51 protein-coding genes (1 of these 51 cut by a window edge) are annotated in these 56,359 nt (G+C 72.1%); 26 read left to right on the plus strand and 25 right to left on the minus strand.

Going from position 1 to position 56,359, the window contains the following annotated elements:
- Positions 1–109 precede the first annotated feature (109 nt).
- Positions 110–1,363 carry an iron uptake transporter deferrochelatase/peroxidase subunit gene (gene efeB / locus ACFWZH_RS28300; RefSeq protein ID WP_384437158.1) on the minus strand — a complete coding sequence of 418 codons (1,254 nt, stop codon included), beginning with the start codon at positions 1,361–1,363 and terminating at the stop codon, positions 110–112.
- A 305-nt stretch (positions 1,364–1,668) separates the two neighbouring features.
- Between efeB and ACFWZH_RS28305 the strand changes: the two genes are divergently transcribed.
- The 4 genes from ACFWZH_RS28305 (at position 1,669) to ACFWZH_RS28320 (ending at position 5,918) form a co-directional block, all read left to right on the plus strand.
- Entirely contained in the window at positions 1,669–2,025 is a 357-nt protein-coding gene (locus tag ACFWZH_RS28305) for an acyl-CoA carboxylase epsilon subunit (RefSeq protein WP_384437161.1), read from the plus strand.
- Positions 2,026–2,128: 103 nt separating this feature from the next.
- Entirely contained in the window at positions 2,129–3,760 is a 1,632-nt protein-coding gene (locus ACFWZH_RS28310; RefSeq protein ID WP_384437164.1) for an APC family permease, read from the plus strand.
- A gap of 273 nt (positions 3,761–4,033) precedes the next feature.
- A complete protein-coding gene (locus tag ACFWZH_RS28315) occupies positions 4,034–4,930 on the plus strand; it encodes a PP2C family protein-serine/threonine phosphatase (RefSeq protein ID WP_384437167.1) in 897 nt (298 codons plus the stop codon).
- Between the two features lies 1 nt (position 4,931).
- A complete protein-coding gene (locus tag ACFWZH_RS28320) occupies positions 4,932–5,918 on the plus strand; it encodes an MASE1 domain-containing protein (RefSeq protein WP_384437380.1) in 987 nt (328 codons plus the stop codon).
- A 28-nt stretch (positions 5,919–5,946) separates the two neighbouring features.
- Here the strand turns inward: ACFWZH_RS28320 and ACFWZH_RS28325 are convergent, their stop codons facing one another.
- A complete protein-coding gene (locus ACFWZH_RS28325) occupies positions 5,947–7,008 on the minus strand; it encodes an ATP-dependent DNA ligase (RefSeq protein ID WP_384437170.1) in 1,062 nt (353 codons plus the stop codon).
- A gap of 99 nt (positions 7,009–7,107) precedes the next feature.
- Here ACFWZH_RS28325 and ligD point away from each other — a divergent pair, with 99 nt between their 5' ends.
- On the plus strand, positions 7,108–8,124 hold the full coding sequence (gene ligD / locus ACFWZH_RS28330) for a non-homologous end-joining DNA ligase (RefSeq protein ID WP_384437173.1): 1,017 nt from the start codon (positions 7,108–7,110) through the stop codon (positions 8,122–8,124).
- 476 nt (positions 8,125–8,600) lie between these two features.
- Positions 8,601–8,837 carry a hypothetical protein gene (locus ACFWZH_RS28335; RefSeq protein WP_384437176.1) on the plus strand — a complete coding sequence of 79 codons (237 nt, stop codon included), beginning with the start codon at positions 8,601–8,603 and terminating at the stop codon, positions 8,835–8,837.
- A gap of 55 nt (positions 8,838–8,892) precedes the next feature.
- Here ACFWZH_RS28335 and ACFWZH_RS28340 read toward each other — a convergent pair whose 3' ends face one another.
- Positions 8,893–10,440 carry an AMP-binding protein gene (locus ACFWZH_RS28340; RefSeq protein ID WP_384437179.1) on the minus strand — a complete coding sequence of 516 codons (1,548 nt, stop codon included), beginning with the start codon at positions 10,438–10,440 and terminating at the stop codon, positions 8,893–8,895.
- Positions 10,441–10,884: 444 nt separating this feature from the next.
- On the opposite strand from ACFWZH_RS28340, the gene ACFWZH_RS28345 reads away from it, so the two are divergent.
- Both ACFWZH_RS28345 and ACFWZH_RS28350 read left to right on the plus strand, forming a co-directional pair.
- Positions 10,885–12,969: a SpoIIE family protein phosphatase gene (locus ACFWZH_RS28345; RefSeq protein ID WP_384437182.1), complete on the plus strand. Its 2,085-nt coding sequence runs from the start codon at positions 10,885–10,887 to the stop codon at positions 12,967–12,969.
- Between the two features lie 351 nt (positions 12,970–13,320).
- On the plus strand, positions 13,321–14,787 hold the full coding sequence (locus ACFWZH_RS28350) for an APC family permease (RefSeq protein WP_384437185.1): 1,467 nt from the start codon (positions 13,321–13,323) through the stop codon (positions 14,785–14,787).
- Positions 14,788–15,445: 658 nt separating this feature from the next.
- Here ACFWZH_RS28350 and ACFWZH_RS28355 read toward each other — a convergent pair.
- Positions 15,446–15,784, minus strand: a complete 339-nt coding sequence (locus ACFWZH_RS28355; RefSeq protein ID WP_384437188.1) for a hypothetical protein — start codon at positions 15,782–15,784, stop codon at positions 15,446–15,448.
- A 449-nt stretch (positions 15,785–16,233) separates the two neighbouring features.
- On the opposite strand from ACFWZH_RS28355, the gene ACFWZH_RS28360 reads away from it, so the two are divergent.
- The 7 genes from ACFWZH_RS28360 (at position 16,234) to ACFWZH_RS28390 (ending at position 24,489) form a co-directional block, all read left to right on the plus strand.
- Positions 16,234–18,960 (plus strand): SpoIIE family protein phosphatase, encoded by a 2,727-nt coding sequence (locus ACFWZH_RS28360; RefSeq protein WP_384437191.1) that lies wholly within the window; start codon positions 16,234–16,236, stop codon positions 18,958–18,960.
- 31 nt (positions 18,961–18,991) lie between these two features.
- Positions 18,992–19,387 carry an SHOCT domain-containing protein gene (locus tag ACFWZH_RS28365; RefSeq protein WP_384437194.1) on the plus strand — a complete coding sequence of 132 codons (396 nt, stop codon included), beginning with the start codon at positions 18,992–18,994 and terminating at the stop codon, positions 19,385–19,387.
- A gap of 100 nt (positions 19,388–19,487) precedes the next feature.
- Positions 19,488–20,252 carry a DeoR/GlpR family DNA-binding transcription regulator gene (locus tag ACFWZH_RS28370; protein ID WP_384437197.1) on the plus strand — a complete coding sequence of 255 codons (765 nt, stop codon included), beginning with the start codon at positions 19,488–19,490 and terminating at the stop codon, positions 20,250–20,252.
- 96 nt (positions 20,253–20,348) lie between these two features.
- Positions 20,349–21,647: a four-carbon acid sugar kinase family protein gene (locus tag ACFWZH_RS28375; RefSeq protein WP_384437200.1), complete on the plus strand. Its 1,299-nt coding sequence runs from the start codon at positions 20,349–20,351 to the stop codon at positions 21,645–21,647.
- A gap of 127 nt (positions 21,648–21,774) precedes the next feature.
- A complete protein-coding gene (gene pdxA, locus ACFWZH_RS28380; RefSeq protein ID WP_384437204.1) occupies positions 21,775–22,848 on the plus strand; it encodes a 4-hydroxythreonine-4-phosphate dehydrogenase PdxA in 1,074 nt (357 codons plus the stop codon).
- A complete protein-coding gene (locus ACFWZH_RS28385) occupies positions 22,845–24,158 on the plus strand; it encodes an MFS transporter (RefSeq protein ID WP_384437207.1) in 1,314 nt (437 codons plus the stop codon). Before pdxA ends, ACFWZH_RS28385 begins: the two co-directional genes overlap by 4 nt.
- A gap of 148 nt (positions 24,159–24,306) precedes the next feature.
- Complete coding sequence (locus ACFWZH_RS28390; RefSeq protein WP_384437209.1) at positions 24,307–24,489, plus strand: hypothetical protein; 183 nt, start codon at positions 24,307–24,309, stop codon at positions 24,487–24,489.
- Positions 24,490–24,621: 132 nt separating this feature from the next.
- On the opposite strand, the gene ACFWZH_RS28395 is transcribed toward ACFWZH_RS28390, so the two are convergent.
- The 7 genes from ACFWZH_RS28395 to ACFWZH_RS28425 all read right to left on the minus strand — a co-directional run bounded on the left by ACFWZH_RS28395 (position 24,622) and on the right by ACFWZH_RS28425 (position 29,910).
- Positions 24,622–25,923 (minus strand): hemopexin repeat-containing protein, encoded by a 1,302-nt coding sequence (locus ACFWZH_RS28395; protein ID WP_384437211.1) that lies wholly within the window; start codon positions 25,921–25,923, stop codon positions 24,622–24,624.
- Positions 25,924–26,016: 93 nt separating this feature from the next.
- Positions 26,017–26,247 (minus strand): hypothetical protein, encoded by a 231-nt coding sequence (locus ACFWZH_RS28400; protein ID WP_384437213.1) that lies wholly within the window; start codon positions 26,245–26,247, stop codon positions 26,017–26,019.
- A 78-nt stretch (positions 26,248–26,325) separates the two neighbouring features.
- Entirely contained in the window at positions 26,326–26,508 is a 183-nt protein-coding gene (locus ACFWZH_RS28405) for a hypothetical protein (RefSeq protein WP_384437216.1), read from the minus strand.
- A gap of 99 nt (positions 26,509–26,607) precedes the next feature.
- Complete coding sequence (locus ACFWZH_RS28410; RefSeq protein ID WP_384437219.1) at positions 26,608–26,787, minus strand: hypothetical protein; 180 nt, start codon at positions 26,785–26,787, stop codon at positions 26,608–26,610.
- 107 nt (positions 26,788–26,894) lie between these two features.
- Positions 26,895–27,062, minus strand: coding sequence for a hypothetical protein (locus tag ACFWZH_RS28415; protein ID WP_384437222.1), 168 nt, complete (start codon positions 27,060–27,062; stop codon positions 26,895–26,897).
- A 144-nt stretch (positions 27,063–27,206) separates the two neighbouring features.
- A complete protein-coding gene (locus tag ACFWZH_RS28420) occupies positions 27,207–27,395 on the minus strand; it encodes a hypothetical protein (protein WP_384437224.1) in 189 nt (62 codons plus the stop codon).
- 40 nt (positions 27,396–27,435) lie between these two features.
- On the minus strand, positions 27,436–29,910 hold the full coding sequence (locus ACFWZH_RS28425) for a S8 family serine peptidase (protein WP_384437227.1): 2,475 nt from the start codon (positions 29,908–29,910) through the stop codon (positions 27,436–27,438).
- 277 nt (positions 29,911–30,187) lie between these two features.
- Between ACFWZH_RS28425 and ACFWZH_RS28430 the strand changes: the two genes are divergently transcribed.
- From ACFWZH_RS28430 to ACFWZH_RS28440, 3 genes are all read left to right on the plus strand, one after another.
- Positions 30,188–30,901 (plus strand): BTAD domain-containing putative transcriptional regulator, encoded by a 714-nt coding sequence (locus ACFWZH_RS28430; protein WP_384437230.1) that lies wholly within the window; start codon positions 30,188–30,190, stop codon positions 30,899–30,901.
- A 206-nt stretch (positions 30,902–31,107) separates the two neighbouring features.
- On the plus strand, positions 31,108–32,181 hold the full coding sequence (locus tag ACFWZH_RS28435) for an isopenicillin N synthase family dioxygenase (protein WP_384437232.1): 1,074 nt from the start codon (positions 31,108–31,110) through the stop codon (positions 32,179–32,181).
- A 95-nt stretch (positions 32,182–32,276) separates the two neighbouring features.
- Positions 32,277–33,515, plus strand: a complete 1,239-nt coding sequence (locus tag ACFWZH_RS28440; RefSeq protein ID WP_384437235.1) for a cytochrome P450 — start codon at positions 32,277–32,279, stop codon at positions 33,513–33,515.
- 28 nt (positions 33,516–33,543) lie between these two features.
- On the opposite strand, the gene ACFWZH_RS28445 is transcribed toward ACFWZH_RS28440, so the two are convergent.
- The 8 genes from ACFWZH_RS28445 to ACFWZH_RS28480 all read right to left on the minus strand — a co-directional run bounded on the left by ACFWZH_RS28445 (position 33,544) and on the right by ACFWZH_RS28480 (position 43,104).
- Positions 33,544–34,743 carry an MFS transporter gene (locus ACFWZH_RS28445; protein WP_384437238.1) on the minus strand — a complete coding sequence of 400 codons (1,200 nt, stop codon included), beginning with the start codon at positions 34,741–34,743 and terminating at the stop codon, positions 33,544–33,546.
- A 109-nt stretch (positions 34,744–34,852) separates the two neighbouring features.
- Positions 34,853–36,658 carry a M4 family metallopeptidase gene (locus ACFWZH_RS28450; protein WP_384437240.1) on the minus strand — a complete coding sequence of 602 codons (1,806 nt, stop codon included), beginning with the start codon at positions 36,656–36,658 and terminating at the stop codon, positions 34,853–34,855.
- Between the two features lie 542 nt (positions 36,659–37,200).
- Positions 37,201–37,542, minus strand: coding sequence for a hypothetical protein (locus tag ACFWZH_RS28455; RefSeq protein WP_384437243.1), 342 nt, complete (start codon positions 37,540–37,542; stop codon positions 37,201–37,203).
- A gap of 301 nt (positions 37,543–37,843) precedes the next feature.
- Positions 37,844–38,101, minus strand: a complete 258-nt coding sequence (locus tag ACFWZH_RS28460) for a hypothetical protein (protein WP_384437245.1) — start codon at positions 38,099–38,101, stop codon at positions 37,844–37,846.
- A 93-nt stretch (positions 38,102–38,194) separates the two neighbouring features.
- Complete coding sequence (locus ACFWZH_RS28465) at positions 38,195–39,313, minus strand: PP2C family protein-serine/threonine phosphatase (protein ID WP_384437248.1); 1,119 nt, start codon at positions 39,311–39,313, stop codon at positions 38,195–38,197.
- Between the two features lie 25 nt (positions 39,314–39,338).
- Positions 39,339–40,052, minus strand: coding sequence for a flavodoxin family protein (locus ACFWZH_RS28470; protein ID WP_384437251.1), 714 nt, complete (start codon positions 40,050–40,052; stop codon positions 39,339–39,341).
- A gap of 89 nt (positions 40,053–40,141) precedes the next feature.
- Entirely contained in the window at positions 40,142–42,865 is a 2,724-nt protein-coding gene (locus ACFWZH_RS28475) for a fumarate reductase/succinate dehydrogenase flavoprotein subunit (protein WP_384437383.1), read from the minus strand.
- 11 nt (positions 42,866–42,876) lie between these two features.
- Positions 42,877–43,104: a ferredoxin family protein gene (locus ACFWZH_RS28480; RefSeq protein ID WP_384437254.1), complete on the minus strand. Its 228-nt coding sequence runs from the start codon at positions 43,102–43,104 to the stop codon at positions 42,877–42,879.
- 386 nt (positions 43,105–43,490) lie between these two features.
- Here ACFWZH_RS28480 and ACFWZH_RS28485 point away from each other — a divergent pair, with 386 nt between their 5' ends.
- From ACFWZH_RS28485 to ACFWZH_RS28500, 4 genes are all read left to right on the plus strand, one after another.
- Positions 43,491–44,384 carry a DMT family transporter gene (locus ACFWZH_RS28485; RefSeq protein ID WP_384437257.1) on the plus strand — a complete coding sequence of 298 codons (894 nt, stop codon included), beginning with the start codon at positions 43,491–43,493 and terminating at the stop codon, positions 44,382–44,384.
- A 26-nt stretch (positions 44,385–44,410) separates the two neighbouring features.
- The gene (locus tag ACFWZH_RS28490; protein WP_384437260.1) at positions 44,411–44,785 is read left to right on the plus strand and encodes a PASTA domain-containing protein; all 375 of its coding nucleotides are present in this window, start codon (positions 44,411–44,413) and stop codon (positions 44,783–44,785) included.
- A 234-nt stretch (positions 44,786–45,019) separates the two neighbouring features.
- Positions 45,020–45,220, plus strand: coding sequence for a hypothetical protein (locus tag ACFWZH_RS28495; RefSeq protein ID WP_384437263.1), 201 nt, complete (start codon positions 45,020–45,022; stop codon positions 45,218–45,220).
- A 142-nt stretch (positions 45,221–45,362) separates the two neighbouring features.
- Complete coding sequence (locus tag ACFWZH_RS28500; protein ID WP_384437266.1) at positions 45,363–46,826, plus strand: SDR family NAD(P)-dependent oxidoreductase; 1,464 nt, start codon at positions 45,363–45,365, stop codon at positions 46,824–46,826.
- A gap of 15 nt (positions 46,827–46,841) precedes the next feature.
- Here ACFWZH_RS28500 and ACFWZH_RS28505 read toward each other — a convergent pair whose 3' ends face one another.
- Positions 46,842–47,753, minus strand: a complete 912-nt coding sequence (locus ACFWZH_RS28505) for a LysR family transcriptional regulator (RefSeq protein ID WP_384437269.1) — start codon at positions 47,751–47,753, stop codon at positions 46,842–46,844.
- Positions 47,754–47,836: 83 nt separating this feature from the next.
- Between ACFWZH_RS28505 and ACFWZH_RS28510 the strand changes: the two genes are divergently transcribed.
- A complete protein-coding gene (locus ACFWZH_RS28510; protein ID WP_384437272.1) occupies positions 47,837–48,454 on the plus strand; it encodes a maleylpyruvate isomerase family mycothiol-dependent enzyme in 618 nt (205 codons plus the stop codon).
- 18 nt (positions 48,455–48,472) lie between these two features.
- Here the strand turns inward: ACFWZH_RS28510 and ACFWZH_RS28515 are convergent, their stop codons facing one another.
- A complete protein-coding gene (locus ACFWZH_RS28515; RefSeq protein ID WP_384437275.1) occupies positions 48,473–50,503 on the minus strand; it encodes a M3 family metallopeptidase in 2,031 nt (676 codons plus the stop codon).
- Positions 50,504–50,649: 146 nt separating this feature from the next.
- On the opposite strand from ACFWZH_RS28515, the gene ACFWZH_RS28520 reads away from it, so the two are divergent.
- Both ACFWZH_RS28520 and ACFWZH_RS28525 read left to right on the plus strand, forming a co-directional pair.
- Entirely contained in the window at positions 50,650–51,084 is a 435-nt protein-coding gene (locus ACFWZH_RS28520; protein WP_384437278.1) for a CBS domain-containing protein, read from the plus strand.
- A 180-nt stretch (positions 51,085–51,264) separates the two neighbouring features.
- Entirely contained in the window at positions 51,265–51,807 is a 543-nt protein-coding gene (locus ACFWZH_RS28525; protein WP_384437280.1) for a hypothetical protein, read from the plus strand.
- Between the two features lie 203 nt (positions 51,808–52,010).
- Here ACFWZH_RS28525 and ACFWZH_RS28530 read toward each other — a convergent pair whose 3' ends face one another.
- Positions 52,011–52,715 carry a transglycosylase family protein gene (locus ACFWZH_RS28530; protein ID WP_384437283.1) on the minus strand — a complete coding sequence of 235 codons (705 nt, stop codon included), beginning with the start codon at positions 52,713–52,715 and terminating at the stop codon, positions 52,011–52,013.
- Positions 52,716–53,640: 925 nt separating this feature from the next.
- Positions 53,641–54,153 carry a DUF664 domain-containing protein gene (locus tag ACFWZH_RS28535; RefSeq protein WP_384437286.1) on the minus strand — a complete coding sequence of 171 codons (513 nt, stop codon included), beginning with the start codon at positions 54,151–54,153 and terminating at the stop codon, positions 53,641–53,643.
- A 273-nt stretch (positions 54,154–54,426) separates the two neighbouring features.
- Here ACFWZH_RS28535 and ACFWZH_RS28540 point away from each other — a divergent pair, with 273 nt between their 5' ends.
- Positions 54,427–55,182: a L,D-transpeptidase family protein gene (locus tag ACFWZH_RS28540; RefSeq protein ID WP_384437289.1), complete on the plus strand. Its 756-nt coding sequence runs from the start codon at positions 54,427–54,429 to the stop codon at positions 55,180–55,182.
- Between the two features lie 157 nt (positions 55,183–55,339).
- Here the strand turns inward: ACFWZH_RS28540 and ACFWZH_RS28545 are convergent, their stop codons facing one another.
- Together ACFWZH_RS28545 and ACFWZH_RS28550 are read right to left on the minus strand one after the other, a co-directional pair.
- Positions 55,340–55,843, minus strand: a complete 504-nt coding sequence (locus tag ACFWZH_RS28545) for a hypothetical protein (RefSeq protein ID WP_384437292.1) — start codon at positions 55,841–55,843, stop codon at positions 55,340–55,342.
- 98 nt (positions 55,844–55,941) lie between these two features.
- A protein-coding gene (locus ACFWZH_RS28550; RefSeq protein WP_384437295.1) for a trehalose-6-phosphate synthase crosses the window boundary here: on the minus strand, positions 55,942–56,359 show its 3' portion. The gene runs 1,877 nt beyond the window's last position; 418 of the gene's 2,295 nt are visible here — the last part of the coding sequence; its start codon lies beyond the right edge, outside the window — the gene reads right to left on this strand; it ends in the stop codon at positions 55,942–55,944.

Consider the following 56,359-nt stretch of genomic DNA (forward strand, 5'->3'; position numbering starts at 1 on the left):
TAGGGCACCCGGGCCCCCCCCCCCCCCCAAACCCCGGGGCCCCCCCCCCCCCCCCCCCGCGGGGCCGGGCCCCGGGGGCCCCCCCCCGCGGCCCCCCGGCGCCGTCCGCTCAGATCTTCTTCAGCAGCTGGGAGCCGAACCAGTCGTCGGGGTCCTGCACTCCCGGCAGTGCGAAGAAGTAGCCGCCGCCGATGGGCGTGATGAACTCGGCCAGCGGCTCGTGTTCGAGACGCTGCTGCACGGTCGCGAACTGCCGCTCGGGATCCTGCTGGTAGCCGCAGAAGACCAGGCCCAGGTCCATCCGGCCGTGCGAGTCGAAGCCGTTGTTGTAGTTGTAACTCCGCCGCAGGAAGCGGGAGTCGTCGGTCTTGGCGGTCCGCGGGTTGGCCAGCCGGATGTGCGCGTCGTGCGGGATGACCTCGCCGTGCGGGTCCTTGCGGTAGTCCGGCAGGTCCGTCTCCTCCCTGCCGTCCAGGGGCGCGCCGCTCGCCTTGCGCCGACCGAAGATCTTCTCCTGGCGGTCCACCGGTACCTTGTCCCACTTCTCGACGTGGAAGCGGATCAACCGCAGCACCTGGTAGCTGCCGCCCAGCGCCCAGTCCGGCTCACCGCAGGGCGGCGTCACCCACAACAGCCGGTCCATCTCCCTGGCCGACTCGGTGTCCGGATTGACGATGCCGTCCTTGAAGCCGACGAAGGTACGCGGCGACCCCGAGGGCCGGGACGGATTGAGGAAGGCGTCCGACCGCCAGCGGGGCCGCAGCAACCCGTCGGTCTCCCGGGCCACATCGCGCAGCACGTGGACGATGGCGTCGGGATGCTGGCCGCAGATCTGCAGCGACAGATCGCCGTGGCAGCGGGCCGGCTCCAGCCGGTCGTCGGGGAAGGCCGGCATCGCCTTGAGATGCCGCGGCTTGTGCCCGGAGAGCCCGAACCGGTCGTCGAACAGCGAGGCGCCCACGCCGAGCGTGATGGTGAGCGAGTCGGGGGTCGGCTCCTCCGCGGCGACCTGCTCGTCCTTCGGCTTCACCCCGGCCGCCAGCGCCCGGGACCGGTGGGTGAGCGTCCGGAACAGCTTCTCCAGGCCCTCGCGGTTGTCGGCCAGCACATCGAAGCCCGCGAAGCCGGCGAAGAGCTGCTGGGGGGTCACGATCCCGGCCTGATGGCGTCCGTGGAAGGGAACCCTGTCGGGCAGCGTCCGCTCGCTGTCGCGTACCCCGCCGGCCGACCGGTCCGCCGCGGTCGCCTCCTGGCCCAGCCCCGCGGCCGCCACCCCGGCGAGCCCCGCAGCGCACTTGAGGAATCCTCGGCGGCCGTCGTCCCGCACCGGGGCACGCTCGTCGCCGGCCTGATCACGTCTCATCGTCCCGCCATCCTGACTACGTCATCCGGCACCAGCCGTGCCTGCACGTACCTGTGCGACATGCTCACGGGCCCCGCCACGAGGACCGGGACCAACACGGCCCGGGCGGCGGATATCACGCCAGCGGCGCCGGCCGGTCGCCCGAATGGCGCAGGCGGACCGCCCTCCCGCGCGACAGCGCCCCGCCGCGCTTCTAGCGTCACCCCTGTGACCTGCCCGAACACCGCCCCGAACCCGGCACGGCGAGACGCCGGGGCGGGCCGGCGCATGCCCCGCACCGCCCATGAGCCCCGGGACCCCCAGCTATGAACGCATTCACCGACGAGAACCGAACCACAGGCGAGGGCACCCAGCTCGAAGAGCCCGCACCGGGTGAGGAGACCGTACGGGGCGACGCGGGCCCACCGGCCGACGCGGGGGCGCCGGCCGAGGAGGACGCGCCCGCCGTCGAGCCCCCCGCACTGTCGCTGCGGATCGAGAAGGGACATGCCGAGCCCGAGGAGCTCGCCGCGATCGCCGTCGTCCTGTGCGCCCAACTCGCGGGCCTGCACGCGCTCGCCGCCGGCGTCCCCGTCGAGGAGCGCCCGGCCGACCGGCGGCACCCCAGGGGGCACTCGATGCGTCACTCCGCGTGCTGGTCCGGCTGCTGGACCTGCGCCTGAGGCCACCGCGCGGGGTGCTCGCAGGGGAGCGGCAGACCGCGGCGCGGTGATCGTCACGTAGGGTCCGGCGAGGCGGAACAGCGCATCGAGGGGAACCGTTTTCGTGGCAGAGCGTCAGGCATCCGAGGGGGACGGCGCGACGGGCGCGCCGGAAGTACGGGCGCAGGAGCGCCGGTTGCGCCGGGACCTGGGGTTCTGGGGACTGACCGGCATCGGCTTCTCCAACATCGTCGGCTCCGGCTGGCTGTTCGCCGCCATGTACGCGGCGCAGACGGCCGGGCCCGCCGCCCTGCTGTCCTGGATCGGGGCCGGACTGCTGTGCGGACTGGTCGCGCTGGTCCTGATCGAGCTCGGGGCGTCCCGGCCGGAGGGCGGCGGCACGGTCCGCTGGCCGCTGCTCGCCAGCGGCCGGCTCGTCGGCACCCTCATCGGCTGGTCGACGCTGCTGTCGGTGGGCGGTACCGCCGCGGAGATCAGCGCGATCATGCAGTACACCGCCCACTACCTCCCCGGCATCTACAACGGCCACACCCTCACCCTCTCCGGCCTGGCCCTGGCCACCGGACTCAGTGTGCTGTTGACGGCGCTGAACTGGTTCGCGGTGCGGATGTTCGCCCAACTCAACAACCTGATCACGGTGTTCAAGATCGCCGTTCCGGTGGTCACCGTGTTCGCGCTGATCGCCTCCGGCTGGCACTCCGGCCGGCTGACCGACCACGGCGGCTTCGCGCCGTACGGCTATGTGGCCTGCCTGACCGCGCTGGCCGGCGGCGGCATCGTCTACTCGGTCAACGGCTTCCAGGCCCCGCTGGACTTCTCGGGCGAGACCCGCAACCCCCGCCGGACCATCCCGGTCGCGGTCCTCACCGGCATCGCCCTGGCCGTGGCCATGTACCTCGCCCTGCAACTGGCCTACCTCTTCACCGTCCCCGAGAACCTGCTCGGCAACGGCTGGCAGGGCGTCTCCTTCGACTCCCCCTTCGGCCAGCTCGCCCTCATCCTCAACCTGCACTGGCTGTCCAGCCTGCTCTACGCGGACGCGGTGATCTCGCCCGGCGGCTCGGCGTACGTGGGCGTGGCCATCGACGCGCGGCACACCTACGCGCTCGCCAAGAACGGCACCATCCCCCGGTACTTCATGAAGGTCAACCAGCGGTACGGCATCCCGCGCCGGGCACTGGTGATCAACCTCCTGGTCATCGTGGTCTTCCTGCTGCCGTTCGGCGGCTGGCAGGACATCGTGAGCGTCATGGGCGACATGTACCTGCTGATCTACGCGGCTTCCGCGGTCGCGGTCGCGGTCTTCCGCGCCGAACCGGGCGGGCGGACGGCGGGCTGGGTACCCGGGCTGCGCTGGATCGCGCCGCTGAGCTTTGTGGTGGCCGGCGAGTTCATCTACTGGTCGGGCTGGCACGACCTGCGCCTGGCCCTGCCCCTCGTCCTCGCCGGCCTGCTGATCTTCCTGGCCATGCACCGCCCCGGTGCGCGCGACGCGGCGGCCGTCGAACGCGACGGCGCGGGCCCGAGCCGCCCCCTCGGCATCGAACTGCGCACCGGCGCCTGGCTGGTGGCCTACCTCCTCGGCCTGACCGTGCTCTCCTGGCTGGGCACCTTCGAGGGCTCCGGCCGCCTGCCCGCCCCCTACGACTCGATCACGGTGGCCGCCCTCGCCCTCGCGGTCTTCTTCTGGGCCGTACGCTCCGGCGTCCGCCACCGGGCGGCGGCGACCGCGTAACCCGTCCCGGGGCGGTGGCAGCGGGAGGAGGGACGACGGCCGGCGCGGCGGCGGTCGCTCCTTGTAGTCGTCCGGCTGCGCGAGACGGTGCGTGCCGGGGTGCGGGGCCCGGCCGCCCGCCGTCAAGCGGAAGTCGCACCACGGAAATAAGATGAATCGGACAGGTGGGCTCACCGGAGCCCCATGAGGCCAGGTCAGGAGGCCCATGCGGACCGCCGCACGGAGCGCGCACCCCCGCAGTGGCCCATGCACCGATGCACCTTGGAGCGATCCATGCTTCGGCGTCGTCCCCCGCGGTCGGCGAGCGCCGACGATCTGCTGACCACCCTCGGCCGGCTGACCGCCCAGGCGCGGGAAGGCGCCGAGAAGCAACGGGCCCGGGTCGAGCTGGCCGAGGCGCTGCAGCGCGAGATGCTGCCGACGCGGCTGCCGGAAGTGCCCGGGCTGCGCACCGCCGCCAGCTACGCCCCCGCCCGGCACGGACTGGACATCGGCGGCGACTGGTACGACGGCTTCCCGCTGCCCGACGGCTCGCTGGCCTTCTGCATCGGTGACGTACAGGGCCACGACGTGGAGGCGGCCGCCTTCATGGGGCAGATCCGCCTCGGGCTGCGGGCCGTCGCGGTGCACGCCGCCGACCCCGGCGAGGTGCTGAGCCGGGCCAACGACCTGCTGCTGTCCGTGGACTGCGGGCTCTTCGCGACCTGCACCTTCGTCCGCTTCGACCCCGCCACCTGGGAGCTGTCCAGCGCCCGGGCCGGCCATATCCCCGGCATCTGGGCCACCAGCGACGGCCGCTCGGGCCTGACCAACGACCCCGGGGGCGTGCCGCTGGGCATCGTGCCGGGCGAGGCCTACCCCGTCACCCGCCGCCGGCTCGACACCTCCGGCGCATTGGTGCTGCTCACCGACGGTGTCGTCGAGGGGCCTTCGTTCCCGATAGAGGCCGGGCTGCGGCAGGTGACCCGCCTGGTGTGCGCCAACGCCGACGGCGATCCGGCCACGGTCGCCGCCGCGGCGATGAGCGTGGCCGAGCTGACCGGGCACAACGACGACTCGGCGGTGATCGTGCTGTGCTTCGACGGCAGCGGCCTGCAGCCCCGGGTGAAGCGCGGCCCGGGCGCGCGTGTCGCGGCCGACGCCCGGCCGCCCGCGTTGTCTGATGGCTGATGTGGTGCGCACCGAACAACTCCGTCGTCCCGCACCGGCAGCCCTGACCCTCCTCGTTCTCACCGCCGTCTACTTCGCGTCCGCATGGATCGGCCTGCGGGAGTCGGTGGTGGTCGCCGGTGCCGTGGTCACGCCCTTATGGCCGCCCACGGGCATCGCGCTGAGCAGCCTGCTCCTGCTGGGCATGTGGACCTGGCCGGGCATCGCCCTCGGCACCCTGCTGATCGTCGCGACGCTCAGCCCGCTCGACGTCACGGTCCTCGGCGTCATGGCGGGCAACACCCTCGCCCCGGTGTGCGCCTGTCTGATGCTCCGCAAGGTGGGCTTCCGCATCGCACTGGACCGCCTGCGCGACGGGGTGGCACTGGTCGCCCTCGGCGCCTTCGCCGGCATGCTGATCAGCGCGACGCTGGGCAGCGGAACCCAGGTGCTGACCGGTGCGCTGCCGACCGGAGGCTTCTGGCGGACCTGGGCGGCCTGGTGGGTGGGCGATGCCATGGGCGTCCTCGTCGTCACCCCGCTCGTCCTCGCCCTGCGCGCGATCCGCCGGCCCCAGGGCATCCCCGTCCACCGCTGGGCCGAGGCGGCGGCACTGCTGGTCGCGGCGGTCGCCTTGTCGTTCATGGCGACCAGGAGCCAGCTCTCCCTGCTCTTCCTGGTCTTTCCGCTGATCGTGTGGGCGGCGCTGCGCTTCCAGCTCGCGGGGGCGGCGCCCTGCGTACTGCTGGTGTCCGTGCTGGCGATCTCGGCGGCGACCGCGCGCATCGGACCGTTCGAGGGCCAGAGCCTGCTGGAGGCGATGGTCAACCTGCAGGCGCTCAACGCGTCGGCGGCGCTCACCGCACTGCTGCTGTCGGCGATCGTCACCGAGCAGAACGCCATCCGGCGCAAGATCGAGCAGGCCTGCACGGACCTGGCCGAAGTGGTGGACCGGCTCGCGCCGGGGGAGAGCCGGCGGCGCTGGCCCCCGGGCACCGACCAGCACTGACCGGCCCGCCCGCGGCCCGGGCCCGCCCTCAGTCCCGCAGCAGCTCGCGCAGGTCGTAGCCCACCGGCTCCTCCAGTTGCGCGTAGGTGCAGCTCTCCGGCGTACGGTCGGGGCGCCAGTGCCGGAACTGGGCGGTGTGCCGGAACCTGCTGCCCTCCATGTGGTCGTAGGCGACCTCGCACACCCGCTCCGGGCGCAGCGGCACCCACGACAGGTCCTTGCCGCCGCTCCAGCGGCTGGGCCCACCCGGCATCCGCCGGGACGCGTGCGCCGCCTCGTCCGTCCACGCGCCCCAGGGATGGTCGGCGACCTCGTCCATCCGCAGAGGGGCCAGCTCCTCGACCAGCTGCCGCCGCCTGGCCATCGGGAACGAGGCGCACACCCCGACGTGCTGGAGCCGCCCCGCGCCGTCGTGCAGGCCCAGCAGCAGCGACCCGACCACGGGCCCGCTCTTGCGCAGCCGGTAGCCCGCCACCACGCAGTCGGCGGTGCGGGCATGCTTGATCTTGAACATGGCGCGGTCGCCCGGCCGGTACGGCAGATCCAGCGGCTTGGCGACCACCCCGTCCAGCCCCGCCCCCTCGAACTGGGTGAACCAGCGGCGCGCCAGCTCCTGGTCCGTCGTCGCGGGCGCGGTGTACACCGGCGCCCGCGCCGGCCGCAGCGCCTCGACCAGCGCTTCCCGGCGCGCCGACTGCGGCTGGTCCATCAGCGCGTGAGGGCCGAGCGCCAGCAGATCGAAGGCGACCAGGGAGGCGGGCGTCCGCTCGGCGAGCGTACGGACCCGGGAGTCCGCCGGATGGATGCGCTCCAGCAGCTCCTCGAAGTGCAGCCGGCCGTCATGGGCGATGACGATCTCGCCGTCGACGACGCAGCGCGGCGGCAGCTCGGCCCGTACGGCCGCGACCACCTCGGGGAAGTAGCGGGTGAGCGGCTTGGTCGTCCGGCTGGCGATCTCGACGTGCGCCCCGTCACGGAAGACGATGACCCGGAAGCCGTCCCACTTGGCCTCGTACTGCATGCCGGCGGGGATGTCGGTCACCAGCTTCGCGAGCATCGGCGACACCGGGGGCATGACGGGCAGATCCATGCTCCCGATCCTGCGGGCTCGGGACGCTCCCCGCGCGCCGAGGCGCTGGGGAAACGGCCCCGGCGCGCGGTGGCGCGGCGCGGAACCTAGCGTGGAGGCATGGCCGGAGGCGGAGCTGTCGAGCTGGACGTCGCGGGGCGCACGGTGCGGGTGTCGAACCCCGGCAAGACGTACTACCCCGAGCGTGGCTTCACCAAGTTGGACGTCGCGCAGTACTACCTCGCCGTCGTGGACGGGGTGCTGAGGGGTCTGCGCGACCGGCCCACCACCATGCAGCGCTTCCCCGACGGCGTCGAGGGCGAGTTCTTCTACCAGAAGCGGGCCCCCAAGGGGCTGCCGGACTGGCTGCCCACCGCCCGCATCGCCTTCCCCAGCGGCCGGTTCGCCGACGAGATGTGCCCCACCGAGCCCGCCGCCGTGCTCTGGGCGGCCAACCTCGGGTGCCTGACCTTCCACCCCTGGCCGGTACGCCGCGCCGACACCGAGCACCCCGACGAGCTGCGGATCGACCTCGACCCGCAGCCCGGCACCGACTTCGCGGACGCCGTCCGGGTCGCCTACGAACTGCGGGAGCTGCTGGCCGAACACGGACTGCGCGGCTGGCCCAAGACCTCCGGCGGCCGCGGGGTGCACGTCTATGTACCGATCCTGCCGCAATGGACGTTCACCGAGGTCAGACGGGCCGCCATCACCGTGGCCCGAGCACTGGAGCGCCGGCTGCCGGACCTGGTGACCTCGGCCTGGTGGAAGGAGGAGCGCGGCGCGAAGGTCTTCGTCGACTACAACCAGATGGCCCGGGACCGGACCATCGCCTCGGCCTACTCGCTGCGGGCCAGACCGCGTGCGACGGTCTCCACCCCCCTGCGCTGGGAGGAGCTGGCCGACGCCGCGCCCGAGGACTTCGATCTGCGCACGGTCCCGCCGCGCTTCGCCGAACTCGGCGATGTGCACGCCGACATGGCCGACCACGCCTTCGGCCTGCAGTCCCTCCTGGAACTCGCCGACCGGCACGCGGCGGAGGAGGGACTGGGGGACCTGCCCTATCCCCCCGACCACCCGAAGATGCCGGGCGAGCCGGCCCGGGTCCAGCCGAGCCGGGCGCGCAAGGCACGGTAGGGGCGTGCCTTCCGCGTGGCGAGCGGCCCGCCCGGGGCGGACCTCCCCACCCGTACGGCCGTACCCGCCCCGGTCGTACCACTGCCTGACCGGCCTCGCCGTTCGCGTGCCGACGGGGGCGGCGGGCGTCCGGCCCGCCCTGCGCGCCGCCCGGCCGGTCACCACGGCGCAGGTGGTCTTCGCCGACGACGCCGTGCTGGTCCTGTACACCGACGGGCTCATCGAGCGCCGACGTCGAGGCGCTCGCCGATGCCCTGCTGGCGGAGCTGCTGCCGTCCGGTGGCGCCACCGACGACACGGCCCTCGTCGTCATCCGGCTCTGACCAGCACATCCGCCGGCTTTTCGCGCCCGTTCACTACCGCGAGTGGAGCAATTCCCTGCGCCGTTGGGGTGGCCGGCCGTCGTGTCTGCGGGGGCCGCTGCTCAGCGCGGTACTTATCGGAATGTCCGATTTCCTGCCTAACTGGAGAACGCAATGCGCAAGTCGATAGGACGTTCCGTCGCCGCCGCGGCGATCGCTGCAGCCACCGTCGTACCGCTCGCCGGCACGGCCGCGGCCGCTCCGCAGACCCCCGCGGCGTCCTCGTCGGGCCACGATCATCATGGCAAGAAGCATGGCAAGCACCACCATCATCACGGTGGCTACCACCACAAGGACGGTAAGCACCTTGGCCTGCTCTCGTTGATTTTCGGCCTGCTTGGTCTGCTCTGAGCGGGAGCAGCGCATCGGGCCGCCGCGGCGTTGAGCCGCGGCGGCCCGAACGCCGTCAGCCGGCGGCGCCCACCTCCTGCTCGGCCTGCCGGCGCAGCTCCTTCTTGTCCGGCTTCCCGGCATCGGTCAGCGGCAGCGCGTCGACGAAGGTGATCCGGGCCGGCTCGTACATCGCACCGCGCTCCTGGCGCACCTTCTCGCGCAGCTGCCGCTCGTCGACGGTGCTGCCGGGAACCCGCACCACCACGGCGTGCACCTGCTCCATGCGGTGGGCGTCGCGGACGCCGAAGACGGCGCTCTGGAGGACCTGCGGGTGCGAGTTCAGCGCGTCCTCCAACTCGGTGGTGTACACATGGCCGCCGACCACGACGATCATGTCCTTGATCCGGTCGACGATGGTCAAGTAGCCCTCGTCGTCCAGGAATCCGATGTCCCCCGTGTGCAGCCAGCCGCCCCGCAGCACTTCGGCGGTCAGCTCGGGCTGCTTCCAGTACCCCTTCATGATCATGTCGGAGCGGACGCAGACCTCGCCGTGCTCACCGGCGGGCAGATCGCGTCCCGACTCGTCGCGGATCACCACCTCGACGTCGGGCAGCACCTTCCCCGCGGAGCGCAGCCGGTCGGGGCGGTCCGGGTCGTGGTCCTCCGGGGTGAGCACGCTGATGCCGCCCGCCTCGTTCTGCCCGTAACCCTGCAGCAGCACCGGACCGAACATGCGCACCGCGTCGGCTATGCGGGCCGGGGACGCCTGGCAGCCGCCGTACGTCAGCATCCGCAGGCTGGAGGTGTCGGTGTGCCGGGCGGAAGGATGGTCCATCAACTGATAGAGCAGCGGCGGCAGCAGGAACATGTCGGTGATGCGCTCGCGGGCGATGGCCGCGAGCACGGTCTCGGGGTCGAAGTCGTCGAGCAGGACGATCGTGCCGCCCCTGTACAACGTGTGGTCGGCCAGTGCGCCCGCGGCGTGCGCGAGGGTCGTGCAGACCAGCTGTCGGTGCTCGAACTCCGGCTGCTCCGCCACCACTCCGCGGAACCAGCGGGCCTGCTCGAAGGTGGTGCAGATGCCCTTGGGGTGGCCGGTGGTGCCGCCGGTGTGGCGGATGGTGCACACGTCGTCGGGCCGGGCCAGGCTCGCGAACGGCTCGTCGGACTGCCCGGCCGCCAGCTCCAGCAGGTCCGTGCCCAGCTTCGCGGGGCCGAGTACGAGGACGTCCGGCACCGGCGCCAACTCGGTGACCTCCGCGGCCCGCTCGGCGTAGCGCGGGTCGACGATCAGGGCGCGGGTCTCGACGTCGCGGACGATGTGGGCCTGGGACTCGGCGGACAGCTTGCTGTAGAGGTGGTTGACCCGGGCGCCGATCAGGTTGGCCGCGTATCGGGCGGCGAGGGTCTCCGGGAGGTTGCCGCTGAGCAGGGTGACGGTGGCCCCGCGCTCGACTCCCCGGGTGCGCAGTGCCCGCGCCATGCGGTGCACCAGGGCGCGGAACTCGCCTGCGGTTACCCGGCGCCCCTGGTGGACCAGGGCTTCGCGCGCCGGGTTCGAGCTAAGTGCATCGAGGTTCTCCTCCACGTAGGTACGGAATGTCCGGTCGGTGATGGACATGATGTCGGGCTTCCTCCTGACGCCGGCGGACGCGGTCACCGTCGCCGGGTGCGGTACCGATAGTTAGTTGCTGGAGGCAACTAAAGATAGGGTAGTCGCTGGAGATCGACATCTCCAAGTCGGAGCGTGGAGCACGGGTGTTGTGCAGTCGGCCGCCGTGCCCGCAGGCCTTGTGGCGCACGGCCACCGGCCCGTATGCCCGGTCGCCGAGCCCGGCCGGAATATTCGCACTGAATATCGCCAACTCGGTCGCAGGCCCGGGAGCAGCGGCGGATAATCCTCCCTCACGCACGGGACGCCCTTGCCCTGCGGCTCTCGCTCTCCCTGCGGGGCCGTCCCGTGTCGAGGGATGATGGAGGGCATCGGAAACACGGCGAGAATCGGCCGATGTACGGAGAGCGCCACGGCTGTCGGTCAGCGGAGACCGGCGGAAGGAGTGCCTGGATGGGTGCGACCGACGCGTTCCCCGAGGGCGCCGCCCCGGTCGGCGCTGCACCGGGGCGGCCCGGTGGCCTGCTCGACGTGCTGGGCGTGGCCGCCGTCATGCTGGACGCGGAGGGGCGGATCACCCTGTGGAGTCCGCAGGCCGAGCAGCTCTTCGGCTGGACCGCACAAGAGGCGCTCGGCCGGTCGGCCGCCCAGCTGCTGGTCGGGCCCGACGACATCGACCTGGTGCTGCAACTGTTCTCCCAGGTCATGTCCAGCGGCGAGAGCTGGGCCGGGGTCTTCCCCATCCAGCACAAGGACGGCAGCACCCGGCTCGTCGAATTCCGCAACATGCGCCTGCTGGACGAACGCGGCCGGACCTACGCACTGGGCATCGCCACCGACCAGGCCGTACTGCGGCGGGTCGAGCGGGACCTGGCACTGTCGGTACGGCTGGTGGCCCAGTCGCCGATCGGCCTGGCGGTGCTGGACACCGCACTCCGCTTCGTCATGGTCAACCCGGCGCTGGAACGCATCAACGACCTGCCCGCCGACCAGCACATCGGCCGCCATGTCCGCGAGGCGCTGTCCTTTCTGGACACCGACGTCATCGTGGCCAGGATGCACGAGGTCCTGGAGACCGGCCGGCCGCTGCTCGACCAGTTCACCGTCGGCGGCACCGCGGCCGACCCCCACGCCGACCAGGCCTGGTCGGTCTCGTACTACCGACTGGAGGACGCCCACGGCAGGGTGCTGGGGCTGGCCACCTCCGTCGTCGACATCACCGAGCAGCACCGGGCCGCCACCGAGGCCGCCCGCGCCCGCCGCCGCCTCGCCCTCATCGCCGACGCCTCCGCGACCGTCGGCACCACCCTCGACGTCGACCAGACCGCGCATGAGCTGGCCGACGTCATCGTGCCCGAAGTCGCGGACATGGCCGCGGTCGACGTCCTCGACGCGATCCTCGACGGCCGGCGCCCCTCCGTGCTGTCCCGCGGCGGCCCCGCCCGCTTCCGGGCGCTCGCGGTGTCCACGGCCTACGACACCGGCGCCGTCCGCGCGGCTGACCCCACCGGCCAGATCGCCTCCTACGAAGCCGACCGGCTGATCACCCGCTGTGTGACCGAGGCCCGTCCGGTCATCGTCGCCCATGTGGACGACGACGACCTGCGGCGCATCGCGGCTGGCCCGCAGGGCGCCGCCTTCCTGAAGCAGGCCGGACTCCGCTCCTATCTGGCGGTGCCGCTGATCGCCCGCGGCGAGGTGCTCGGCGCGCTGTCGCTCTACCGCGTACGCAATCCCGAGCCGTTCGACGAGGACGACGCCGTGCTCGCCGTCGAACTGGCCGCGCGGGCGGCGGTGTGCATCGACAACGCCCGTTCGTACCAGAGCGAACGGCGCACCGCGCTCACCCTCCAGCGCCATCTGATGAACCACCGGCCGCCGCAGCCCACCGCCATGCAGATCGCCTACCGCTACCAACCCGCCCAGGCGGCCAGCGAGGTCGGCGGCGACTGGTTCGACGCCATCCCCGTGGCCGGCGACAAGACCGCCCTGGTGGTCGGCGACGTCATGGGCAGCGGCATCAACGCCGCTGCCACCATGGGCCAGTTGCGCACCACGATCCGTGCGTTGGCCGACCTCGACCTCGACCCCGCCGAGGTGCTCCGCCACCTCGACCACATCGCCGGCGGCCTCGATCCGGCCTTCGCCACCTGCCTCTACGCCGTCTACGACCCGCACCGCAGCCTGTGCCGGATCGCCGTCGCGGGGCATCTGCCGCCGGTGCTGGTCCGGCCGGGCCAGCCGCCCGAGCTGCTCGACCTGCCCACCGGCGCCCCGCTCGGCGTCGGCGGGGTCCCCTTCGAGCAGACCACGGTTCCGCTGCGCGACGGCGACCACCTGGTGCTCTACACCGACGGCCTGATCGAGACCCGGGACAAGGCCATCGACACCCGCCTGGACACCCTGCTCACCCTGCTCGCCGAGCCCGGGTCGGACCCGGAGGCCCTGTGCGACCGCCTGCTGAGCGCACTGCGTGACGAACAGGGCCACGACGACGTCGCCCTGCTCATCGCCCGGGTGAACGCCTTGGAGGAGTGAGGCGGGCCGGACGCCCGCCCCGGCCGCGGGCCGGCTGCGGATTCGCGGGGCCCGCTACGGATTCGGCGGCCCTGCCCGGCGGCCCCCACGGGGATCCCGCCCCGCCCACTCCGGCCGCGAAATCCGCTTCTGCATCGCATTGCGAGTATGGATACGAGCCACCAAGCGGCTCAACACCTACGGATTTCGTTGTCTCACGGTCTTAACAAGACCTTGACGTGGGTCGGACGCGGGGGTTGTATTCGGTCACCAAAGCGGCGCCTGCGTCTCGCCAGGTCTGCACCGCGTTTGCCGCACTTCCCCCAAAGTGCCCCCTTCTGCCGCCGGACCGATGGGACACGGATAGCCGATATGCCCTACACGCCTGTTGCCTCCGCACCCCCCGAGCGGGACACCCGCAGCGCGGCGGAGGGAGGTGCCGCCAACGGCCCCAAGCTCACCCGGTCGATCGGTGTGGTCGGCGGCACGCTGCTCACGCTGTCCTGCCTGACCCCGGCCTCCTCGCTCTTCGTGATCGTGCCGGACTCCTTCGCCAGCCTCGGCACCGGCACCGCGCTCACCATCGCCATCGCGGGCCTGCTGTGCATCGGGGTGGCCTTCACCTACTCCGAGCTCGGCACGCTGATCCCGAGCTCCGGCGGCGAGTACGCCATGGTCGGCACCCTCATGGGCCGCCTCGCGGGCTGGCTGGTCTTCATCCTCTCGCTGATCGTCGTCATGATCGTGCCGCCCATCATCGCCCTGGGCACCGCCGACTATCTGGCGCCGATCATCCAGCTGGATCCGCAGTACACCGCTGCCGGCGTGATGCTGCTGGCCACCGCCATGGGCCTGCTCGACCTGCGCGCCAACGCCTGGATCACCGGCATCTTCCTCGTGCTGGAGGTCGTGGCCTGCGCGGTCGTCGCCTTCCTCGGCTTCAGCCACACCCAGCGCTCCGCGTCCGTACTCGTCCACCCCGTCATCGACGCCGGACACGGACACACCAGTGCCGTCACCGCCGGCCTCATCGTCACGGGCCTGGCCACCGCGCTCTTCATCCTGCAGGGCTTCTCCACCGCCGTGTACCTCGCCGAGGAGATCGAGAACCCGCGCCGCAACGTCTCGCGCACGGTGCTGTGGACGCTCGCCATCGGTGCGGCCGTCGTCCTGATCCCGGTCATCGCGATCACCCTCGGCGCCCCCGACCTCAAGACCCTCGGCGCCGGCGACGTCGCGGGCATGGTGCAGGAGTGGAGCAACTCCGGCATCGGCACCTTCGTCAGCCTCTGCATCGCCCTGGCGATCATCAACGCGGCGATCGTGATGGTGATCCAGAACTCCCGGGTGGTCTTCTCCTCGGCCCGCGACGCGGCCTGGCCCGCCCCGGTCAACCGCGTCTTCTCGCACGTCGGCCGCCGCTTCGGCTCGCCGTGGGTGGCCACCCTCGTCGTCGGCGTCCCCGGCGCGGCCCTGTGCTTCGTCAACCTCGACACCCTCAGCGAGGTGACCGGCGTGGCCGTCGCCGCGATGTACGTCTTCGTCGCCCTGGGCGCCCTGGTCTCGCGCCGCGGCGAGCACAAGCACCGGGCGGCCTGGCGGATGCCGCTGTGGCCGGTCGTCCCGGCGCTCCTCGTCGTCGCGCTGGCCTGGGTGCTGACCCAGCAGAGCACCAAGAGCCTAGTCATCACCGGGGCCATCGTCGTCGCCGCCGCGCTGTACTGGGCCTGCTATCTGCGCCCGCGGCAGGAGACGCACTGGGTGATCTCGGTCCCGGAAGACGGACAGGCCGTGGCGGGGGAGCCGTCGGCCGCGGTGGCGCCCGCGGAAGGGCGGTAGGCCCTGGCGGGGGCGGAGGGGGCCTTGCGGGGCCGAGAGCCGTCCGCCCCCGCGGACCACCGGGGCCTCGCCGGGCCCTCGGCCGTACGCCTCTCGGCCGTACAACTCGCAGCCTTACAACTCGCATCCGTACAAGAACAAGGCAAAGCCCGCCCGGAGCAGCTGTCCGGGCGGGCTTTGTCTGTTGTCCTGTTTCGTCGCCTTCTTGTTCTCCTCTTTCCTCGCGCTTCGGCTTTTTCCCCTCTAGCTCCCCTCTAGCACCCCTCCAGCTTTTTCCCCTCCGCCCACCCCCCTACGGGGGGTGGGCGGGTGTAGAGGTGAGGTGCAGAGGTGGCAGAAGCGCGAGGCTGCAGAGCCGTGAGGTGCGCAGAGGCGCCAAGTGCGCAGAGGATCGAGGCCGCAGAGGCGCGCGGAGCTGCGAGGCGCGCAAAGGCGCAAGGCGCAAGGCGCGAAGAGGCGTGAGGCTGCAGAGCCGCGAGGCGCGTAGAGGCGCAAGGCGCGCAGAGCCGCGAGGCGTACAGAGACCCAAGGCGCGCAGAGGCGCAAGGCGTACAGAGACCCAAGGCGCGCAGCGACCCAGGGCGTGCAGAGCCGAGAGATGCGCAAAGCCGCGGGTGTCCGCCCCCATGGCGGGGGCGTCACGCCGAGGGCTCGCGGGCTAGCGCTCCGACGGGCGGGCGAGCGCCAGTGCGTCCAGCAGCAGGCATACGTGGTCGACGGCGTCCCGCCCCGTGGGGGAGTCGGCCGCCGGTGCGTCGTCGAGCAGCCCGGCGGTCCCGCGCAGCAGCTTCAGCAGCCGCTCACTGGCCCCGTCGGTCGGTTCCGCGTGCGCCAGTACGGACCGGATCTGCCCGCCCGTGAGGGGCACACCGGTTTCGAGGAAGCGGAAGAGCGCCACGGCGATGCGCCGGTCGGCGTCGTGCGGCTTCCACAGCCCGAGCGCGTGGTGGTCGATGAGCCCCGCCGCCTCGGCACGGATCTCCTCTGGAACATGCATGCCCAAGAACGTCTCATACCGCATCGCCGGCCCATAGGGCGGCGAGGTGCGCCTCACCGGGGCCCGTCCGACGCCATCCGGCCACCGGTGGACCGTGCTGACCAGGCACGTTGTGCCGGGGCCCGGACGATGCGACCGGCACACCTCCGCCCGGCGGGAGTTCAAACCTGTGGGGAGAGTTACATGCACAATCCCGAACCTGGGCGATTTGTTCCCGGTCCGATACCGGGCGGTGACCGGCGCGTTTGTCCCCTTCGTCGAGGACGTTCGCATATGTGCGTCAGTAAAACCTACCCGAGGGTCTTTCCGCCCTCTGGCGTCCGGCCCCAGATCACGGGACGATCCTCGAACAGCCCGTGAGGACGTCCGATGCGACACGGGCCCCAGCGGCCGCTGCGCTCCGCAGTGCGCGGCTCGCCCACCGTATGCGGGAGGTGTAGAAAGAGGACATGGCCGGACGCTACGGCCGCCCGCGTTCGGTTCTCAGGATGCGAACTGTCGCAGGTCAGGTCTTTCTCCTGCAGGTGGCGATCGTGGTGCTGCTGGTCGCCGCCGCCATGGCGGCGCTCGTCCTGCAGTCCCGGACCGACTCCGAACGCGAGGCCCGCCACCGATCGGTCGCCGTCGCCGAGGCCTTCGCCCATGCGCCCGGCATGGAAGCGGCGTTGCGGAGCCCCGATCCGACCGCCGTGCTGCAACCGCGGGCCGAGGCCGCCCGCAAGGCCACCGGCGTCGACTTCATCGTCGTGATGAACACCGAGGGCATCCGCTACACCCACCCGATCCCCAACCGGATAGGCAAGAAGTTCGTCGGCACGCTGAAACCGGCGTTGTCCGGCGTGGTGGTCACCGAGAAGATCGTCGGCACCATAGGACCCCTGGTCCAGGCGACGGTGCCGGTCTTCGGACGCGACGGCAAGGTCATCGGACTGGTCTCGTCCGGCATCACCATCAAGAAGGTCAGTGGTGTCGTCGACGACCAGTTCCCGCTGCTGTTCGGCGCCGCGGCCGGCATCCTGATCCTCACCACCGGCGGCACCGCGCTCGTCAGCCGGCGGCTGCGTCGTCAGACCCACGGCCTGGGGCCCGCCGAGATGACCCGCATGTACGAGCACCACGACGCGGTGCTGCACGCGGTGCGCGAAGGCGTGATCATCGCCGGCGGCGACGGCCGGGTACTGCTCGCCAACGACGAGGCACGCCGGCTCCTGGATCTGCCGCCGGACGTCGAAGGGCGCCAGATCGCCGACCTCGGGCTCGACCGGGCCACCGCCCAACTGCTCGCCTCCGGCCGGGTCGTCACCGACGAGGTGCACCCGGTGGGCGAACGGCTGCTGGCCGTCAACCAGCGCTCGACGGACCAGGCCGGCGGGCCGCCCGGCAGCGTCACGACGCTGCGGGACACCACCGAGCTGCGGGCCGTCACCGGCCGGGCCGATGTGGCCCGCGGGCGCCTGAAGCTGCTCTACGACGCCGGTACCGAGATCGGCACCACCCTCGACGTGGTGCGCACCTGCGAGGAACTGGCGGAGTTCGCCGCGGCCCGGTTCGCCGACATCGTCACCGTCGACCTGGCCGAGGACGTGCTGACCGGCGAGGAGCCGGCGGTCTTCGCCGGGGCCGGCATCGAGGTGCGGCGCACCGCGGCGGCCGGCATCCCGCCGGACAGCGGCCTGTACCCCGTCGGCAGCCCGATCCGCTTCGAGCCGTCCACCTCCGTGGGCGCCGGTATCACCAGCGGTGAGGCGGTCCTCGAAGCGGACCTGCCGGCCTTCTCCGGCTGGCAGCTGCAAAATCCCCAGCGCGCCCGGAAGATCGTCGCGCACGGCATCCACTCGATGATCGCCGTACCGCTGCGGGCCCGCGGCGTCATCCTGGGCGTGGTCATGTTCTGGCGCTCGCAGGGGCCCGAGCCGTTCGAGGAGGAGGATCTCTCCCTCGCCGAGGAACTGGTCGCCCGCGCCGGCGTGAGCATCGACAACGCCCGCCGCTACACCCGCGAGCACACCATGGCGGTCACCCTCCAGCGCAGCCTGCTGCCGCGTGCGCTGCCGGAGCAGAACGCCGTCGAGGCGGCGTACCGCTATCTGCCCGCGCAGGCCGGGCGCAGTGGACTCGGCGGCGTCGGCGGCGACTGGTTCGACATCATCCCGCTGCCGGGCGCCCGGGTGGCGCTGGTCGTCGGCGACGTCGTCGGGCACGGGCTGCACGCGGCCGCCACCATGGGCCGGCTGCGCACCGCCGTCCACAACTTCGCCAATCTGGACCTCCCGCCCGACGAGATCCTCTGGCACCTCGACGAGCTGGTCACCCGTATCGACCAGGACGAGGGATCCGAGGGCGCCGAAGGAGCCGGGGTCACCGGCGCCACCTGTCTCTACGCGATCTACGACCCGGCGTCCGGGACCTGCACGATGGCGCGCGCCGGCCACGTCCAGCCCCTGGTGCTGCGGCCGGACGGCACCGCGGAGACCGCCGAGGTGCCGGGCGGTCCGCCTCTCGGGCTCGGCGGTATGCCCTTCGAGTCCTGGCAGCGGGAACTGCCCGAAGGCAGTCGGCTGGTGCTGTTCACCGACGGGCTCGTCGAGGACCGCGACCGCGACATCGACGAGGGGATGGAGCTGCTGAGCCGCACCCTCGCCGACCATCCCCAGCGGACACCGGAGGAGACCTGCGAGGCCGCGCTGGGAGCGCTGCTGCCGGAACTCCCCAGCGACGACATCGCGCTGCTGGTCGCCAGCACCCGGGTGCTGGACGCCGCACACGTCGCCGACTGGGACGTGCCGCCCGACCCGTCGGCCGTGGCGCAGGTGCGGGCGGCCGCGGTCCGCAAGCTCGTCGACTGGGGTCTGGCGGACGAGGCGTTCACCACCGAGCTGATCCTCAGCGAGCTGGTCACCAACTCCATCCGCTACGCCTCCGGCCCCATCCGCGTACGGCTGATCCGCGACACCTCCCTGATCTGCGAGGTCTCCGACCGCAGCAGCACCTCACCGCATCTGCGGCAGGCCGCCACCACGGACGAGGGCGGCCGCGGCCTCTTCCTGATCGCCCAGCTGGCGGAGCGCTGGGGGACCCGCTACACCACGGGCGGCAAGGTCATCTGGACGGAGCAGGCGCTCGCCGACGGTGATCTGTTCGCGGCGGCGGCCGACGGCGAGGATGCTGTGAGGTGAGGGCACGGCGCGCAGCAGTAAGGAGGCCGTGATGGATTACCCGCTGCTCAACGCTTTCTGGACGATGTGCTTGATCTTCCTGTGGGTGATGTGGCTGTTCCTGCTGGTGAGGATCGTCGGCGACATCTTCCGCAGCCAGGACGTCAACAACTGGGCCAAAACGGGGTGGCTGGTCCTGGTGATCGCGCTGCCCTTCGTCGGCGTCTTCATCTATGTGCTGGCGCGGGGCCGCGGATTGAGCGAACGCGAGGTCGCGCTGGCCCAGCGGCAGCAGAGGCAGCTGCGGGACTACATCCGGGAGACCGCCAGGGCGGAGGGCGAGACCATCCGGCCCGAGGACTCCCTGGCGAAGCTCGCGGAGCTGAAGAACCGCGGGGACATCACCGAGGAGGAGTTCCAGAAGGCCAAGGCCAAGGTGCTCGCCTGACGGCGGACTTCGGCAGCGGACGCCGGCTGCTTCCGGGCCGGTCTCCGCGGCGGTAATCTCAAGTTGCGTGAATCGCGCAACTTGAGAGGCGGAGAGTGACGTGACCAGTGGGGAACGTTCGGCCACCCGACGCCGCCGGGAGCGGATGGTCGAGCTGCTCGGTGCGGGCGACATCAGCGTGCACGACCTGGCGGGCGAGTTCGACGTCTCGCTGTCCACGGTCCGCCGTGATCTGGCGACGCTGGCGGCGCTCGGCCGGATCACCCGCACCTACGGTGGCGCGGTCGACCACCGCGCGGTGGAGCGCACCCGCTACGACAAGGAGCGCACCCGGCGCACCGAGAAGGACGCCATCGCCCGCGCCGCGGCCGCACTGGTCCGCAGCGGCGATGTGGTGCTCCTCGACGCCGGCACCACCACCGCGCGGGTGGCACACGAGCTGCGCCACCGCACCGACGTCACCGTCGTCACCAACGGGCTCGCCACGCTGGTGGAGTTGGCGGACGCTCAGGTCGAGGTCGTGGTGCTGGGCGGGCGGTTGCGGCGGCCCAACGAGGCGCTGCTGGGCACCCGTACGGACCAGGCGCTGCGCCGGCTCACCCCGGACATCGCCTTCCTCGGTGTCGACGGCCTCGACCCCCGGCGCGGCATCAACTGCCCCGACCTCGAACAGGCCGCCCTGAAGGAGACGATGGCCGAGTGCGCCCGAGCCACCTGGGTGCTCGCCGACCAGTCCAAGATCGGCGGGGGAGCGGGCTTCCCGCACTGGGCGGCGATGCCGGCCGGCACGGGGCTGATCTGCGGGGGCGGCGAGCGGCGGCTGGAGGAGTTCGCCGACGCGGGATGGTCGGTGCGCACCCCTTGACAGCGTGTGGCGCCACTGGCCACCCTGAGTGCGCATAGTGCGTGGACCATGCAATTAAGAATGCGTGGTTCAGTCACTTCTTCGGGAGGAGGCCTCATGGCCCAGGTGCTCGTCATCGGAGACGACCTCACCGGAAGCAATGCGACCGGCGCGCTCTACGCACGACGGGGCCTGCGGGCCGTCACCATCGGCGCGCTCACCCAATGGGAGCGCTACGCGGACCGGGTCGACGTCCTCGTCCTCAACACCGCCTCCCGCCACTGGCCCCCCGCCCGCGCCTACGCCGCCGTCCGCGCCGCCGTCGAGACGGCGGGTGCGACACCCCTGATCGTCAAGCGCGTCGACACCACCCTGCGCGGCAACCCCGGCAGCGAACTCGACGCGGTGCTCGACGCCCTCACCGCCCGTGAGCCCTCGGCCCGGATCCGGACGCTGGCGGTCCCCGCCTTCCCCGACGCCGGCCGCACCACGGTCGGCGGACTGCACCTCGTCGACGGTGTCCCGCTGACCCGAACGGCCGTCGCCCGCGACCCCTTCGACCCCGTACGGCATTCGCGGGTCGCGGCCGTGCTCGGCACGCAGAGCCGGCGCACCACGGGCGAACTGGCGCTGGACGTGGTCGAACGCGGTCCGCAGGCGGTGGCCGCGGCGCTGCGGGCGAACGGGGCCGAGGTCATGGTGTGCGACACCACCGACAACGCCCATCTGCAGACGGTCGCGACGGCCGCCGCCCGGCTCGCCGCCGAGGACCGCATCCGCTGGGTCGCGCTGGACTCCGGGCCGTTCGGCGCCGCCCTCGCCACCGAGCTGGGACTGCGGTCCGAGGCCGGCGCACCCGTCCGGGTCCTCGCCGTCGTCGGCAGCGCCACGGACCGCACCCACACCCAACTCGCCCGTACGGAAACGGCGCTCGGCGCCCGCTGGGCCGACCTCGACCCCGCCGACCCCGACCCCGACCGGGTACTGGCGGCCCTGCGGGCGGCGGCGCAGGAACACGCCACGGTGCTCGGCGTCCGGGTGGCGCCCACCCCGGTGACGGCGGCCACCGGGGCGGCGCCGGCCTGCGACCCCGGCACCGCCGCGCGCATCCTGCGGTGCCTGGCCGAGGTGGCCCGGCGGGCGGTCGCCGAGCTGGGCCCCGGCGGGCTGTACGCCTCGGGCGGCGACGTCGCCGCGGCCGTCACCTCGGCGCTGGGCGCCGACGGCTTCGCCATCGAGACCGAGGTGCTGCCGCTGGCCGTCGCCGGGCACCTGGTCGGCGGCCCGCACGACCAACTGCCCTTCGCCACGAAGGGCGGCTTGATAGGCGGTCCCGACGCCGCCCGCGACTGCCTGGAACACCTGCGCGCGGCCGGTACCCGGCACGCCCTCCGCACCACGCCGAGCGCCATCTGACCACCACCCGGCCCCACCCGCCAGGCCCCGTCAACCGCCGGACGAGCACGCCACCTCGGGCCCTCCACCCCACCACGAAACCCGCCCCTGCGCGCCCGTGAACACCGCACCGCGAAAGGCGACCCATATGACCGCCCATCAGCCGGCAACCGGCCACCCGACCGCCCCCGACCGCACGTTGCCCCTCCTCGCCGTCACCCTCGGCGACCCCGTCGGCATCGGCCCCGAGATCACCGCCCGCACCCTCGCCGACCCGGCGACCACCGCACTCGGCCGCGGACTCGCCGTCGGCGACGCCGCCGTACTGCGCCGCGCCGTCGCGGTATGCGGCCTGGACGTCGAGGTCCGCGCGGTCGGCGCCCCCGGGGAGGCCCGGTTCGAGCCGGGCACCATCGACGTGCTCGACCTCGGCATCGCGCCCGCCGACCTCCCCTGGGGCCGGGTCGACGCGGTGGCGGGCCGCTCCGCCGTGGCCGCGATCGAGGCGGCCACCCGTGCCGCGCTGGCCGGCGAGGTCGACGGCATCGTCACCTCGCCGATCAACAAGGAGGCCATCTGGGCCGCCGGTTCGCCGCACCTCGGCCACACCGAGATGCTCGGTGAACTCACCGGCGCCGCGCACTTCGACACCATGTTCGTGGTCCGCGGCCTCAAGATCTTCTTCACCACCCGGCACCTCGCCCTGCGCAAGGCCCTCGACCAGATCACCGAGGACCGGGTCGCGGACGCCATCCGGCACGCGGTCACCGCCCTGCGCGTGTTCGGCCACGACGAGCCCCGGCTCGCGGTCGCCGCGATCAATCCGCACGGCGGCGAGGGCGGCCACTTCGGCGACGAGGAGATCACCGCCCTGCGCCCGGCCGTGACGAAGGCGGCCGCCGAGGGCCTCGGCGTCGTGGGGCCGATCCCCGCCGACTCGGTCTTCCACCAGGGCCTCGAAGGCCGCTTCGACGGGGTGCTGTCCCACTTCCACGACCAGGGCCATATCCCCGCCAAGACCGTCGACTTCGACGGTACGGTCTCCGTCACCGTCGGCCTGCCGGTCCTGCGGACCTCCGTCGACCACGGCACCGCCTTCGACATCGCGGGCAGCGGCCGCGCCTCGCACGGCACGATGGCCGCGGCCTTCCGCGCCGCCGCCGAGTTCAGCTGCTTCACCGACCGGATCCGCGCCACCTACGGAACGGCGGCCGCCCGATGACGGACCCGACGCCGCGCTCCGCCCCGTCGGCCGCCCCCGCCAAGCGCTGGGTGTACGTCATCCCCGTCGCCGCGGTGATGTACATGCTGGCGTACCTCGACCGGAACAACGTCTCGGTCATCCTCCCGTACATGCACGGCGACCTGGAGCTGTCCAACGCCGACAAGGGCCTGGTCGGCGGGGTCTTCTTCCTCGGCTATGTCTTCCTGCAGATCCCGGCCGCGCTCCTCGCCCAGCGCTGGAGCGCCCGTAAGACCGTGCTGCTGCTCATGGTGGCGTGGGGGCTGGCCGCCGCGCTGTCCGGGCTCGTACAGACCAAGTCGCAGTTCTACGTGGCCCGTTTCGTGCTGGGCTTCTTCGAGGGCGGCGTCTGGCCCGCCGTCCTCATCCTGCTCGCCTCCTGGTTCCCGCTGCGCGAGCGCGCCCGGGCCAACGCGCTGTGGATGGCCTGCCTGCCGCTGTCCTCCGTCCTGATGGCACCGCTGTCCGGCTGGATGCTCGACCACACCGGCTGGCGCTGGGTACTGGTGCTGCAGGGCCTGCCGCCCCTGGTGTGGGCGGTGGTGTGGTGCTTCACCGTCGCCGACCGGCCCGCGCAGGCCCGGTGGATCTCCCGCGCCGAGGCCGAGCACCTGGAGCGCGCGATCGCCGCCGACGAGGCCGCCAAGCCCTCGGCGGGCAGCGGCTCGTACCGCGACGCGGTCACGCAGCGGCCGGTCCTCGTACTCATCGGCGTCTACTTCTTCTGGATCACCGGCTTCTACGGCTTCAACCTGTGGCTGCCGTCGGTCATCAAGGAGCTGACCCACGACGGATCGTCCACCGAGGTCGGGCTGCTCACCGCGATCCCGTTCACCGTCGCACTCGCCGCCATGATCGCCAACGCCGCGTGGTCCGACCGCACCGGCAGACGGCGCCGGGCGGTGGCCGTCCCCCTCGTCGTGGGCATCGCGGCCCTGCTGCTGGGCCAGGCCGTGGACGGCGCGCTGCCGCGGATGGTGCTGCTGTGTCTGACCGCGGCCGCGGTCTACGCACCGTACGGCCCCTTCTGGGCGATCCCCGGCGAGCTGCTCCGCTTCGAGGTGGTGGCCGTCGCCATGGGCCTGATCAACGCGCTCGGCAACCTCGGCGGCTTCGCCGGCCCCTATCTGGTCGGCTGGCTGACCGACACCACGGGCTCCAGCGTGACCGGCTTCGCCGTACTGGCCGCCTTCCTCGCCGTCGCCGTGGCACTGGTGGCGTTCGGCCTGCGCCCGAGCGCCCGTCCCGTACCCCGACCGGCCGGGCGGGCGACGGAAGGAGTGAGCTGACCGCGGCGGCGAGGACGGCGATCGGCGCACCCGCCGCCGCCCGTTACTCCGACCCGCGCAATCGACGGTGGGTCAGGTTTTGGCGGATGGCGCGAAGGTGATTCCTGAATGGATCGATACACCCCTTTGATCCTCCTGAGGAGCAGACATGCGCATCCGCGCCGCGATCGCCGCCAGCGCCCTGGCAACCACCATCGTCATGGGCGGTGCGAGCGCCACCCTGGCTCACGGCAAGGACCACAAGGACCGCCACCACCACTGCTGGTTCTTCGCGGGCATCAAGCACGGCGAACCGGTCTTCAGCGAGGGCTGCGGCAAGGGCCGCAAGTAATCCGGACCTGCGTCCTGCCGGTGACGGCAGCTACGACCTCGGGCGTGGCAGCCGTCACCGGCGCATGTGTGCCCGGTAGCGCAGGGCCGGTCCAGTGGGTCGGTTCCCGCGCTCCGCTGCCCCGCCGGCCCGTCAGATCCGGGTGGGGCCGACCTGCATATGGATGTGGTCCTGGTGAGCCGCCCGGAGCGCGGCATCGCCACCGTAGTCGGGGTAGATGACAAAGCCGCTGCCGCCGAGCTGCGGCATCGGCCAGGTGTTGGCGGAGCCGATGCCCTTGGCTTCGCACTCGAACGTGGCGAACCGGAACGCCGTGGTGAACAGGCCGTACGCCAGCGCGTCGACGGAGGGATCGATACGGACGTTGCTGCCCGGGCGGGGCGGCAGCTGCCCCCAGTTGGCCTTGATCGACTTTTTGAACGGGGCCGCGTCGTCCGTCCCGCGGATGCCCGACAGATCGAGTGCGCGGCCCTGGTTGTGGCAGTCGTTCGGCGGGCCGGAGCCGTGGCCGATGCCGAGGTGGAGCAGCTCCGCCACGTCGGGGCGCGAGGAGTTGATCCATCGCGTCAGCCGGTAGAGGGCCAGCAGCATGCGCTGGTCGACGTTGTCGAAGAATTCGGCCGTGGGGTTGAGGGCGTTGGTGTAACGGATCCCGTCAAGGGCCGGCGGGCCGACGGTCACACGCTGACTCGGGGTGGGTGACACGATCCCCGAAGGGCCGTCCATGAAGACGGGGCTCTTCAGGGTGAGTTTGCCGCGTCGTATCAGATCCGCCATCAGCCGGTTGGCCTGCGTGAGGGTGAGGAGGCGGGCCGGGGCCAGGGCGCCCGACGGTGTCGGAGCCAGCGCGAAGTCGGCCAGCGCCCCGCTGTCGTCGACGCCGTCGGCGTCCACGTCGTAGCGCTGGTAGAAGCCGCCTCGGAAGAAGTAGGCGAACCGGCCGCCAGGGTAGACCGCGGCGTCCAGGTCCCGGCTGAAGAGCCCGGGCCAGTTGCCGGCGATCTTACGGGGATATCCGGTGTCCATCCGGTCCGCGGTGATGTCGTAGCGCACATAGGCGTCGCCCTTGAACAGGAACAGCTTGCCCGTGCCCCAGTTCACCGCGGCGTCGATGCCCAGCTGCCAGTTCGTCCCGCCACCCGAACCGTCCGGCAGGCCCGCCCAGTCGCCCGCCACCGGTCTCGGCGGCCCGTCGATGCTGTCGTCGAACTGGTCGTAGCGTTCGTACGTCGGGCCGGTGAAGGCGTAGCCCTTGCCGGCACCCCACCACACGAAGGCTCCGGGCGAGCCGTCGAACCCCCAGTTGGTCTTCACGTCCAGCGAGCCCTGCTCGAAGCTTCCGGTGACGGCGTTGTAGCGGTGGTAGGTGTCGTCGTCGAAGAAGAGGTACACCTTGTCGTTGGGCCAGGCGATCGCCGTGCTGAGAGCCACCATGACAGCAACTCCGTTCGTCTCGGGGCGGCCGGAGTTCGGCCGGCCGGTGCCGGGGCCGCCCCGCTCGCTACGGCACCGGTTGCGGCCTGCGGATCAGAGCAGGCATCCCTCCGCGGAGCCCAGGACGGGCTGGCACTCCTCGCCCTGAGGGGTGAGGCACAGGAGCGGGCTCGGGTCACCGACGTCGTGGCCGTAGTAGCCGCCGACCTGTTTCTTCTTGAGGCTGGGTGTTCCGTCGGGCTCCTTGAACGGGCGTGTGACGAGGAACTGCTCGTAGGGCAACGAGCGGTCGATCACTCCCTGGACCGGCAAGTTGAGCTGCATGGTTTCTCTCCCGTCCGCCGCGTGCCGGGTGTGCGCCGGTGACCGGTGCGCTCCGCGGCCACCGGCGCGGGTACGGGCTCAGATCTGGAGGATCTTGGTGAGCGTGTCGAAGAACCCGTCTGCCTCGACGCCCGCGGCGTCGCCGCAGGCACCTGCGGCGGTGGTGCCGTTGCGGTCGACGGGCGGCGCCTGTCGTGGCATCTCCAGCGAAGCGGCCCTGGCAGGCCGGTCCACATCGTGTTCGGTCCGGTCAATCTTCATGGCCTTCCTTTCGTCATGCCGCCATGCCGTCACATGCCGGCCTCCGGGAGTCACCGGCCGGTGGCCCGGTCAGGCCGCGGTCACCGGCCCGATGACCGCTCAGATGGGGAGGAACTTGGAGATCAGCGAGGTGATCAGCCCATCCGCCTCGACGCCCGTGGTGTCGCTGTGGGCACCCGGGGTCGTTCCGTTGCGGTCGATGGGCGGTGCCTGCCGTGGCATCTCCAGCGTGGCGGCCTTGAGCGGCCTTTCCACGTCTCGTTCGGGCTGCTGGATCATCGTGCCCTTCCTTGTGTCGTGCCGTCATGGCGTCTTCACGTCATGCCGGCGACGGGTGCCGCGGCGCCGGTGACCGGTGCACACCGCCACACCGGCGCCGTGACGGCTCAGATCGGGAGCATCTTGGCGAGGATGTTGGTGAGGAATCCGTCCGCCTCGACGCCCGTGGTGTCGCTGTGGGCACCCGGGGTCGTTCCGTTGCGGTCGACGGGCGGCGCCTGCCGTGGCATCTCGAGGGCGGCGGGCCTCTTCGGCCGGTCCGTCGCTCGCTCCATCCGGTCAATCATCGTTGCCTTCCTTCACTTCGTGGCGTCACGTCGGCGGGAGGGGTCCGCCGGCGCCTTTCGCTCCCCGCGCAGCGGCGCCGGCGGTGATCTGGCGACTTCCGGGACCGTCCGATCGGTCATCATGCGCTCCCGTCACTCCGACAAGCCGCCTTGGGAGTAACAGATCTGCCGGGCCATTCCCTTCAAGTCCGCGCAGCGCAGCGACGCTTCGACGCCGTCCGCGGTGTCCGCTGCGGCCGCGGAGTTCCCGCCATCGCGGTGAACCGGTGGGGCCTGTACGGGGAGCGTGATCTTCGGTCGCTCGTCCAGGTGCTCGTTCATGGCCTGCTCGTCTCCTGTGTTCTCGTCGTCGTGGGAAAGCTCAGATATCGCCGAGGAACCTGTGGGACGGCGCCAGGCTGACCGGAGGTATGTCGCTCACGTCGATCGTGAACAGGTAGTTCACCTTCGCGCGGCGGTCGTCCTCGGGGTCCATGAAGGTGACGACGACGTCCTGGCAGTCCGAGCCGATACGGCAGTACGGGCTCTTGGAAACGGTGACGGTGTCCAGGGCGTAGAAGTTGGTGCTCTTGCCCGGGACGAATTTGGCCGACAGCAGGCCCTCGGCGATGGCGCTCGCCGCCTGGAACGCGTTGGTCCCGGCGTAGTTCATGGCCCGGTCGGCGGAGCTCTGGCCGAGGTTGCGGAACTGGTAGTAGACCTTGTCCAGCAGCGCCCGGACCGTCTTTTCGAGATCCTCTCGGGAGATGGCAACCTTCTTCCTGTCGGCCTCCAGCTGTTCGGTGACCTCGGCGATCACCGCATTGACCAGCGCGTTCTCGTTCCACGTGGCGACCCCTCGGCTCCATACCTCGACGACGGGGACGTACTGCCCGGAGAACAGCCGAACCGTTCGGTCGGTGAGCACTCCGGGGATCGACACACGAGTGATGAGGTTCGGAGCCTTCTCGTCCTGGACCTGCCCCACGATCGCGTCCCGGAAGGTCTTGTAGATCGTCGACACCGGAGGGTAGGAGTGGTCGATCAGGAGCTGTGCCAGCTTGTCCGGGTCGGTCGCCGCCTCCTGCGCGGCGCGCTTCACCTCGGCCGGCTTCGGCGGTATCGGCCCGCCCCAGTCCATCCCGGCCGGCGTCTCGGCTTCCAGGGCGTAGATCGGTGTGCGGTCCAGTTCGAGCGTCCAGGTCAGCTTGTCCGACTCCCACGGATTCAGCGCCAGGTAGTCGCTGAGCTCGACGGGGTCGTACACCTTCGGCTGGACGCTGGTCGGCTCACCGTTCGGGCCCGGTTTTCCTTGGGTCGGCGGCATCGCCTGGCGGAAGGTGTCCCTGCGCGCCTCGGTCTGGAAGTCGAACCCGATGGTGCCGATCGCATAGACGAGCTGCCGCGAGCCCGATTTTCCGCTGCACTCGCACGAGCCGCGCGTGCCGCCCCCGCAGGCCGCACGCACCCCGCCTCCTTGCCCACTGCCGACGCCTGCCGGTTCGGGCGGAGCCAGGGGCAGGGTGCCCCCGTCATCCGTGGCCCCGGTCGTCTCCCGCACGGGGACGTCCACGCCGTTGCTTTCCATGGCACTGTCTCCTTCCATCGACTCCGCGCCGGACGTCGCCACGGCGGACGTCCCGGATACCTGGTCAGGGGGCTCCGGAGGGGGCTGTGGGGTCTCCTCCTCGTCGGTGGTCTCCGCCGGCTCGTCCGCGGCGATGTCCGTGTGGTCGGTGTCCATGGCATTGACTCCCTCTGTCGTTTCCGAGGGGGGCGGCCCGCCGGAGGGCGCCTTGGTCGGCGGTGCCTCGGCGGGGGACGTCCCGGGCGAAGGGAGTGCACCGGCGGCGTTGACTCCCGGTTCGGGGGCGAGGAGCTGCGTCCGGTACGCGCTGTGCGGTGTGGCCCCGGACGGGACCGCTGTCACGTCCGAAGACGTCACGGACGTGTCACTTCGCGCCGTGGTGTCACTTCGCCCCGTGATGAGGTCATGGGCGCGCGCGGCGTCCAGGGTGCCGACCAGGCGACGGCGGCACTCAGGGGCGTCGTCGGGGGAGCACGGGACCCTGGAGGCGGTCTTGAGGATCGCCTCCGCCGCCGCCCTGGGATCCGCGTCGGCCCCGGCCCGGAGCTGGGCGCCCACGAGCAGCGCGGCAACCCCCGATACCAGGGGGGTGGCGAAGCTGCTGCCGGTGAGCGCTGCCCGGCTGCCGCCGGGTGCGGCACCCTCGATGTCCTGGCCGGGGGCCAGGACCCCGTTCGTGCGGTAGGCGGCGCCCCAGTTGTTGATCTTCAGTGGCTCGCCGTCGGTGCCCAGCGCTCCGACCGCGAGCACCGACGACACGGCAGCCGGGACCTGCAGACAGTCGCATCCGTCGTTGCCGACCGCGGCGACGACCAGGACGCCGTGGTCGTCGCAGCGCCGCAGCGCCCGTTCCAGCAGGCTGTCCGCCTGGGCGTCCGGTGTGCGTTCGCCACCGCTGATGTTGATGATGTGGGCGCCCTCCTGGACGGCCCGCTCGATCGCCCTGGCCAAGTCCAGCTGCGGGACGCGGCCTTTCTGCGCGTCCCGGAACACCGGGAGCAGCAGCCCCCGGCACTGCGGGGCCAGGCCGGAGACGACGCTGCCGTGCCCGCCGAAGAGCAGGCTGGTGACGTGTGTGCCGTGCAGCGACATCGGCCCGTTTCCGGCGGGCTCCTCGACAAGGGTGTCGAGCCTGGTCAGATCCGCGTCGGCGAAGCAGGGGTGGGACAGGTCCACCGGACCGTCCAGTACGGCGATGCACACCCGGGCGTCACCGAGCAGCGCGTCCTCGCCCACGGGCAGGTGTGCAAGGACCGATCGGGCTTTCATCCGGCCCCCCTTTCCGCCAAGGGCTCAGGTCACGGGTGCCGTTCAGGACCAGACTCGGGCCGGCCCGTCCGGCGGGCGTCCCCCGGATTGTCCAAAGGGCGTTCCGCAAACGTCTCTGGTTCATCTCCGAGCCGTTGACTGGCCGGTCAGACCGCCTCGACCCACCCGACGAAACCGGCCGACGGCGATGCTCGAACGGCGCGCGAACAGCCGGTGAACGCGATGCCTGCGGCATATCCGGATGCGCGATGCAGCCGCCGGTCGCAGAGTGGAGCTTGTGAATTCGAACAGCGCGTACCTGGAACTACTTAGGACCTTCGAGTTCGCATACGCCGGAAGCCGCATCCCCCTCCCCCTGGGAGCCCAGCGCCTGTTGGCCTTACTGGCGCTGCAGAAGCACGGCGTCTACCGAGGGGCGGCCGCCGAGCAGCTCTGGCCCGACTGCACGCCCAGCCGGGCGGCGGCGAATCTGCGGTCGGCCCTGTGCCCGGTCCGGCGGATCCGGTCCGCGACCGTCATCGACAGCGCCGGTCAACGCCTGCGGCTCTCGCCCTCGGTGGACGTCGACCTGGACGCGATGCGGAAGACGGCCCAGCGGGTGATCGCCGGGCTGAGCCCGCTGCCGGCGGACTGCGACGCACTGGTGGGCGAGCTGAATCGGGAGTTACTGCCGGGCTGGCCGGACGACTGGCTCATGCTGGAGCGTGAGCGCTGGGACCAGGCACGGCTGCACGCCCTCGAAAGCCTCGCCCAGCAACTCCAGGAGGCGGGGGAGTACCTGCCCGCCCTCCAGACGGCGCTGACCGCGATCGCCATCGATCCGATCAGGGAGACCGCCCACCGCATCATCGTGGAGATCCATATCGCCGAGGGCAACATCGCCTGCGCGCTCAAGCGGTACCACACCTACCGCGAGCTGCTGCAGCAGGAACTCGAGGTCGCGCCCTCGCAGCAGATGACCCGGCTGGTGGAGGAAGTGATCTCCACCTAGCGGAAACCGGCGCGGCGGCCACGGCCGTTGCCGGCGCCGGGCGATGCGCGCCCGATATTCCACGGCTGCCTCGGGTATCCATGTTTCCGGCGCCGATCGGCTCGATCCGACCACGGCCTATTGGTGCAGCGTTCAGTGAAATCTTGAACGACACAGGGTGGGCCGCACCTTCAGCGGAGCACCGGGCGAGGAAGGACGACCTCACGATGGGCAGGACCGAGGGCAGGGCCACCGCGGTCGACGGCGTACTGGACGTACCCGTCATCGACATCACCGACTGGCACACCGGCACCGACGGCCACCGCGCCGCCCTCGCGACGGCCGTCGACCGGGCGGCGCGCACCGTCGGCTTCCTGCAACTGCGCGGGCACGGCATCCCCGAGGCCACGGCGCACGCCTTCGCCGACGCGCTGGACGCGTTCTTCGCGCTCCCGCTGGAGGACAAGAAGCAACTGCGGCCGCCGTCCCCCGACATTAACCGCGGCTACACCCCGCCCCGCACCGAGAAGCTCAGCCTGAGCCTGGGCGTGCCCACGGCCGCCGAGGACCTCTTCGAGGCCTTCAACGTCGGCTCCGAAGCGTCCGCCTATCCGGGCCTGGGGCTCCCCGAGGCGCTGTACCCGGCCAACATCTGGCCGTCCGTGCCGGGCTTTCGCCAGGCGGTGGAGGAGTGGTGCGCCCGGGCCGGCGGACTCGCCCGGCAGCTGACCGGGATCTTCGCGCAGGCGCTGGGCCTGGAGGAGGGCTACTTCGTCCCGTTCACCGATCACTCCCTCGACGTGCTGCGCATGAACCACTACCCGCTGCCCGAACGGGAGACCGTCCTCGACCGCGACCAGATGGGGATGGGCGCGCACACCGACTACGGCATCGTCACCGTGCTGTGGGCCGACCGCGTACCGGGACTGCAGATCCTCGACACCCGCGGCGACTGGCACGACGTACTGCCCGAGCCCGGCTGTCTGCTGGTCAACCTCGGTGATCTGCTGGCCCGTTGGACCAACGGCCGCTGGCTGTCGACGATGCACCGGGTCCTGCCGCCCACCGACGACGCGGGACGGGTCGTCAGGCGCCGCTCCGCCGCGTACTTCCACGACGGCAACTGGGACGCGGAGATCAGCTGTCTGCCCGGCTGCGTACCGGCCGGCACCGAGCCGCTCTACCCGCCCACCACGGTCGGCCGGCACCTGTCCGAGAAGCTCGCCGGCTCCCGCGCCGGCCGACTCAACGAGAACGCGCCCCGCGAGGCCGCGCGCCTGCGCTCCGCCCACGACGACTGACGCGACCGCCCGGGACCCGGGCGCGCCCCGGGCGCATCCGCACGCCGCCGACGCACCCTGGACGAAGCCACCGGCGCCCCCTAGCGTCGCGCGGTGTGACCAGCATCCCGCAGCCGCCCGACATCCTGTCTCCCGGGTTCGCGGCCGACCCGTACCCCGTCTACCGCATCCTGCGCGAGCACTATCCGCTGCTGCACCACAAGGGCATCGACAGCTATCTGATCTCGCGGTACGAGGACGTGGAACGGGCCTTTTGCGAGCCGGTGTTCACCAGCGACAACTACGACTGGCAGATCGAGCCGGCGCACGGCGGCCGCACCCTCCCGCAGATGAGCGGCCACGAACACGCCGTACGCCGCGCCCTGGTGGCCCCGGCCTTCCGCGGCCGGGAGCTGCGCGAGACGTTCCGGCCGGTCATCGAGCGCAACGCCCGCGAGCTGATCGACGCCTTCCGCGACGCGGCGGAGACCGACCTGGTGGCGAGGTTCGCGACCCGCTTCCCGGTCAACGTGATCGTCGACATGCTGGGACTGGACCGGGCCGACCACGACCGCTTCCACGGCTGGTACGCGGCGGTCGTGGCCTTCCTGTCCAACCTCGCCCAGGACCCCGAGGTCGCGGCCGCGGGCCGGCGCGCGGGCGAGGAACTCGCCGGGTATCTGCGTCCGATCATCCGCCGGCGCCGCACCGCACCCGGCGACGATCTGCTCTCCAGGCTCTGCACCGCGGAGATCGACGGCATCCGGATGACCGATCAGGACATCACCGCGTTCGTCAGCCTGCTGCTCGCCGCCGGCGGCGAGACCACCGACAAGGCCATCGGGCTGATCCTGTGCCACCTGCTGTCCCACCCCGAGCAGCTCGCCGCGGTACGCGCCGACCGGTCGCTGGTACCGGCCGCCTTCGCCGAGACGCTGCGCTACACCCCGCCGGTCCAGATGATCATGCGGCAGCCCGCCGCGGACGTCACCCTCAGCGGCGGCACCGTCCCCGCGGGCGCCACGGTCACCTGTCTGATCGGTGCCGCCAACCGCGATGAGAGCCGGTACGCCCGGCCCGACGCGTTCGACGTCTTCCGCACCGACCTGACCCCGTCGCACGCCTTCAGCGCCGCCGCCGACCACGTGGCCTTCGGCCTCGGCCGGCACTTCTGCGTAGGTGCCCTGCTGGCCAGGACCGAGGTGGAGACCGCGGTCAACCAGCTGCTCGACGCCTTCCCCGCCATGGCCTTCGCGGACGGCGCTGAGCCCGCCGACGCCGGGGTCTTCACCCGCGGGCCGAAGGAGCTACGGGTTCGCCTCGCGGCCGGGGCGGGGACGGCCGGCGGGGCCTGAGCCGGGGCGGCTCCTCGGCCGCATGCGCTCAGGCGGCTTCCGGGAGCGGCCGCCGCAGTACGTACAGGCCGACGGCCACCGCGAGCACGATGACGCACGCGGAGAAGGTCAGGCCCGCGCCGCGCAGGCCGAGCTCCATGGTGAGCGCGCCGACACCGACGACCGGCAGGGAGATGCCGAGGTAGGCGACGAGGAAGAAGGCCGAGATGGTGCCGCCGCGGTGCGCGGGCGGGGCCGCGTCGCCCACCGCGGTCAGGCCGGCGCGGAAGGCCAGCCCCTGGCCGGCGCCGCCGCAGACCGCACCGGCGACCAGGACGGGGAGTGCGGTGACGGCCAGGGACGTGGCCACCAGCGACAGCCCCACCACCAGGACCAGACAGCCGACCGGCAGGGCCCTGCGCACGCCGATCCGTCCGGTCAGCAGTTGTCCGGCGGTCGATGCCAGGAACACCGTGAAGACGACCGACCCGGTGACGGCCAGGTTGTGTTCGTCCAGGGTCTGGCTGACGAAGGCCGGTGCGACGGCGGTGAACAGGCCCAGCAGCGCGAATCCGGCGAAGGCGGCAACGGCCGAGGGGGCGAAGACCCCGCGTACCTCGGGCGGGACGCGGAGGCGCTGGGGCCGCAGGGTGCGGGGCCGGTGGGGGCGCGCGACGGTCTCCGGCAGGAACCAGGTCACCGCGGCCGCCACGGCCACCAGCACCAGGTGCACCAGGAACGGCAGGGCCAGCGGCCAGGGCGTGTACTGGGCCAGCAGCCCGGACAGCAGAGGGCCGCAGCCCAGGCCGCCCATGTTCGCGGCGGTCGCGGCGAATCCGGCGTGTGCCTCCTGGCCGGGCTTCGCCAGCTCCAGCACGGCCGCGGTGGCGGCGCCGCTGAACAGGCCGGCGGCGAACCCGGACAGCACCCGCCCCACCAGCAACAGCGGCAGCCCGCCCTCGAAGAGGAAGCACAGCGCGCTCGCCGCCGACAGCCCCAGGGCACACAGCAGCACCGGGCGCCGGCCCGTCTCGTCCGAGAGGTTGCCCGCGAGGAGGAGAACGGTGATCACGCCGAGGGCGTAGACGGCGAAGACCACGGTCACCATCAGTTCGGAGAAACCGAGCTGCTCGCGGTAGAGCCCGTACAGCGGGGTCGGCAGTGTCGTACCGGCCATGCCGACGGCGAACACGCCCGCCGCCGCCGGATAGCCGAGAGCCCGTTCCCCGGCGGCGCGATCGGTGATCATGGACGCAAACGTAGGCGCAGGCGGGCGGTGAGGTCGAGGACCGGCGGCCCGCAAAACGCACGGTGCCCCCGCCGGACGGCGGGGGCACCACACGAGCCGGGGCCCGTGCTCAGTGCTTGGCTGACGGAGTGTTGGCCGCCGTCACGTTCACCGCGGCCCAGGCCTTGGCCACCGTCTTGTACTCGGTGCTCCGGGCGCCGTACAGATCCTTGGCCGCGTGCAGCGTCGCGGTCCGGGCGTCGTGGAAGTCGGTCGTGGAGACCATGTACCGGGTCAGCGCCCGGTAGAAGATCGCCGTCGCCTTGCTCCGGCCGATGCCGGTCACCTTGGAGCCGTCGTAGGTGGGGGAGTCGTAGGCCACCCCGCCGATCGTCTTCTTCCCGCTGCCCTCGGCGAGCAGGTAGTAGGCGTGCGAGGAGACGCCGGAGCCGGCGTGCACCTCGGTGTCGAAGGACTCCTTCGACCAGTAGTCGACGGTGCCCTCCAGCTTGTCGAGGGACGGCTTGTCCAGACGGCGCAGGAACTTCTGCTCCAGGCCGAGCTTCTCGCCCATCAGGTAGTTCGGCGGGTTCTTGGGGTTGTCGGTGGCGAACTCCACCGCGCTGCCGAAGATGTCCGCCAGCGACTCGTTGAGCGACCCGGGTTCGCCGAACTGGTTGCCCTCGGCGTCGACGCGGGTGGGCTGGAGGTTGGCGGTCGCGTCGACGACGCCGTGGCTGAGCTCATGGCCGGTGACGTCCAGGACGACCAGCGGCTTGGCGAAGGTCCTGCCGTCACCGTCGCCGTAGAGCATGCAGCCGCAGTCCGAGGACCAGAAGGCGTTGCCGACCTGCTTGCCGAAGTGCACCAGGGCGCGGGCGCCGCGGCCGTCGTTCTTGATGCCCTTGCGGCCGAAGGTCTTCTTGTAGAAGTCCAGGGTGCTGGTGATGCCGTACTGGGCGTCCACGGCGGCGGTGGCCCGGTCGCTCGTGGTGCCGTTGCCCCAGCGGTTGGTGGCGGAGGTGAACGCCTTGCCGCTGCTGAACTTCTCCAGCTCCTTGTCGCCGGCGTCCCGGGTCTCGGTGTTGCCGCGGGTGCGGTCCTTGAGGGTGAAGGACTTCTTCGCCGTCTGGGTGGTCGACAGCGGCACACTGCCGACGAAGAGGGACGAGCCGGTGCCCTTGGCCGTGGCCGGGAAGCCGGGGGCCTTGGCCGCCTTGTCCGTGGCGGGCGCGGGCGGAGCCAGCAGCCCGGTCGCGGGGTTGAGCCGCTCACCCCGCTCGCGCAGCTTGTCCAGGAGGGCGGGGGAGAGGAATGAGTCGTTCTCCGGGGTGTTGCTGAGCACCGCCCCGGTGGTCGCGTCGAGGACGACCGTACGGGCGCCGCCGGACTCGTCGGTACGGCTGTCGTCGACCTGCACCTGGTAGGCCAGCGTCGTCCGGTCGTCCCGGACGGCCAGGACCAGTTCGGGCTCGCCGGCGTCGCCCTTGGCCACGGCGGCGGCCTTGGACCGGGCCTGATCGGCCGACAGCTTCGGGTCCGTGGTGCGCACGTCGACCTTGTGGTCGTAGGCCCGGGTCACGCCCTCGTACGCCGAGGTGGCGGTCAGATGGACGACGAGATCGCCGCCGAGCACCGGCAGTCCGCGGTGCGTCCGGACGAAACGGACATGCTGCCGGCCGTCCGGGTCGACCATCGTGTCGGTGGCCTTGAGGGTGTCCTGCTTGCCGACTCCGGTGGCCGTGGCGTGTGCGTACGCGGCCGCACGTGCCGCGTCAACGACCTTGCTGGAGGCGGGAGTCGAGGAGGGGGTCTGGGTTCGCGGAGCCGCGCTGGTCGCGCCGACGGCGGTCGCCGCACCGGCCGTGAGGGTCGCGGCCGTGGCCACCGCGACGGCTATGGCCAGGCGGCGGCTGCGTATGTGGGGTCTACGCACTGATGGGGGTCCTTAGCGCTGCGGGGGCGGTCGACAGGCCAACCGCCCGTACACGCGGTGTTGTTGTGCACCGCGGGGGCCGTGTGACCCCGCGCAAACCCTGTATGCCCTGGCATGGGCATGTAAAGTGAAATGATCAGTATTCGAGATTTGTGGTCTAAATTTGACAATTGATCACCTTTGGGTAGCCACGAGGTGACCAATTGTGGTCTGCCTCCACAGACATGAAGAGGCGCGAAAAGGTTGCCCGGCCACCGGTGGGAATTGCCGGCGCCGGGCGAAGAGCGCGCGAAGCCCCTCGGCCGTCACCGAAGGCGCGTCGGTACGCGCCGGGGTGCAGCCGGGGGCGGTGCGGTTACCGCGTGGGGAGGCGTGTGCCCTGACGGGCGGGGCGTCGCAGCGGGCGCACGCTGAGCAGCGGCGCCGCTACGCGCCGCGTGGATGCCGAACGAGGCGTCGGGCGATCGGCCGAGGCGGCAGGCGATCGAGACGGGCAGCGCTGAAGCCGGGGCCGGCCCGGCCCCGGCCCGTCGGAGAACACCCTAGGAGTCGCTCTTCGGGCGGCCCGGCTGATCCGCCGCGGCGGCCGCCCCCTGCGGATCGAAGAGCTCCTCAAGGGAGGCGTCGGCACGCTCCCCGCCCCGTACGGCCTCGACCACGGCCTGGTGGAAGCTGCGGCTGGCCTCTTCGGACGGGCACGGGACGGGGCTGCCGACCATGGTGTACCAGTCCGAGGACCCGGTGTGCTGCACGGCCACATGGGCCAGGTTCTCCGACCAGGTCGTATGGATGGTCAGGTCGCCGTTGATCACGCCGATCTCCTCGGTGCGAACCGCGCCGGGTAGGGCGTGGATCCCGACAGTGGTCCAAGATGCCCAGGTCATGATGTTCCCCTCGGCGACAAGGGCCCCGGCCGGCGGCCGGGCGCGGTGCCTCAAGTCTGGCACTTGAGGTGCGGCGGCGCAGCGTATGCGGGGCCGCGAATTCCGCCGATGCACCACTCGGCCCGCGCGGCCCGGCCCGGCAGCGCACGCCGACGGGTGATTTCTCCTTCAATAATCCCGGTGGTGCCCGCCCACCCGCAGCCGCCGGGGGCACGCCCAGGGGCCTCGCCCGGCCGACCGCCTCGCGCACCAGGGCGTCTGTGCTGCGGCGAGGCGCCGGGCGGCCGGATCGGTGGACGGCTCAGTCGATGACCGTATGGAAGAAGGTGACGCCGGCGCCGAAGGCCGCGCCGCCCACGAGGGCCGCTGACGCCAGCGTGCCGCCGTTGAAGCAGGTGAGCACTCCGGCACCGATGGCGGTGAGGGCGCCCAGGAGGAGGATGACGGCGGCGCGCTGGCTCAGCAGGGCCGATCTGTTGTGCGCCGCGTCTCTGTCGTGCCGTGGTGAACTGTCGTGGAGTGCGGATCCGTTGTGCAGTGCTGATCTGTTGTCGGACACATCAACTCCGATCTGCGCGGGAGCGATGGCACGCTCGGTGCGGACGCTGATGCTCGGATCGATCTTCTCATTTCTCGCCCCACAAGGCCCGTATCACACGAGGAGATTCGGTGCCGGCATCGGCTGACGGGTGATCGCGAGCGTCGCCATGTCGTCGTCGCGCGGCCCGCCGGTCCAGCCCGCGACCTCCCGCGCCAGGAGGTCGATGACCTCCTGCGGCTCCCGGAACGGGCCCCGGCCGGTGAGCTGCGCCGCGGGGTCGTAGAACGCTCCGGTGCGGTCCCGGGCCTCGGTCACGCCGTCGGTGACCAGCAGCAGAGTGCTGCCCGCCGGGAAGGGCCGGTCGGTCGGTGCCGGCCGCGCCACGCCCAGCCCGCCCATGCCCAGGGGCAGCCCCGGCTCGCCGGTCTCCAGCGCCCGGACCTCGGTGCCGTGGCAGAGATACGGTGCGGGGTGGCCGCAGTTCAGCAGCCGCAGCCCGTCGCCCTGCGGTCGGATCTCGCAGATCAGGGCCGTGATGAAGCCTTCGAGGCGGACCTCCTCGGAGGTCTGCTCGCTCTCCCGCAGCAGCGCGCGCTCCATCCGGTCGGCGAGCGCCGGCAGCCCCGGCTCCACCTCGGCCGCCTCGCGGAAGGCGCCCAGCAGCACCGACACCGCGCTCACCGCGCCCAGCCCCTTGCCGCGGACGTCGGCGATCAGCAGCCGGACGCCGAACGGAGTGCGCTGTACCGCGTAGGCGTCGCCGCCGATCCGGGCCTCGCTCTGGGCGGCCTGGTAGCGCGCCGCGATGGCCAGCGGACCGATGCGCTCCGGCGGCGCGGGCAGCACGGCGCGCTGGGCGGCCTCCGCGACCGTGCGCATGACGTCCAAATGGCGTCCGTGGCGGGCGATCACCCAGTTGACGCCGACCCCCATGAGCGCGGCGAAGACCGTGTTGATCAGTTCCAGATAGCCCACGATGTCGCCGGCGGTGCCGTCCTTCACCGTCAGCGCGGCGACGCCGACGATGATCACCACGCCGATCACGAGGGTGTGCCGCAGCGAGAGCAGCGCACCGGCCGTGACACTGGCCGCCGTCAGCATGGGATCGCCCCAGTACTCCTCGGGTGACAGCGTGTCCCAGATCAGCCCGCCGGCGACCAGGACGCCCGGAGCGAACTCGACGTACCGGGGCCATCGGGTGGAGTAGGAAGGGAGCGGATCGTTCGGCATGCCGCGCGGCCCAGGTTCCCGGCGCTCAGCGGTGCTCGGGGTTGGCGGAGTCCGGCCGGCAGCCGGCGTCCCACTCGGTGCGCTGGTTGCCGTGCGCCGGGATGCCACCGGCCCGCTTGAGCATCGCCCCGAGATGCATCAGGTTCCACGTCATGAACGTCGTGTTGCGGTTGGTGAAGTCGTTGTCCGGACCGCCCGAGCCAGGATCCAGATACGAGGGCCCGGGCCCGGCCTCACCGATCCAGCCGGCGTCGGCCTGCGGCGGAATCGTGTAGCCGAGGTGCTGGAGGCTGTAGAGGACGTTCATGGCGCAGTGCTTGATCCCGTCCTCGTTGCCGGTGATCAGACAGCCGCCCACCCGGCCGTAATAGGCGTACTGACCACGGTCGTTGAGCACGCTGGAACAGGCGTAGAGCCGCTCGACGACCCGCTTCATCACCGAGCTGTTGTCGCCCAGCCAGATCGGGCCGCAGAGCACCAGGACGTCGGCGGCCAGCACCTTCGCGTACAGCTCCGGCCAGGCGTCGGACGCCCAGCCGTGCTCGGTCATGTCCGGCCACACCCCGGTGGCGATGTCATGGTCGACGGCGCGGACGACCTCGGTGGCCACCCCGTTCGCCGCCATCAGGGCGCGGCTCCTGTCGACCAGCCCCTCGGTGTTGCTCGTCTCCGGGGAACGCTTGAGCGTGCAGTTGACGAACAGGGCGCTGAGGTCGTCGTAGCGGTACGTGGGGGCCATCGGGAACTCCTTGCGCGCGACGGACGGACCCTCGGCCCCAGCCTTCAGCGGCGGGGACCGAGGGGCCACCGGGAGGGCCCGAACGTGTGTCACCCCTTCGAGGCGAGCCGGGCGTATGCGCGCACATCGGCGTCCGGATCGTCGGCGACCGCCGCCAGCGCGCCACGGGCGTCCGCGCGCCCGACGTGAGCCCGCAGCGCCAGCACCGCGGCCTTGCGGACGTCCGCGTGGCCGTCGCCGAGGGCGGCACGCAGCGCGGCCACGGCGGCGTCGGGACGGGCGGCGGCCAGGGCCTGCGCGGCACCGGCCCGGACCTGCCAGGCCGCGTCGCCGAGCGCCGCGACGACCGGCGCCTCGTACGGCGGCGGGCAGCCGGTGGTGGCCAGCGCCCCGAGCGCCGCGGCCCGGACGAGGACGTCCTCGTCGTGCAGCAGCGCCGCCAGGTCGGCCGCGCCGCCGACCGTGCCCAGGGCGTGCGCGGCGGCCACCCGGACCTCGCGGGAGGCGTCCGTCGCCGCCCGCCGGAGCTCGTCGGCGGCGTCCACGGAGACCAGCGCGCGGACGGCCTGGATGCGGACGTCCACGACGGGGTCGGCGAGCGCGGCGGCGAACAGGGGACGGTCGCCCAGGCGGAGCGCGCGCAGCACGTCCAGGGCCGACGACCGTACGAGCGGGTCGGGGCCGCCCGCCGCGGCGGCCAGCGGCGCGCGCAGCTCCGGTTCGGGCACCAGCACCTCGACCAGTTCGCGGAGCGAGGCGGCGGCCGCCGCCCGTACGGCGGCGTCGGGGTCGGCGAGCGCGACGGCGAGGGCCGGGCCGGTGCCCGGCGGCACGCTCTCGGTGAGCGCGTCGACGGCCGCCCGGCGTACGGCGGGGTCGGGGTCGGCGAGGTACGGGCCGAGCGCCGCCAGGTCCGGCTGGTCCTCGGCGAGGGCCAGCAGTTCGAGGATCCGCGGCGAGGGGGCGCCGGGGGCGGGCCCGGCCTCGTCGGCGCGCCCGGCCTTCCCGGGCCGGGGACCGGACACGGAACCCACCGGCGGCGTATCGCGCCGCCCCGCCGTCGCCACCTGCTCGGGATGGACCTCGCCCAGGAAGCGGGCGGCGCCGCCCGTCGGGGCGTACCCGTCGACCGGGACGAGGTACGGCGCCACCGGGCGGGCGGTGAACTCCATCCGCCCCGTGGCGGACTTCCGCAGGTCGAGGTGGCACAGCCAGTCGCCGTCGTGGGTCTGCGGATGGTCGGTGCGCTGGTGGTAGAGGCCCCAGCGGGACTCGGTACGGGCCAGCGACGAGCGGGCGGCCATCTCGGCGCAGTCGCGGATGAAGTCGACCTCGGCGCAGCGCATCAGCTCGTGCGGGGTGCGGGCGCCCATGCCGGCGATCTCGGCGCGCATCCGCTCGAAGTGCTCCACGGCCAGCGACAGCCGGGCGCCGCTCTTGGGCGGGGCGACGTAGTCGTTGACGAACCGCCGCAGCTTGTACTCGACCTGCGGCTGGGGCGGGCCGTCGGGACGGCGCAGCGGCCGGTAGATCAGCTCATGGGCGTCCCGCAGCTGGTCCGCGGGCAACTCGCCCTCGTACGCGCGGAATCGGGCGGCGTCCGCGCCCGCCAGGTCGCCGTAGACGAACGCGCCGATCATGTAGTTGTGCGGGACGCAGGCCAGGTCACCGGCCGCGTACAGCCGGGGCACGGTGGTGCGGGCATGGTCGTCGACGCGGACACCGGACGCCGAATGGCCGCCGCACAGCCCGATCTCGGAGATGTGCATCTCCACGTCGTGGGTGCGGTAGTCGTGCCCGCGCCCGGCGTGGAAGGTGCCGCGGGTGGGCCGCTCGGTGGTGTGCAGGATCGTCTCCAGCGCGGCCACCGACTCCTCGGGGAGGTGACTGAGCTTGAGGTAGACCGGCCCGCGTTCGGAGGCGGTCTCGGCCGCGAACTCGGCCATCATCTGCCCCGACCAGTAGTCGGACTCCACGAACCGCTCGCCGTGCCGGTTGACCTGGTAGCCGCCGAAGGGGTTGGCGACATAGGCGCAGGCCGGGCCGTTGTAGTCCTTGATCAGCGGGTTGATCTGGAAGCACTCGATACCGGTCAGCTCGGCGCCCGCGTGGTACGCCATGGCGTAGCCGTCGCCTGCGTTGGTGGGGTTCTCGTAGGTGCCGTAGAGGTATCCGGAGGCCGGCAGGCCGAGGCGGCCGCAGGCACCGGTGGCGAGGATCACCGCACCCGCCCGGACCGTGACGAAGCCGCCGGTGCGGGTGTGGAAGCCCGCCGCCCCGACCGCCCGGCCGTCGGGGCCGGTCAGGACGCGCACCGGCATCACCCGGTTCTCGATCCGGATCCGCTCGCGCATCTCGCGGCGGCGCAGCTGCCGGTAGAGCACCTTCTTGACGTCCTTGCCCTCCGGCATCGGCAGCACGTACGAGCCGGAGCGGTGCACCTGCCGGAGCGCGTACGCCCCGTGTTCGTCCTTCTCGAACTTCACGCCGTACGACTCCAGCCGCTGCACCATCGCATAGCCGCGGGTGGCGGTCTGGCGGACGGTGGACTGGTCGACGACGCCGTCGTTGGCGCGGGTGATCTCGGCGACGTAGTCGTCGGGTTCGGCCCGCCCGGGGACGACCGCGTTGTTGACGCCGTCCATGCCCATGGCCAGCGCACCGGAGTGGCGGACGTGCGCCTTCTCCAACAGCAGGACCGAAGCGCCGTGTTCGGCGGCGGTGAGCGCGGCCATGGTGCCGGCGGTGCCGCCGCCGATGACGAGGACGTCGCAGGACAGTTCCTCGGCGGAGCCCAGAGCGGGGATCTCCATGGTGGTGCCTCTCATCGCAGCAGGTAGGGCATGTTGACGGTGACCGCGCCGGTGGGGCAGCGAGCGGCGCACGGGCCGCAGTACCAGCACTCGTCGACGTGCATGTACGCCTTGTTGCTGGCCGGGTCGATGGCGAGCGAGTCGAGGGGGCACATGTCGACGCAGAGGGTGCAGCCGTCGATGCACTTCGACTCGTCGATGGTCACGGGCACGTCGGCCCGTTGGGGTACCAGGGACATGGCGGTCTCCAAGGCAGGAACGGCAGGAGGGCAAGGGGAAGGGGAGGGCAGGGGGAGCGGGGCGAAGCGGGTCGGGCCGTGCGGTTGCGCCACCGGCCCCGCGAGCGCCGGCCGCCGCGGTCCGGACCGGCCTGCGGTGGACCATACCGAGGCATCCCGGGCAGTGGTGTTGCCGCAATGTTGCGCCACCCACGGCCCGCCGGAAAGCGGCTCTGACCTGCTGTTTCGAGCCCGCCGAGGGCGGCTGCGCCACCTCGTGCGCGGCGGCCGGGCGCCCGGATACCGCCGTCCGGCGCAGTGCTCGCGGCCGCCGGACCCGTGTCGTCGGCCGGTCCCCGCCGCCGCGGCGATAGCGTCGACGGCGCAACGGCGCACGAGGAGGACGCATGAGCGTATGGCCGTCCGTGCTGTTCGCGCTGCTCGCGGCGGCCGGCAACGGTCTGGCCACGGCGCTGCAGCGCCACGCCGCGCGCACCATCCCGCTCTCCTCCAGGCTGCGCCTGGGCCTGCTCGTCGATCTGCTGCACCGCGCCGCCTGGCTCGGCGGGATGCTCGCGGTCATCGCCGCCGCCTGCTTCCAGGCGCTGGCGCTGTCGCAGGGCGCGCTGTCGGTGGTCCAGCCGATCTGCGTCCTCGAACTGCCGCTGGCCCTGCTCATCGGACGGCTGATCCTCGGCGGACGGATCTCGCGCGCCGGCTGGACCGGCGTGGCGCTGATCGTCGTCGGCCTGGGGTCCGCGCTCGCCGCCGCCGCGCCCACCGTCGGCACCGCCCGCGCCCCGTTCGGCCGCTGGGTACCCGCCCTGGTGGTCTGCGCCGCGGTGATCACCGCGACGGTCGGCGCCGCGCTGCGCCGCGGCGTGGGCGGCGTGCGGGCGGCCTGCTTCGCCGCGTCGGCCGCGATCGCCTACGCACTCACCGCGGCCCTGATGAAGGACGCCACCTACGCCTGGGAGGCCGGTGGCCCCGGCGCGTTCTTCGCGTCCTGGCAGACCTACGGCTTCGCACTCGTCGGAGTGCTGGCGCTGTTGCTCTACGGAAACGCCATGCAGTCCGGCCCGCTGACGGCCTCGCAGCCGGTCGACACGCTCGGTGAGGCGCTGGTGAGCCTGTCCCTGGGCGTCACCCTGTTCGACGAGCGCGTCCGGACCGGCTGGTGGCTGCTCCCCGAAGCGCTGGGCATGGCCCTGGTCCTGTGGGGCGCCCTGCTGCTCTCCCGCATGGGACTGGCCCGGGACCTGGCGGGCGCCCAGGAGCAGCAGCCCGCGGCCGGCAAGTGACCCTCCTCGGCAAAGATCGTTCCCCAGTGGTGAACGACAACCTCACCACGAAGAACCACACCCTCACCGCGAAGAACCGCACCGCAAGGACCCGCACCGCGCAGGCCGGCACCGCCGCGGCCCTGGCCCTGTCCGCGCTGGCACTGGCCGGACTCGCCCACGCCGACGGACACACCATGCCCGACGTGACCGGCCGGGGCCTGGTCGACGCCTTCCAGACGCTGGACTACGACACCGGCATCCGGTTCAGGGACGGCCGCGGCGCGGGCCGTCATGTGCTGTGGCCGGCCTCCTGGAAGGTCTGCGGCCAGCAGCCGGCACCGGGTACACCCCTAAAGGGGCGGCAGATCACGCTGACCGTGGTCAAGGACGAGGAGCGGTGTGCGCCCGGCGCCGGGTGAACACCTCCGTCCACACCCAACACCCCGCGTCCACCGGTGAGTTGGAGGTACGGCGGGCCGCCGTGGCACCCCGGGCCCGCTAGCCTTGCCACGTACCGGCAACGCGGGGCGGGACGCCTTCGCACACCACCGCCGTCAGCGCGCCACCGAACGGGCCGCGCTCCTTGATCCGCGGTTCTCACCCCGACGGCCGGGCCGAGCCGATCCGGCCGCCGGCCCGGCCCGAAGGCCGAGGTGGCCGCCGGCAGCCGCGACCGGTACCGGGTCCGGCTCGGGCCGGGAGCCCGGCTCCGTGCGTATGCCCTCACCGGCCTCGACGGCGGCGCCTACACGCTGATCGCCGGCGGCTGTCCGCCGGCGGCCGCTTCGGTGAGCGTGGGAGCCGCCGGGCGCAGCGACTGCGACATCGAGCTGGGGCACGACCCGGTGACCTGAGGCCGGGCGGCCGACCGCCGTGCGGGCCCGGTGCCGGAGAGCGCCGGGCCCGCACCGGTTTGGCGGACGCGTCCCTGCCTACGTACAGTTCCGCCGAAGCACGAAAAATAGAACGTACGATCCCAGGGAAGCGGCAGCGGCGATGACGGTGACCGAAACAGGCCGGGCCGATGGCGCGGGTATCGACTCGGAGCGGATGGCGGTCTGCCTGAGCGTGCTCGAAGAGCTGGACGCGCTGCCGCTGGACCACCCCGACGCGATCGCCATACGTCGCGCCACCGCGGGCATCTACCGCAAGGTCAAGCAGCGCCGGCGGCAGGAGCGCCGGGCGGCGAAGACGGCCAACGACAAGGCGGTGACCGCGGCCACGGCCACCGGAGCGCCCGACCGGATCGACGACGAGACCCAGGGCCTGGCCCTCGCCAGCTCCGTGACCACGGAGATCGCCGGAATCCTGGAGCGCCCCCGGTCCTGCTACGTCTGCAAGTCCCGTTACACCGAGGTCGACGCGTTCTACCACCAGCTCTGCCGGCCCTGCGCCCAGGAGAACCGGGCCCGCCGCGACGCCCGTACGGACCTCACCGGCAGGCGTGCACTGCTCACCGGCGGGCGGGCCAAGATCGGCATGTACATCGCACTCCGGCTGCTGCGCGACGGCGCCCACACCACGATCACCACCCGCTTCCCGAACGACGCCGTCCGCCGGTTCAAGGCGATGCCGGACAGCGCGGAGTGGCTGCACCGGCTGAAGATCGTCGGAATCGACCTGCGCGACCCGGCCCAGGTCATCGCGCTCGCCGACGAGGTGAGCGCACAGGGCCCGCTCGACATCCTGATCAACAACGCCGCGCAGACCGTGCGCCGCTCGCCCGAGGCGTACGGGCAGCTGCTCGCCGCCGAGTCGGCTCCGCTGCCCGCCGGCGAGCTGCCGGCCTCCCTGGTCCTGGGCAACTTCGGCAGCGGCGCCCCCGCGGCCCTCCCCGCCGCCTCGGCGGCCGGGCACGGCGGGCTGACCGCCGAGGACGTCACCGCCCTCGCCCTGACCACCGGCTCCGCCTCGCCGGCCCGCATCGAGGCGGGGACCGCGATCGACGCCGGCGGGCTCGTCCCGGACCTGCACGCGACCAACAGCTGGATCCAGAAGGTGGACGAGGTCGACCCGGTCGAGCTCCTGGAAGTCCAGCTGTGCAATATGACCGCGCCGTTCCTGCTGGTGAGCCGGCTGCGCCCGGCGATGGCCGCGGCCGCCGCGCGCCGTAAGTACGTGGTCAACGTCTCCGCGATGGAAGGCCAGTTCAGCCGCGGCTACAAGGGCGCCGGCCACCCCCACACCAACATGGCCAAGGCCGCGCTGAACATGCTCACCCGCACCAGCGCCCGGGAGATGCTGGAGACCGACGGCATCCTGATGACCGCCGTGGACACCGGCTGGATCACCGACGAGCGCCCGCACCCCGACAAGATGCGCCTGGCCGAGGAGGGCTTCCACGCCCCGCTCGACCTGGTCGACGGCGCGGCCCGGGTGTACGACCCGATCGTCCGCGGCGAGCTCGGCGAGGACCTCTACGGCTGCTTCCTGAAGGACTACGCGCCGGCCGCCTGGTGAGCCGGCGCCCGCGCCTCAATCGGGCGCGGGCAGCGCGCGGCGGAGCCGCTCCAGCAGCGCCCTGGCCGCTGGGCCGGCCGGTCCCCGCGTCCGCCAGGCCAGCGCGACCCGGCCGCGCGGCCGCGGCCCGGTGATCTCCAGCGTGCGCAGCCCCAGGTCCGCCGCCGCCTGCTCCGGCAGCGCCGGAACCACCGCCACGCCCAGCCCGCGGGCGGCCAGCTGCGCCAGCACCTGCGGGGCGGCCGCCTCGAAGGCGATCCGGGGCCGGATGCCCGCCTGCGCGCAGGCCCGCTCCAGGACACCGCGCAGGCCGGTACCGCGCGGCAGGCTGATCAATGGGCGGTCGCCCAGCGCGGCCAGCGGGACGCTGCCGCGGTCCGGGGGCGCAAGGAGGGGATCGTCCGGCGCGACGGCGGCGACGAGCGGCACATCGATCACGATCTGCAGGGAGATGCCCTGCGGGGGCTCCTCTTCCGCGAGGCCGACCACCGCGATGTCCAGTGCGCCGGCGTGCAGCGCGGCGAGCATCCGCTCCGAGTTGTCCTCGGTGAGCGAGATCTCCACCTCGGGGTGGTCGTCGTGGAAGTCGGCGAGCAGGGCCGGCACGTCGAAGGCTCCGATGACGGCGCCGGACAGCAGACCGATCGCCACCCGGCCGCGGAGCAGCCCGGTGAACTCGTCCACCGTGGACCGGATGCCCTCGACGGCGGCGAGCGCGGCCCGCGCGTACGCGAGCACCGCCTCGCCCACCTCCGTCACCGTCACCGAACGGCCGGAGCGGTCCAACAGCGGCTGACCGAGCTCCCGTTCCAACTGCCGGATCTGGGCGCTCACCCCGGGCTGCGCCAGATGCAGACGGGCCGCGGCGCGGGTGAAGCTCGCCTCCTCCGCGACCGCGACGAAGTACTGCAACTGCCGGAGTTCCATGTGCGCATCCTAGAACTGATGGTTATGGAACGGAGAATCACCAGCTCTTGGACTTATGGCGACACACACAAGATCCTTGGAGCATGGACATCAAAGCGGCGATTGCGGCCGAACGCCGGGAACTCGCGGACATGTTGGCGGGGCTGACGGACACCCAGTGGGACGCGCCCACCCTGTGTGAGGGCTGGCGGGTGCGGGAGGTCGCGGCCCATATGTCGATGGGCTTCCGCTACTCGTTCCCCAAGGTGGCCGCCGAACTCGTCAAGGCGGGCGGCAGCATCAACAAGGTGGCCGACCGGCTCGCCCGCAGGGACGCCGCCGGCGCGTCGACGGACGAACTCGTCGCCTTCCTCCGCGACAACGCCCACCACCCCTGGACACCGCCGGTCGGCGGGCTCGCCTCCGCTTTGGGCCACGACGTGGTGCACGGCCTCGACATCACCGTCGCCCTCGGCCTCGACCGCCGGGTCCCCGAAGACCGGGTGCGCCTCCTGCTGGAGCACGTCACCCCCCGATCCGCCAGGTTCTTCGGGGCCGACCTCAGCGGTGTCGCACTGCGCGCCGACGACCTCGACTGGTCCTTCGGCGCCGGTGCCCCCCTGTCCGGCGCCGCCCAGGACCTGCTGCTGGTCGCCTTCGGCCGCAAGCTCCCCGCCGGACGCCTCCGGGGGGAGCGGCAGGCCCGGTTCGAAGCGCGCTGAGGCGCCGACCGGGTCCGCTCAGCCGGTCAGACCATGCCGGGCCAGCAGCGGCCCGATCTCCGGATCGCGTCCCACCACCGCGCGGAACGCCTCCATGGGATCGACGCTGCCGCCCTTGGCGAGCAGTTCCCGGCGGAAGATCTCACCGCTCTCCCGGACCGTCCTGCCGTTCTCGTGGAACCAGCGCACGGCATCGGCGTCCAGTACCTCCGCCCAGCGGTAGCCGTAGTACCCCGCCGCGTACCCGCTGGTGAAGATGTGGGCGAAGTAGCCGGTGCGATAGCGCGGCGGGATCGCGGCCACGGCCAGACCCGCGCGCGCCAGCGCGGCCGCCTCGAACGCCTCCGCGTCGCCGTCGCCCGGCAGGTCGCCGTCGGCGGACAGGGTGTGCCAGGACCAGTCCAGCACCGCGGCGGCCTGGTGCTCCACCATCCGGAAGCCCGCGCCGAAGTTCTCCGCCTCGCGCAGACGGGCCGGCAGGTCGGCCGGCATCGGCTCTCCCGTCACGTGGTGCCGGGCGTAGCGGGCCAGCACCTCGGGCCGGTCCGCCCAGACCTCGTTGACCTGCGAGGGGAACTCGACGAAATCGCGCGGCACCTGCAGACCGGACAGCAGCGGATAGCGGACGTCGGAGAACAGGCCGTGCAGCGCGTGCCCGAACTCGTGGAACAGCGTGGTGACTTCGCTCCAGGTCATGAGCACCGGCTCGCCCTCCGGGGGCTTGGCGATGTTCAGGTTGTTGACCACCACGGGCCGCTGGCCCAGCAGATGGGACTGGAGCACCAGAGAGTCCATCCACGCGCCGCCCCGCTTGGACTCGCGGGCGTGGAAGTCGCCGATGTACAGCCCGAGCGGGCCGCCGTCGGCGTCGCGCACCTCGAAGACCCGGGCGTCCGGGTGGTACGCCACCAGATCGGGGCGCTCGGTCAGGGTGATCCCGTAGACCAGCTCCGCGGCGTGGAAGACCCCGTCGCGCAGCACCCGCTCCAGCTCCAGATAGGGCCGCAGCGCGGCCGCGTCCAGGTCGAACCGCTCCTTGCGGACCCGCTCGGCGTAGTACTGCCAGTCGGCGGCGCCGATCCGCGCGACGCCGGCGGCCTCGGCCAGGGCCGCGCCCTCGCGCGCGGCGCTGGCGATTGCGGGGGCGGTCAACCGGTCGAACATGTCCTCGACGGCGTCGGTGGTGCCGGCGGTCCGGTCGGCGACCTCCCAGGCCGCGTGGCTGGGGAAGCCGAGCAGGGCGGCGCGCTCGGCGCGCAGCCGGGCCAGCGCGACCGCGATCGGGCCGTTGTGCTCGCCGCCGCGGCGCAGTGAGGCGGCGAGCAGGCGCGCACGCAACTCGGGGCTGTCGAGCGCGGCGAGCTCGGTCTGGTGGGAGAAGTTCTTCAGGCTGAGCACGAACTTGCCCTTGTGCCCGAGCGCGTGGGCGTTCTCCGCGGCGGCGGCGATCTGGTCCGCCGGCAGACCGGCCAGCTCCTCGGCGTGGTCCAGCACCAGCGCGGCGCGGGCGGTGTCCTCACGCAGATTCCTGCGGAACTCGGTGCTCCGGGCGGCGATCTCGGTGTTCAGCTCGCGCAGCCGCCGTTGCTGCTCCGGCGCGAGGCGTGCGCCGGCCCGCACCCGGAGGGAGTGGTGGCGCTCCAGCAGCCGCAGCTGCTCCGCGTCCAGGCCGAGGCGCTCGCGCCGCTCGAAGAGCGTCTCCAGCCGGGCGAACAGAGCGGAGTCGAGCAGCAGCGCATCGTCGTGGGCGGCCAGCCGGGGCGCGAGCTCGGCCTCCAGGGCCTGGATCTCCTCATCGGTGTCCGCGGCCGCCTTGGTGGCGAACACCCGCCGGACCCGGCCCAGGAGCGCACCGCTGCGCTCGATCGCCTCCACGGTGTTCTCGAAGGTCGCCGGATCGGCGCGGCTTCCGATCGCCGCCACCTCCGCCAACTGGTCGGCCATTCCGCGTGCGAAAGCCGGCAGATAGTGCTCGTGCCGGATCCGCGCGAAGGGCGGCAGCTCGTAGGGCAGGTCACTCGGTTCGAAGAAAGGGTTCGTCGGCGTCACGGGCGTCGACCCTATGCCCGGGGGCGGCGCCCGGTCCGGCAGTCGCCGAACACCGCCCGCCGGGCCCTTCCCCGGGAAGCGTCGTTGGGCCATTCGTGGTGTCATCGAAGGCGAGGCAAGCAACGCTCCTTAAGCCAGGAGGAACCATGGCCGGCAAACTGCGAGCCCGAGACATCATGACCGGCGGCGTGCGCTGCGTGGGTGCGCATGAATCGCTCTACGACGCGTCCAAGATGATGCGCGATCTCGACGTCGGATGCCTGCCCATCTGCGGTGACAACAACAAGCTCATGGGCATGATCACCGACCGCGACATCGTCGTCACCTGTTGTGCGGAAGGAGTGGACCCGGCGTCCGTGCAGGCCGGTTCCCTGGGCGGGGAACTGCACTGGATCGACGCCGACGCGGACGCCACCAAGGTCCTGGAGACCATGGAGAACAACCACATCAAGCGCCTGCCGGTGATCGACGTCAAGGGCGGCCACCGCCTGATCGGAATGATCACCGAGGCCAACCTCGCCAAGAACCTCAATGACAAGCAGATCGCGGAGTTCGCGACCCGCGTGTACGCGACCGCCTGACGGTCGCCCTCCTGCACACCCTGGCGCACCGGTGCGCCGGAGCCGGGAGAGCTCCGGCCCGGCGCGCCGTCCGGGCGCACGGGGGACCGCCCGACGGGCGGCCGGCTGACGACAGGTAACCTGCATCGGTCAACAACGCGTTGACGTCGTTCGTGCAGTCAATCATGGGGGACCTCCGTCGTGTCCGCACCGCCGCCGCCCTACCAGAACCAGCCGCCGCAGCAGCCCTACGGGTATCCGCAGCAGCAGCCGTACGGGCAGCAGCCGCCACCGCAGCCTTACGGCCAGCAGCCGCAGCAGCACCCGTATCCGCAGCAGCCGGGCGGGCCGCAGCGGCCGCCGCAGCGGCAGGCGAGTCCGCTGCGGGGGCTGATCACCGCCGTCATCGTGCTGGCGGTCTTCGGCGGCGTGGGCTGGTACGTGTGGGACTACAACACCAACCCCAACGGCGGCAAGGCCAAGGCCGAGGCCTCGGCGTCCGCGCGGGCCGAGGAGAACAAGAAGTACTCCCCGCAGACCGGTGACTGCGTCGACATGCAGGGCACCGACGACGCGCCGCGGCCGTTGGTCGTCGACTGCGGTTCCGCCCAGGCCGAGTACAAGACCGGCGACCGGCTGTACGGCGCCGGCCAGAAGTGCGGGCCGCAGTACGACGCCAGCATCGTGTTCACGGGCTCGCGCTCCCGCAGCGGCAACTACACGCTCTGCTTCACCAAGGTCTGACGCTTCGTCGAGCCCCGCATCCCCACCGGGTCCGCTCGCGCGGGCAGGCCGTCCGCGGCGCCACGGACGGCCTGCAACCCACCGCTGGGGAATACCCGGGTATTCCGTGACGGGTTTTGGATCGGGCTTCGAAACGGGGTTTCGAAGCGGTTCTACGGTGCGCTCAGTTCGTGTCCGCTGCCCGCTTTCCGCTCAATTGGTGCTCAGCGGGAGCTGTTTCGCGGCACGGCCAGTCGCGTGCCCGGGTAAATGAGGTCCGGATTCGCACCGATCACCTCGCGGTTCAGCCGGTGGAATTGCCGCCAGTGGCAGCCGAATTCCTGCGCGATACCGCTCAGCGTGTCCCCGGTGTTGACGACGACTGTGGTGCCGCTGCGCTGCGGACGCGGCTTGTACCGCTTCTGGTGGTACTGCGGGTGCGGCAGCCGCTGGCGCGCCGGCGGCTGGGCCCGGTGCTGCGGTGCGGGGCGCGGGGTGGTGACCCGCGGTGTGGTGACCCGCGGGGCGGTGTGCCGCGAGGCCGAGTTGAGCCCGAGCCGGGCCGAGCAGGCGGGCCACGCACCCCACCCCTGCCGGGCCAGCACCCGCTCCGCCACGTGGATCTGCTGTGCCCGGGTCGCCTGCGCCGCCCGTACCCCGTACGCCCGGCCGCCGAACGAGCGCCAGGTGGAGTGGGCGAGCTGCAGCCCGCCGGAGAACCCGTTCCCGGTATCGATACGCCAGTTGCCTCCGCTCTCGCACCCGGCCAGGCGGTCCCACGTCCCGCCTGCCGCCGCCTCGGCCGGCTGCTCGGCCGCCACGTTCAGTGCGCCGGCCGCCAGCAGTACGGCTGCCGCCGTGATGCCTCGGACCCCGTAGCCCCGGAATTCATTCCGGGCGGTCGATTCCGATACCTGCGGAAATTCCATGCGTTTGCTCCCGTCGCTTGCCGCGCAGTTCCCCGGCGGCCATTCAGGAAACGTGACGCCTTGCGGAAATCGCGTTCGAGCGGTGCCCGGACCGCGATTTCCGTGCGGCGCCATGAATTCGACGGGGATGAGACAACCACGCACCGAGTTCGCATCGGCAGAGCGCGCGGTAGCGCCGTCGCCGCTCGGTCTGCCCCCTTGCCTCCGGAGCACGGGCATGCCTGCCCACGGCGCACCCGCTCTGACGGGCAGGGGCGCACCCCTCAGGCCGTAGGCGCATGCCCCACCGGGTCGGGGGGATCGTTCACCCGCTGCGGGGGTGTCCGCCGAGCGCACCCGGGGCACTTGGTGCATGCGCTGCGCAGGTCCGCACGCACCGCGCACAGACCTCTGGGCAGTGCTGCGGCTCGTCCCGCCCCGGCGCGGCGGTGCAACAACCCATCCCGTCGGGGCAGTTCGCAGTGACCCCGGCCGGGACGCATGGGGCGGAGCGAAAGCCGTGAGGTCCGCGCCGGCCGCCGCGGAGGGTGCGGTATCCGCCCCGGACGCCTCGTGAGGTCGCCGCCGAGCGCGAACCGCCCCCTCTCGAACGGGAGTTACCCACCATTAAACCCCCTGCCGATATGGCATTGATCACCCCAGGGGGAGGAATGTGCAGGTCGGACCCGCAGTGTGCAATCGATCGATCACTTTCTGCTGATGGTGCGCGGGGCCTGATCAACCCTGAGGGCCCCTCGCGTCGGCGACAGGGGCAGGAATGCCTCGCACGTTCCGCCCCGCCCGCAACGACGCGGGTGGCGGCAACTCTCATGAAGGGAGGGCTTCGTGGAGCACTCGGGGCACTCATGGCCCCGATGCGCGCTGGCGCTGGTCGGCGTCCACCGGTTGACCGTCACAGGACTCGACGCCCTTGTCGCCCCGCCGTTCAGCGACCGAGCAGGCCGCGCACGTACGCCGCCTGGCCGGCGTGCTGCAGATCGTCGGCGATGACGCTGATCAGCCGGACGCCCAGCGTGACGGGCGGCGACCAGGCGCGGTCGACGACGCGCTTGAGGTCCTTGTCCTCGATCCCGGCGAGGTACTGCACGGTGTTGTCGTGGACCGCCTCGTGGTAGCCGGTCAGCAGCTGCGCGCTGAGGTCCCGTACCGCGGCCACCTCCTTGCGGGAGTGGCCGTATCCGGTGTCGTCGGCCGTGAAGGGCAGCCCGAAGCGCTCGTACCAGTCGTCCGAGATCCAGATCTGCTCCGCCTCGGCCGCACCGGCCACATGATCGTCCTGGATCCTGGTCAGATGCCAGACCAGCCAGCCGATCGAATTGGCGGCGTCGTCGGGGCGCTCGCCGAGCTCCTCGGGGCCGAGCCCGCTGACCACTTCCTCGACGACCTCCCGGATGCGGCCGAAGGCATCGACGAGCAGTTCTGCGCTGGCGGCGGTCATACGGGCTCCTTTGCGACGACGGGCGGAGGGCGTCAGCCCCGGCGGCGCGCCCATGGTCGCAAGGGGAGCGAAGGAATGGTGGGAGGCTGATCCGTCGGCGTGAGCGTACGGAGCAAGGGCCGCGTCGACGCCGGGGGCGGACCGTGCGGCGCACCGGGTCGGGGCCGGGGTGAGGGCCGGTGCGGCACCCCACCTGACCGGATATGACGTACGCCGTTATTTCGGGTCGGTCACGCCTGCAACCGACAGGTCGGGCGAACAGTCCTACCCGGCATGAAACCACGACTGAACCTGCGACGGCCGGTGATCCTCGGCAGACGGCAGCGGTCCGGCTCCGGCCGCCGGGTGGGCGCGGCGCTCGCCCTCACGGCGCTGACCCTGCCGCTGACGGCGGCCTTCGGCTCCACCGCCCAGGCCGCGACCGCCACGTCCGCCTGCACCGCGAGCCGCGGCCCCTACCAGAAGCAGGCCGAGAAGTTCCTCGGCCTTCGGGTCGACGGCCGGCAGTCGGCCTCCGACTGCCGCGCGATCCGCGCCTTCCAGACCAGCCACGGCATCACCCCGAACATCGGCTACGCCGGTCCCGTCACCTGGGGCGTGATGAGCCTGGTCGCACAGCAGAAGGCCGCCGGCCACAATCCGAACAAATCCGGCAATTGCCCCACCAATCGGGGACGAATAGCCTGTGTCGACCTGACCCGCCAGCTCAGCTGGATACAGGACGGATCGAGGCTGGTGTTCGGGCCGGTCCCGATCCGCAGCGGCCGCGACGGCTACGAGACCCGCACCGGCGCCAAGAAGATCTACTGGCGCAACCTGCACCATGTCTCGACGCTGTACGACGTCCCCATGCCCTACAGCCAGTTCTTCGACGGCGGTCAGGCCTTCCACTCCATCAGCGGCAGCGTCTGGTCGGCCCCCGGCTCGCACGGCTGCGTCAACATGCGCGGCAACGACGCGAAGAAGTACTGGTCCCTGCTGAGGAACGGCGACGACGTCTACGTCTACGGCCGCAAGTCCGGTACCTGATCACCGGGCACGCCCGCACGGCGGACGAGGGCGACCGAGGACGACGAGCGAGGGGCGCTGGTCCAGCAGCCGGATGAAGGGCTCCGGCGCCCCGGACACACCGCCCCTGACTCATCGACACGCCTCAGTGGCGCCCCTCTCCTCGGCTCGGGCGGCGTCAACGGCCCAGGAGGTTGTACAGCGCCATCGGCGTCACGTACCCGGGCCACCTCCCGTCGGCGAACAGGTGCACGCCGGCGTCCAGATAGCACTGGTCGACGAGCTGGGAGCAGATCATGTGCCGGGTGCTGGCGATATAGCGCCGCAGCCCCGGAACGGGCAGGCGCAAACGGTGCGTGGCGATCGCGAGGTAGTCGAGGAAGCTGTACGGCACCCCGACGTAGCGGGAGGCCGCCGCGCAGATGCCGGCGCGCTGCTGCTCCGTGAGCCCCTCCGGGTACACATAGAGCACATCGTCGTCGGCGTAGTCCGCGAGCGGCCGGATGCGCGACCCGCCGGGCTGGGCTTCGAGCAGCCGCTCGTCGGGCAGGACCAGGAAGGCGTGCTGGTAGTCGGCGAAGCCGTCGCCGTTGATCCACTGTCCGAAGCGGATCAACCGGCCGGTGAAGCCGGGGATCTGGGTGAGTCCGATGTCGCCGGGCTGGGGATGGGTGTGCCTCATGAGCGGCTCCCGGGAGCGCAAGAATGCGGATTCCCCAGGGTGATACCCGCTGTTCGGGCGCTCGCACCGCGCTCTTCGAAGCGCGGCGGGGGAGCGGCTCAGTGCATGAAGGCCTCTTCCGCGCCGGCCGTACTCGCCGCGCTCGGTCCGCCCGCCGCGCCCGTCGCCTCGACCGTCCTCCTCGACGGCCGCGGGATGGCGCCGATGATCTGGCGGGCCCAGCGGGCGGGCGTCTGGTCGTCGAGGAGGGCGGCGAGCCGGGTGATGTGGGCCAGGCGCTCCGAAGGCGTCATGGTCAGCGCGCGGTGCAGGGTGCCGACGAGGTCCCGGGAGGAGTGCGGGTCGGTGAGCAGGGCGGCGGCCCCCAGTTGGGAGGCCGCTCCGGTGTGGCGGGAGAGGACGAGCACCCCGGACCGGCCGGTGGCGGCCTGACTGGCGATGAACTCCTTGGCGGTCAGGTTCATCCCGTCCTGCAGCGACGTCACCCAGAACACATCCGCCGCCAGGTAGTGGTCG

It is taken from the genome of Streptomyces sp. NPDC059008 (assembly GCF_042749045.1).
In the GTDB taxonomy this organism is placed as follows: Bacteria; Actinomycetota; Actinomycetes; order Streptomycetales; family Streptomycetaceae; genus Streptomyces.

Excerpts from the sequence above, each read along its gene's own strand:
- efeB (WP_384437158.1), bottom strand. The coding sequence starts at position 1,363 with ATGAGACGTGATCAGGCCGGCGACGAGCGTGCCCCGGTGCGGGACGAC.
- ACFWZH_RS28305 (WP_384437161.1), top strand. The coding sequence starts at position 1,669 with ATGAACGCATTCACCGACGAGAACCGAACCACAGGCGAGGGCACCCAG.
- ACFWZH_RS28315 (WP_384437167.1), top strand. The coding sequence starts at position 4,034 with ATGCTTCGGCGTCGTCCCCCGCGGTCGGCGAGCGCCGACGATCTGCTG.
- ACFWZH_RS28325 (WP_384437170.1), bottom strand. The coding sequence starts at position 7,008 with ATGGATCTGCCCGTCATGCCCCCGGTGTCGCCGATGCTCGCGAAGCTG.
- ligD (WP_384437173.1), top strand. The coding sequence starts at position 7,108 with ATGGCCGGAGGCGGAGCTGTCGAGCTGGACGTCGCGGGGCGCACGGTG.
- ACFWZH_RS28335 (WP_384437176.1), top strand. The coding sequence starts at position 8,601 with ATGCGCAAGTCGATAGGACGTTCCGTCGCCGCCGCGGCGATCGCTGCA.
- ACFWZH_RS28340 (WP_384437179.1), bottom strand. The coding sequence starts at position 10,440 with ATGTCCATCACCGACCGGACATTCCGTACCTACGTGGAGGAGAACCTC.
- ACFWZH_RS28345 (WP_384437182.1), top strand. The coding sequence starts at position 10,885 with ATGGGTGCGACCGACGCGTTCCCCGAGGGCGCCGCCCCGGTCGGCGCT.
- ACFWZH_RS28350 (WP_384437185.1), top strand. The coding sequence starts at position 13,321 with ATGCCCTACACGCCTGTTGCCTCCGCACCCCCCGAGCGGGACACCCGC.
- ACFWZH_RS28355 (WP_384437188.1), bottom strand. The coding sequence starts at position 15,784 with ATGCATGTTCCAGAGGAGATCCGTGCCGAGGCGGCGGGGCTCATCGAC.
- ACFWZH_RS28360 (WP_384437191.1), top strand. The coding sequence starts at position 16,234 with ATGGCCGGACGCTACGGCCGCCCGCGTTCGGTTCTCAGGATGCGAACT.
- ACFWZH_RS28365 (WP_384437194.1), top strand. The coding sequence starts at position 18,992 with ATGGATTACCCGCTGCTCAACGCTTTCTGGACGATGTGCTTGATCTTC.
- ACFWZH_RS28375 (WP_384437200.1), top strand. The coding sequence starts at position 20,349 with ATGGCCCAGGTGCTCGTCATCGGAGACGACCTCACCGGAAGCAATGCG.
- pdxA (WP_384437204.1), top strand. The coding sequence starts at position 21,775 with ATGACCGCCCATCAGCCGGCAACCGGCCACCCGACCGCCCCCGACCGC.
- ACFWZH_RS28385 (WP_384437207.1), top strand. The coding sequence starts at position 22,845 with ATGACGGACCCGACGCCGCGCTCCGCCCCGTCGGCCGCCCCCGCCAAG.
- ACFWZH_RS28390 (WP_384437209.1), top strand. The coding sequence starts at position 24,307 with ATGCGCATCCGCGCCGCGATCGCCGCCAGCGCCCTGGCAACCACCATC.
- ACFWZH_RS28395 (WP_384437211.1), bottom strand. The coding sequence starts at position 25,923 with ATGGTGGCTCTCAGCACGGCGATCGCCTGGCCCAACGACAAGGTGTAC.
- ACFWZH_RS28400 (WP_384437213.1), bottom strand. The coding sequence starts at position 26,247 with ATGCAGCTCAACTTGCCGGTCCAGGGAGTGATCGACCGCTCGTTGCCC.
- ACFWZH_RS28405 (WP_384437216.1), bottom strand. The coding sequence starts at position 26,508 with ATGAAGATTGACCGGACCGAACACGATGTGGACCGGCCTGCCAGGGCC.
- ACFWZH_RS28410 (WP_384437219.1), bottom strand. The coding sequence starts at position 26,787 with ATGATCCAGCAGCCCGAACGAGACGTGGAAAGGCCGCTCAAGGCCGCC.
- ACFWZH_RS28415 (WP_384437222.1), bottom strand. The coding sequence starts at position 27,062 with ATGGAGCGAGCGACGGACCGGCCGAAGAGGCCCGCCGCCCTCGAGATG.
- ACFWZH_RS28420 (WP_384437224.1), bottom strand. The coding sequence starts at position 27,395 with ATGAACGAGCACCTGGACGAGCGACCGAAGATCACGCTCCCCGTACAG.
- ACFWZH_RS28425 (WP_384437227.1), bottom strand. The coding sequence starts at position 29,910 with ATGAAAGCCCGATCGGTCCTTGCACACCTGCCCGTGGGCGAGGACGCG.
- ACFWZH_RS28435 (WP_384437232.1), top strand. The coding sequence starts at position 31,108 with ATGGGCAGGACCGAGGGCAGGGCCACCGCGGTCGACGGCGTACTGGAC.
- ACFWZH_RS28445 (WP_384437238.1), bottom strand. The coding sequence starts at position 34,743 with ATGATCACCGATCGCGCCGCCGGGGAACGGGCTCTCGGCTATCCGGCG.
- ACFWZH_RS28455 (WP_384437243.1), bottom strand. The coding sequence starts at position 37,542 with ATGACCTGGGCATCTTGGACCACTGTCGGGATCCACGCCCTACCCGGC.
- ACFWZH_RS28465 (WP_384437248.1), bottom strand. The coding sequence starts at position 39,313 with ATGCCGAACGATCCGCTCCCTTCCTACTCCACCCGATGGCCCCGGTAC.
- ACFWZH_RS28470 (WP_384437251.1), bottom strand. The coding sequence starts at position 40,052 with ATGGCCCCCACGTACCGCTACGACGACCTCAGCGCCCTGTTCGTCAAC.
- ACFWZH_RS28475 (WP_384437383.1), bottom strand. The coding sequence starts at position 42,865 with ATGGAGATCCCCGCTCTGGGCTCCGCCGAGGAACTGTCCTGCGACGTC.
- ACFWZH_RS28480 (WP_384437254.1), bottom strand. The coding sequence starts at position 43,104 with ATGTCCCTGGTACCCCAACGGGCCGACGTGCCCGTGACCATCGACGAG.
- ACFWZH_RS28485 (WP_384437257.1), top strand. The coding sequence starts at position 43,491 with ATGAGCGTATGGCCGTCCGTGCTGTTCGCGCTGCTCGCGGCGGCCGGC.
- ACFWZH_RS28500 (WP_384437266.1), top strand. The coding sequence starts at position 45,363 with ATGACGGTGACCGAAACAGGCCGGGCCGATGGCGCGGGTATCGACTCG.
- ACFWZH_RS28505 (WP_384437269.1), bottom strand. The coding sequence starts at position 47,753 with ATGGAACTCCGGCAGTTGCAGTACTTCGTCGCGGTCGCGGAGGAGGCG.
- ACFWZH_RS28510 (WP_384437272.1), top strand. The coding sequence starts at position 47,837 with ATGGACATCAAAGCGGCGATTGCGGCCGAACGCCGGGAACTCGCGGAC.
- ACFWZH_RS28520 (WP_384437278.1), top strand. The coding sequence starts at position 50,650 with ATGGCCGGCAAACTGCGAGCCCGAGACATCATGACCGGCGGCGTGCGC.
- ACFWZH_RS28530 (WP_384437283.1), bottom strand. The coding sequence starts at position 52,715 with ATGGAATTTCCGCAGGTATCGGAATCGACCGCCCGGAATGAATTCCGG.
- ACFWZH_RS28535 (WP_384437286.1), bottom strand. The coding sequence starts at position 54,153 with ATGACCGCCGCCAGCGCAGAACTGCTCGTCGATGCCTTCGGCCGCATC.
- ACFWZH_RS28540 (WP_384437289.1), top strand. The coding sequence starts at position 54,427 with ATGAAACCACGACTGAACCTGCGACGGCCGGTGATCCTCGGCAGACGG.
- ACFWZH_RS28545 (WP_384437292.1), bottom strand. The coding sequence starts at position 55,843 with ATGAGGCACACCCATCCCCAGCCCGGCGACATCGGACTCACCCAGATC.